This window comes from Micromonospora sp. NBRC 107095 (genome assembly GCF_030269705.1).
In the GTDB taxonomy this organism is placed as follows: Bacteria; Actinomycetota; Actinomycetes; order Mycobacteriales; family Micromonosporaceae; genus Micromonospora; species Micromonospora parva.
Window position 1 is genome coordinate 57,064 of sequence record NZ_BSTU01000004.1, and the last position, 57,671, is coordinate 114,734.

At 71.4% G+C, this 57,671-nt stretch carries 49 protein-coding genes (2 of these 49 only partly in view); 22 read left to right on the forward strand and 27 right to left on the reverse strand.

Annotation, left to right across the window (positions count from 1 at the left end; genetic code table 11):
- On the reverse strand, nt 1-34 hold the 5' end (the start) of the coding sequence (locus QSK15_RS20240) for an IniB N-terminal domain-containing protein (protein WP_285795718.1). Its footprint begins 851 nt before the window's first position; the window shows 34 of its 885 coding nt (coding positions 1-34); it begins with the start codon at nt 32-34; its stop codon lies off the left edge, out of view.
- A gap of 302 nt (nt 35-336) precedes the next feature.
- Between QSK15_RS20240 and QSK15_RS20245 the strand changes: the two genes are divergently transcribed.
- From QSK15_RS20245 to QSK15_RS20275, 7 genes are all read left to right on the forward strand, one after another.
- Entirely contained in the window at nt 337-1,596 is a 1,260-nt protein-coding gene (locus QSK15_RS20245) for an Hsp70 family protein (protein ID WP_285795719.1), read from the forward strand.
- Between the two features lie 5 nt (nt 1,597-1,601).
- Nucleotides 1,602-4,166 carry a LuxR C-terminal-related transcriptional regulator gene (locus QSK15_RS20250; RefSeq protein ID WP_285795720.1) on the forward strand — a complete coding sequence of 855 codons (2,565 nt, stop codon included), beginning with the start codon at nt 1,602-1,604 and terminating at the stop codon, nt 4,164-4,166.
- On the forward strand, nt 4,163-6,103 hold the full coding sequence (locus tag QSK15_RS20255) for a sensor histidine kinase (RefSeq protein WP_285795721.1): 1,941 nt from the start codon (nt 4,163-4,165) through the stop codon (nt 6,101-6,103). Before QSK15_RS20250 ends, QSK15_RS20255 begins: the two co-directional genes overlap by 4 nt.
- A complete protein-coding gene (locus tag QSK15_RS20260) occupies nt 6,100-6,549 on the forward strand; it encodes a roadblock/LC7 domain-containing protein (RefSeq protein WP_285795722.1) in 450 nt (149 codons plus the stop codon). Before QSK15_RS20255 ends, QSK15_RS20260 begins: the two co-directional genes overlap by 4 nt.
- Complete coding sequence (locus tag QSK15_RS20265) at nt 6,527-6,907, forward strand: DUF742 domain-containing protein (protein ID WP_285795723.1); 381 nt, start codon at nt 6,527-6,529, stop codon at nt 6,905-6,907. Before QSK15_RS20260 ends, QSK15_RS20265 begins: the two co-directional genes overlap by 23 nt.
- Nucleotides 6,908-6,981: 74 nt before the next feature.
- Entirely contained in the window at nt 6,982-7,716 is a 735-nt protein-coding gene (locus QSK15_RS20270; protein ID WP_285795724.1) for a cellulose binding domain-containing protein, read from the forward strand.
- A 102-nt stretch (nt 7,717-7,818) separates the two neighbouring features.
- Entirely contained in the window at nt 7,819-9,735 is a 1,917-nt protein-coding gene (locus QSK15_RS20275) for a glycerophosphodiester phosphodiesterase family protein (protein WP_285795725.1), read from the forward strand.
- A 47-nt stretch (nt 9,736-9,782) separates the two neighbouring features.
- Here QSK15_RS20275 and QSK15_RS20280 read toward each other — a convergent pair whose 3' ends face one another.
- From QSK15_RS20280 to QSK15_RS20290, 3 genes are all read right to left on the reverse strand, one after another.
- The gene (locus QSK15_RS20280) at nt 9,783-10,379 is read right to left on the reverse strand and encodes a hypothetical protein (RefSeq protein ID WP_285795726.1); all 597 of its coding nucleotides are present in this window, start codon (nt 10,377-10,379) and stop codon (nt 9,783-9,785) included.
- A gap of 94 nt (nt 10,380-10,473) precedes the next feature.
- Nucleotides 10,474-11,022, reverse strand: a complete 549-nt coding sequence (locus tag QSK15_RS20285) for a DUF4231 domain-containing protein (RefSeq protein WP_285795727.1) — start codon at nt 11,020-11,022, stop codon at nt 10,474-10,476.
- 1 nt (nt 11,023) lies between these two features.
- On the reverse strand, nt 11,024-11,791 hold the full coding sequence (locus tag QSK15_RS20290; RefSeq protein ID WP_285795728.1) for a glycerophosphodiester phosphodiesterase family protein: 768 nt from the start codon (nt 11,789-11,791) through the stop codon (nt 11,024-11,026).
- A gap of 102 nt (nt 11,792-11,893) precedes the next feature.
- On the opposite strand from QSK15_RS20290, the gene QSK15_RS20295 reads away from it, so the two are divergent.
- The 3 genes from QSK15_RS20295 (at nt 11,894) to QSK15_RS20305 (ending at nt 14,887) form a co-directional block, all read left to right on the forward strand.
- A complete protein-coding gene (locus tag QSK15_RS20295; protein WP_208648924.1) occupies nt 11,894-12,274 on the forward strand; it encodes a YccF domain-containing protein in 381 nt (126 codons plus the stop codon).
- Nucleotides 12,275-12,442: 168 nt separating this feature from the next.
- Nucleotides 12,443-14,599, forward strand: a complete 2,157-nt coding sequence (gene helR / locus QSK15_RS20300) for an RNA polymerase recycling motor ATPase HelR (RefSeq protein ID WP_285795729.1) — start codon at nt 12,443-12,445, stop codon at nt 14,597-14,599.
- An 81-nt stretch (nt 14,600-14,680) separates the two neighbouring features.
- Nucleotides 14,681-14,887 (forward strand): hypothetical protein, encoded by a 207-nt coding sequence (locus QSK15_RS20305; RefSeq protein WP_285795730.1) that lies wholly within the window; start codon nt 14,681-14,683, stop codon nt 14,885-14,887.
- Nucleotides 14,888-14,899: 12 nt separating this feature from the next.
- Here QSK15_RS20305 and QSK15_RS20310 read toward each other — a convergent pair whose 3' ends face one another.
- The 3 genes from QSK15_RS20310 to QSK15_RS20320 all read right to left on the reverse strand — a co-directional run bounded on the left by QSK15_RS20310 (nt 14,900) and on the right by QSK15_RS20320 (nt 19,321).
- Nucleotides 14,900-17,635, reverse strand: coding sequence for an AAA family ATPase (locus tag QSK15_RS20310; protein WP_285795731.1), 2,736 nt, complete (start codon nt 17,633-17,635; stop codon nt 14,900-14,902).
- Between the two features lie 70 nt (nt 17,636-17,705).
- Nucleotides 17,706-18,377 carry a TetR/AcrR family transcriptional regulator gene (locus tag QSK15_RS20315; RefSeq protein ID WP_285795732.1) on the reverse strand — a complete coding sequence of 224 codons (672 nt, stop codon included), beginning with the start codon at nt 18,375-18,377 and terminating at the stop codon, nt 17,706-17,708.
- A 113-nt stretch (nt 18,378-18,490) separates the two neighbouring features.
- Nucleotides 18,491-19,321, reverse strand: a complete 831-nt coding sequence (locus QSK15_RS20320; RefSeq protein ID WP_285795733.1) for an oxidoreductase — start codon at nt 19,319-19,321, stop codon at nt 18,491-18,493.
- A gap of 295 nt (nt 19,322-19,616) precedes the next feature.
- On the opposite strand from QSK15_RS20320, the gene QSK15_RS20325 reads away from it, so the two are divergent.
- The 3 genes from QSK15_RS20325 (at nt 19,617) to QSK15_RS20335 (ending at nt 22,776) form a co-directional block, all read left to right on the forward strand.
- Nucleotides 19,617-20,051 (forward strand): SRPBCC family protein, encoded by a 435-nt coding sequence (locus QSK15_RS20325; protein ID WP_285795734.1) that lies wholly within the window; start codon nt 19,617-19,619, stop codon nt 20,049-20,051.
- Between the two features lie 69 nt (nt 20,052-20,120).
- Entirely contained in the window at nt 20,121-21,119 is a 999-nt protein-coding gene (locus QSK15_RS20330; protein WP_285795735.1) for an SDR family NAD(P)-dependent oxidoreductase, read from the forward strand.
- A 103-nt stretch (nt 21,120-21,222) separates the two neighbouring features.
- Nucleotides 21,223-22,776 carry a tannase/feruloyl esterase family alpha/beta hydrolase gene (locus QSK15_RS20335; protein ID WP_285795736.1) on the forward strand — a complete coding sequence of 518 codons (1,554 nt, stop codon included), beginning with the start codon at nt 21,223-21,225 and terminating at the stop codon, nt 22,774-22,776.
- Between the two features lie 241 nt (nt 22,777-23,017).
- Here the strand turns inward: QSK15_RS20335 and QSK15_RS20340 are convergent, their stop codons facing one another.
- Together QSK15_RS20340 and QSK15_RS20345 are read right to left on the reverse strand one after the other, a co-directional pair.
- The gene (locus QSK15_RS20340) at nt 23,018-23,356 is read right to left on the reverse strand and encodes a nuclear transport factor 2 family protein (RefSeq protein WP_352232204.1); all 339 of its coding nucleotides are present in this window, start codon (nt 23,354-23,356) and stop codon (nt 23,018-23,020) included.
- Between the two features lie 154 nt (nt 23,357-23,510).
- The gene (locus QSK15_RS20345; protein WP_285795737.1) at nt 23,511-24,311 is read right to left on the reverse strand and encodes an SDR family NAD(P)-dependent oxidoreductase; all 801 of its coding nucleotides are present in this window, start codon (nt 24,309-24,311) and stop codon (nt 23,511-23,513) included.
- Nucleotides 24,312-24,391: 80 nt separating this feature from the next.
- Here QSK15_RS20345 and QSK15_RS20350 point away from each other — a divergent pair, with 80 nt between their 5' ends.
- The 5 genes from QSK15_RS20350 to QSK15_RS20370 all read left to right on the forward strand — a co-directional run bounded on the left by QSK15_RS20350 (nt 24,392) and on the right by QSK15_RS20370 (nt 30,342).
- Nucleotides 24,392-25,030 carry a TetR/AcrR family transcriptional regulator gene (locus QSK15_RS20350; protein ID WP_285795738.1) on the forward strand — a complete coding sequence of 213 codons (639 nt, stop codon included), beginning with the start codon at nt 24,392-24,394 and terminating at the stop codon, nt 25,028-25,030.
- Nucleotides 25,031-25,385: 355 nt separating this feature from the next.
- Complete coding sequence (locus QSK15_RS20355; RefSeq protein WP_285795739.1) at nt 25,386-27,422, forward strand: serine hydrolase domain-containing protein; 2,037 nt, start codon at nt 25,386-25,388, stop codon at nt 27,420-27,422.
- 41 nt (nt 27,423-27,463) lie between these two features.
- Entirely contained in the window at nt 27,464-28,765 is a 1,302-nt protein-coding gene (locus QSK15_RS20360; RefSeq protein WP_285795740.1) for a sensor histidine kinase, read from the forward strand.
- Nucleotides 28,762-29,418 (forward strand): response regulator, encoded by a 657-nt coding sequence (locus QSK15_RS20365; RefSeq protein ID WP_285795741.1) that lies wholly within the window; start codon nt 28,762-28,764, stop codon nt 29,416-29,418. Before QSK15_RS20360 ends, QSK15_RS20365 begins: the two co-directional genes overlap by 4 nt.
- A 126-nt stretch (nt 29,419-29,544) precedes the next feature.
- A complete protein-coding gene (locus QSK15_RS20370) occupies nt 29,545-30,342 on the forward strand; it encodes an SAM-dependent methyltransferase (RefSeq protein ID WP_285795742.1) in 798 nt (265 codons plus the stop codon).
- A gap of 55 nt (nt 30,343-30,397) precedes the next feature.
- Here the strand turns inward: QSK15_RS20370 and QSK15_RS20375 are convergent, their stop codons facing one another.
- Nucleotides 30,398-31,132 (reverse strand): cellulose binding domain-containing protein, encoded by a 735-nt coding sequence (locus QSK15_RS20375; RefSeq protein WP_285795743.1) that lies wholly within the window; start codon nt 31,130-31,132, stop codon nt 30,398-30,400.
- 315 nt (nt 31,133-31,447) lie between these two features.
- Here QSK15_RS20375 and QSK15_RS20380 point away from each other — a divergent pair, with 315 nt between their 5' ends.
- The gene (locus tag QSK15_RS20380) at nt 31,448-32,521 is read left to right on the forward strand and encodes a hypothetical protein (protein WP_285795744.1); all 1,074 of its coding nucleotides are present in this window, start codon (nt 31,448-31,450) and stop codon (nt 32,519-32,521) included.
- A 38-nt stretch (nt 32,522-32,559) separates the two neighbouring features.
- Here the strand turns inward: QSK15_RS20380 and QSK15_RS20385 are convergent, their stop codons facing one another.
- Nucleotides 32,560-33,657: a winged helix DNA-binding domain-containing protein gene (locus tag QSK15_RS20385; RefSeq protein WP_285795745.1), complete on the reverse strand. Its 1,098-nt coding sequence runs from the start codon at nt 33,655-33,657 to the stop codon at nt 32,560-32,562.
- 299 nt (nt 33,658-33,956) lie between these two features.
- On the opposite strand from QSK15_RS20385, the gene QSK15_RS20390 reads away from it, so the two are divergent.
- Entirely contained in the window at nt 33,957-39,419 is a 5,463-nt protein-coding gene (locus tag QSK15_RS20390; RefSeq protein ID WP_285795746.1) for an ATP-binding protein, read from the forward strand.
- A 63-nt stretch (nt 39,420-39,482) separates the two neighbouring features.
- Here the strand turns inward: QSK15_RS20390 and QSK15_RS20395 are convergent, their stop codons facing one another.
- From QSK15_RS20395 to QSK15_RS20440, 10 genes are all read right to left on the reverse strand, one after another.
- A complete protein-coding gene (locus QSK15_RS20395; RefSeq protein ID WP_285795747.1) occupies nt 39,483-40,541 on the reverse strand; it encodes a threonine aldolase family protein in 1,059 nt (352 codons plus the stop codon).
- 17 nt (nt 40,542-40,558) lie between these two features.
- Nucleotides 40,559-41,137, reverse strand: a complete 579-nt coding sequence (locus QSK15_RS20400) for a sigma-70 family RNA polymerase sigma factor (protein WP_285795748.1) — start codon at nt 41,135-41,137, stop codon at nt 40,559-40,561.
- Between the two features lie 182 nt (nt 41,138-41,319).
- Nucleotides 41,320-43,146: an ABC transporter ATP-binding protein gene (locus QSK15_RS20405; RefSeq protein WP_285795749.1), complete on the reverse strand. Its 1,827-nt coding sequence runs from the start codon at nt 43,144-43,146 to the stop codon at nt 41,320-41,322.
- A complete protein-coding gene (locus tag QSK15_RS20410; protein ID WP_285795750.1) occupies nt 43,143-44,849 on the reverse strand; it encodes an ABC transporter transmembrane domain-containing protein in 1,707 nt (568 codons plus the stop codon). Before QSK15_RS20410 ends, QSK15_RS20405 begins: the two co-directional genes overlap by 4 nt.
- 97 nt (nt 44,850-44,946) lie before the next feature.
- A complete protein-coding gene (locus QSK15_RS20415; RefSeq protein WP_285795751.1) occupies nt 44,947-45,495 on the reverse strand; it encodes a gluconokinase in 549 nt (182 codons plus the stop codon).
- Entirely contained in the window at nt 45,485-46,714 is a 1,230-nt protein-coding gene (manD, locus tag QSK15_RS20420; RefSeq protein ID WP_285795752.1) for a D-mannonate dehydratase ManD, read from the reverse strand. Before manD ends, QSK15_RS20415 begins: the two co-directional genes overlap by 11 nt.
- Before the next feature lie 31 nt (nt 46,715-46,745).
- The gene (gene dgoD / locus QSK15_RS20425; RefSeq protein ID WP_285795753.1) at nt 46,746-47,894 is read right to left on the reverse strand and encodes a galactonate dehydratase; all 1,149 of its coding nucleotides are present in this window, start codon (nt 47,892-47,894) and stop codon (nt 46,746-46,748) included.
- Nucleotides 47,895-47,901: 7 nt separating this feature from the next.
- Nucleotides 47,902-48,717 (reverse strand): carbohydrate ABC transporter permease, encoded by an 816-nt coding sequence (locus QSK15_RS20430; RefSeq protein WP_285795754.1) that lies wholly within the window; start codon nt 48,715-48,717, stop codon nt 47,902-47,904.
- Nucleotides 48,714-49,664: a carbohydrate ABC transporter permease gene (locus QSK15_RS20435; RefSeq protein ID WP_285795755.1), complete on the reverse strand. Its 951-nt coding sequence runs from the start codon at nt 49,662-49,664 to the stop codon at nt 48,714-48,716. Before QSK15_RS20435 ends, QSK15_RS20430 begins: the two co-directional genes overlap by 4 nt.
- A 75-nt stretch (nt 49,665-49,739) precedes the next feature.
- A complete protein-coding gene (locus QSK15_RS20440) occupies nt 49,740-51,026 on the reverse strand; it encodes an ABC transporter substrate-binding protein (RefSeq protein ID WP_285795756.1) in 1,287 nt (428 codons plus the stop codon).
- 134 nt (nt 51,027-51,160) lie between these two features.
- Here QSK15_RS20440 and QSK15_RS20445 point away from each other — a divergent pair, with 134 nt between their 5' ends.
- On the forward strand, nt 51,161-51,928 hold the full coding sequence (locus QSK15_RS20445) for a FadR/GntR family transcriptional regulator (protein WP_285795757.1): 768 nt from the start codon (nt 51,161-51,163) through the stop codon (nt 51,926-51,928).
- A 15-nt stretch (nt 51,929-51,943) separates the two neighbouring features.
- Here the strand turns inward: QSK15_RS20445 and QSK15_RS20450 are convergent, their stop codons facing one another.
- Both QSK15_RS20450 and QSK15_RS20455 read right to left on the reverse strand, forming a co-directional pair.
- The gene (locus tag QSK15_RS20450; protein ID WP_285795758.1) at nt 51,944-52,681 is read right to left on the reverse strand and encodes a DUF6069 family protein; all 738 of its coding nucleotides are present in this window, start codon (nt 52,679-52,681) and stop codon (nt 51,944-51,946) included.
- A gap of 5 nt (nt 52,682-52,686) precedes the next feature.
- Nucleotides 52,687-53,688 carry an RNA polymerase subunit sigma-70 gene (locus QSK15_RS20455; RefSeq protein ID WP_502889640.1) on the reverse strand — a complete coding sequence of 334 codons (1,002 nt, stop codon included), beginning with the start codon at nt 53,686-53,688 and terminating at the stop codon, nt 52,687-52,689.
- Nucleotides 53,689-53,781: 93 nt separating this feature from the next.
- On the opposite strand from QSK15_RS20455, the gene QSK15_RS32625 reads away from it, so the two are divergent.
- Complete coding sequence (locus tag QSK15_RS32625; RefSeq protein ID WP_377618857.1) at nt 53,782-53,991, forward strand: DUF6959 family protein; 210 nt, start codon at nt 53,782-53,784, stop codon at nt 53,989-53,991.
- A 224-nt stretch (nt 53,992-54,215) separates the two neighbouring features.
- Here QSK15_RS32625 and QSK15_RS20460 read toward each other — a convergent pair whose 3' ends face one another.
- The 4 genes from QSK15_RS20460 to QSK15_RS20475 form a co-directional block, all read right to left on the reverse strand.
- Nucleotides 54,216-55,127, reverse strand: coding sequence for a hypothetical protein (locus tag QSK15_RS20460; protein ID WP_285795760.1), 912 nt, complete (start codon nt 55,125-55,127; stop codon nt 54,216-54,218).
- 12 nt (nt 55,128-55,139) lie between these two features.
- Nucleotides 55,140-55,928, reverse strand: coding sequence for an SDR family NAD(P)-dependent oxidoreductase (locus tag QSK15_RS20465; protein WP_285795761.1), 789 nt, complete (start codon nt 55,926-55,928; stop codon nt 55,140-55,142).
- 69 nt (nt 55,929-55,997) lie between these two features.
- On the reverse strand, nt 55,998-57,302 hold the full coding sequence (locus QSK15_RS20470; protein ID WP_285795762.1) for an L-fuconate dehydratase: 1,305 nt from the start codon (nt 57,300-57,302) through the stop codon (nt 55,998-56,000).
- On the reverse strand, nt 57,302-57,671 hold the end of the coding sequence (locus QSK15_RS20475; protein ID WP_285795763.1) for a fumarylacetoacetate hydrolase family protein. 470 nt of this gene lie beyond the right edge of the window; only the last 370 of its 840 coding nucleotides appear in the window; its start codon lies off the right edge, out of view — the gene reads right to left on this strand; it ends in the stop codon at nt 57,302-57,304. Before QSK15_RS20475 ends, QSK15_RS20470 begins: the two co-directional genes overlap by 1 nt.

Sequence of the window (57,671 nt, forward strand, 5' to 3'; positions counted from 1 at the left end):
GCACGAAGTCGTGGAGCGTCTGCTGCGAGTCCATGTGCCGGTTCTCCTCGGATCTGGCGTTGGGCGGGGTGTCGTACGTCGACAGTGACGACGCTATTGCCGGGGGTGGCCCCCGGGCATCGGGGCTCAGCCCGCATCCGGGCCGGTTGAACTAGGGGCTCCGCCACCTCGTACGTTAGGGGGACAGGGGGAAACCGTCCCGCCGAGATTAGGGTCCCGACCAGGGACTGATCTCTGGTACGAACGTAGGAGCCCGCGGGGTTCGCCGGGGGTGCGTCGTCGGGCAGCCGGCGTCATCGCCACCGACCGGCCGACTCACGGGGAGAGACAGAGACGATGCCGTACGTCCTGGGGATAGACATCGGAAGCAGCAACACCGCCGCCGCCGTCGCACGGCGACGCGGCGCGACCTGGACCCGTCCCGAGGCCGTCCCGCTCAGTGCCGACTCACCTCTCATGCCCTCGGTGTTGTGCCTGGCGGAGGACGGCTCGCTGCGGGTCGGTGAGCCGGCGACCGACGACGGCAGCCGCACCACCCGGGACTTCGTCCACCGGATCGGCGACGACGTGCCGGTGCTGCTCGGCGGCGAGCCGTGCGCGCCGCAGACGCTGACCGCCGAGTTGGCGGCGTGGGTGGTGGAGCGGGTGCACGCCCTGGAGGGCGGGGCAGCCGAGGCGATCGTGCTCAGCCACCCGGCCGGCTGGCGCCCCTACCGGCGGGAGGTGCTGCACCGGGCGTTGTCGGACCTCGGCCTGCGGCACGTGACACTGCTGCCCCGCACCGTCACGGTGGCCGAGAGCCACGCCGCTCGCGGGTTCGCGGGCAGCACAGCTGTGGTCTACGCCCTGGGCGGCAACAGCTTCGAGGCGGCCCTGGTGCGCCGCACCCCGCGCGGCACGTACGAGACGTTCGGCACCCCGCAGGGTCTCGACTCCCTCGGTGGCGCCGACTTCGACGAGGCGCTGGCCGAGCACTCTCGTACCGTGCTGGCCCGGGAGTTGGCCGCGACCGGACGTCGCGGAGCCCAGGCCGCGCTGCGCGGGCTGCGCGCGGAGTGCGACCGGGTCAAGCGGGTGCTGACCGTCGATCTCACGGCCGACGTGGTGCTGACCCTGCCCGGCGGCCCGGCCCGGGTGCCGGTGACCCGGGCGCAGTTCGAGGCCATGATCCGCCCGACGGTGCAGGCCACGGTCGACCTGCTGCTGCGGGCGGTGCGCAGCGCCGACCTGACTGCGGCGCAGCTCGACGGCGTCCTGCTGGCCGGCGGCTCGACCCGGGTCCCGCTGGTGACCGAACTGATCGGGGCGGCCCTGCCGGTGCCGGTCGAGGTGGAGCCGGACGCACAGTTGACCGCCGCCACCGGTGCCGCGATGGCCGCCTGCCAGGTGGTGTCGCCACGCCCCCGCCAGCCGGCGCCGGCCCGGGTCCCGGCCCCGGTCAGCGGTGCCGGGCGGGCCACCATCCCGGCACAACGCCGCCCCCAGCACACCGTTCCGGGCGATCCGCCACCGCGGCCCCCGGTTCGACTCCTCCCACTGGAACTGCCGAAGCCGTCCCGCCTGGCGCTGGCCCGCGCCCGGGGGCGCGAAGGATGACCCCAATGATCATGAACGACCTCGCCGTACCGGGACTGACACTGGACAAGGGGTTGCGGGCCCTGTTGGACACCGTCGCCCAGAACCCGGCCAGCCCGCTCGCCGTCGGCATCGCCGGCCCGGCCGGCCACGGAAAGACAGCGCTCCTCGCCGAGCTGGAGCGCGTTCACCAGCGCGCCGGCATCGCCGTCCAGACGGCCGCACCGGAGCCGGGCGCGCCGGTCGACCCCGACACGGTGCTGCTGGTCGACGACGCGCACCTGCTCGACGACGCCCGGATCGGGGCGCTGCTGCGTCTGGTCGCCGGCCGTCGACACCGGTTGGTGGTCGCCCACCGCCCGTGGCCGCGGTCGGCGGCTTTCAGCGAGCTGGTCGACGCCCTGCGACGCGACGGGCAGGCCGTGCTGCTCACGCCGTTCACCCGGGAGCAGACCGCCGCGCACCTCGCCGCCACACCCGAGCTGGGCCGCCCCGCCGACCTGGTCGACTTCGTCCACACGCAGACCGCCGGAGTGCCCCGGGACGTCGAGCGGCTGGCCCGCGGTCTGGCCGGCGTGGAGACCCGGACCGGCGCGATGGTCGACCCACCCCGGTCCGTCGTCCTCGAATTCGCCCCGGACCTGGACGTCCAGCCCACCGAGGTACGACGACTGCTGCTCGCCGTGGCCGCCGGCGGCACCCTGCCGGTCAGCATGCTCGGCGCGCTGCTCGGCCGGGACCCGGCCGGGGTCGACGAGCTGATCGCCACCACCAGGGCCGCCGGGCTGCTCGGCGCGGACGGCCGGCTCGCGCCGATCGTCCGGCGGGCCGTCGCGACGCTCAGCCCCACCACCGAGCGCACTGCCGTCTGGCGTCGGCTCACCGAGTTGCAGCTCGCCCGGGGCGGCGCCGTGCTGCCACTGGTCCGCTCCCTGCTCGCGGTCGGCGCGCTCGGCGACTGCCCGGCCGCGACCCTGGCCGCCGCGGCCGGCGAGGCGCTGGCCGACGAACCGGCGTTCGCCGCCGAACTGTTCGCGGCGGCCACCGCCGCCGGACAGCCGCCCAACGCCCAGCAGGCGCTCGCCGCCGCGCTCGCCGGTGACCTCGACGACGCGCTTCGGCTGGCGGACCGGCTGCTGGCCACGACCGCTCCCCCGGACCGCTCCGAGGCGGCCATGGTCGCCGCCACCGCACTGGCCCACCGTGGGCACGTCGGTCGCAGCGTCGAGCTGTTCCGCTGGTCGGGCACCGCCTCGGCGAGGGCGTTCGCCGTCGTCGGCGGGATCGCCACCGGCGACCTGGCCGCCAGCACCGGGTCACCGGCGGGTGACCCGGCGGGCGAACCACCCACCCTGCACGCCAGCGCCGCCCGACTGATGGCCGACGGCGTACGGGAGAGCGTGACCGGCCCACCGACCGCCGCGCTCTCCGCGCTCGTGCAGGCCGCCGCGCTGCTGGAGCCGGACGGCCGGGCGGTGCTCCTGCCGGACAGCCCGGCCGCCCTCGCCGCGTTGACCGCGATGCACTGCGGCGAGCTGGAGATCGCCGAGCGGGTGCTGCACCGCGCCCTGGCCGCCGGTGTCGGCGGCCCGCTGATGGCCCGCCGGCACCGGCTGTTGCAGGCCTGGATCCTGATGGTCCGTGGCGAGATCCACGCAGCCGGCGAGCGCCTCGCCACGGTGACACTCGACGGGCGGCACCTGGAGTCGCGCGACCAGCTCTTCGCCGCCGCCATCCGGATGGGCATCGGCCGGCGCAACAGTGACCTCGGGGCGCTCAAACGGGGTTGGGGGCAGGCGCTGGAGGCCGTGGTGCGCCACCCCGTCGACCTGTTCACGCTGCTGCCGCTGGGTGAGCTGGCCATCGCGGGCGCGCGGCTGGGTGACCTGGCCCGACTGGAGCCGTACCTGCAACAGGGGCGTTCACTGCTCGACGGCCTCGGCGACCCGCCACTGTGGAGTGTGCCGTTGCACTGGAGCGGCCTGCACGCCGCCATCCTGACCGGCGAGCCGACGGTCGCCGACGACCACGTCGCGGCGCTGCTCGCCGCCGCCGGCCACAGCCGGTACGCGGCAGTGGTCGCCGCCGCCGCGGAGAGCTGGGTGGAGGTGCTCCGGGGGGTCGTCGATCCGACCCGGGTGGAGGCCGCCGCCCGCGGGCTGCACGACACCGGGCTGTGTTGGGATGGCGCCCGCCTCGCCGGGCAGGCCGCCATCCGTACCGCCGACCGGCGGGCGATGACCACCCTCTTGGAATGCGCCCGAGCGTTGCAGGGGCGGCCCTCGGGTGGGCCGACCGGGCAGACACTGCCGGCCGGTGCGAGCACGACACGGGCCGCCGGGCCCACCCAGCACGGGCTCAGCGACCGCGAGTACGAGGTCGCCGAGCTGGTGCTGGCCGGGTTGACCTACCGGGAGATCGGTGACCGGCTCTTCATCTCGGCCAAGACCGTCGAACACCACGTGGCGCGGATGCGTAACCGGTTGAACTGCGCCAACCGCACCGAACTGCTGGCCCTGCTGCGTACCCTGGTCGCCGACCGGGCCAGCGACACCGCCGGGCAGCCGTGGCCGCAGCGGGCGGGCCGATGACCCACAACGATGTACGGCTGATCCGGACCAGGCTGGCCGTGCTGGCCGCCGTGCTGATCACGCTCTGGTCGTACGCGGCCTACGTGTCCAGCCAGGACGCCGTCGACCTGCTGCGCATCCGGGCGCTGGCGGACACGCTCGGACAGCCCATCGACCGTCTGATCCTGAGCCTGCAGACGGAACGCCGGATCACCGCCGAGACGATCGCCGGGGCGGGCGCGGCGACGCCCGAGCTGGTCGGGGCCCGCGACGCCACCGACCGGGCCGCCGCCGAGATCCGCGAGTTCACCGAGGGGCGGGACCTTCGGCTGCTCAGTGCCGGCGCGGTCCGGGACCGGGCCGGCGAGCTGGTCCGACGGCTCGACGGGCTCGGCACCACCCGGTCCCGGATGGACACCGGGCGACTCGGCCTGGCCGCGGCGATCGACGGGTACGACGAGGTCGTCGACGTCGCCTTCCGGGTGTACGGCCCGGAGTGGGGCGCGTACGAGAGCGGGCTGGCCGCCGACACCCGCGCGGTGATCGCGCTGGCCCGCGCCCGGGAGTTGCTGGCCCGGGAGGACACCCTGGTCAGCGCGGCCCTGACCGGCGCGCGACTCGGCGCCGACGAGCGGCGTCGGTTGACCGCCCTGGTCGGCGTCCAGCGGTACGCGAACGCCGAGGCCGCCGCCGGCCTGCCGTCCGACGGCCGGGCCGAGCAGCAGCGCCTCGCGGCCAGCCCGGAGTTCACCGCGCTGCTCGCCCTGGAGGACCGGCTGCTGCTCCAGTCCGGCACCGCCAACGCCCTGGCCGGCGTCACCGTCCAGGATTGGCGGACTGCGGCGGACACCGCCCTGGGTGCGCTGCAGACCCTGGTGACGGACACCGCCCGTAGCAGCGTCGAGCGGGCCACACCCGGTGCCGCCGTGCTGATCGCGCGGACCGGAGCCGTGGTGGGGCTCGGCCTGATCGTCGTGCTCGTGCTCCTGCTGAGCTGGGCGGGCACCATCCGACGCCTGACCGAGGAGCTGACCAGGCCGAAGGCCGCCGCCCCGGCCCCGCAGGACGCGCCAGCGCCGCCGGCCGCTCCGCCGTCGGGCGGTGACGCCGAGCGGGAGCTGTTCCTGGGGCTGACCCGACGCAACCAGGTGCTGCTGCGGGAGCAACTCAGCGTGCTGGACCTGATGCAACGTCGGGAGCGGTCCACCGAGGAGACCGGCGAGCTGTTTCAGCTCGACCATCTCACCACGCGGATCCGACGCAACGTGGAAAAACTCATCACCCTGGCCGGGGCGACACCCGCCCGTCGCTGGCGACGCCCCGTGCCACTGCTCGACGTGGCACGCGGCGCGGTCGCGGAGGTGCCGGACTACCACCGCGTCCTGATCGCGCCGCACTGGCCGTGGTCGCTCGCGGGGCCGGCCATCACCGACGTCATCCACCTGCTGGCGGAGCTGATCGAGAACGCGCTGGTCTTCTCCGGGGAGGACACCACCGTCCGGGTCAGCGGCGAGCACCGACCGCAGGGGTGCGCCGTTCTCGTCGTGGACGACGGGCCCGGCCTGGACGCCGCCGCGCTGGCCGAGGCGAACCACCTGCTCGGCAACCCGCCACCCGACGGCCCGCCTGCCGGCCTCACCGGCTGGTACGCCGCCGCCGTCCTGGCCGGCCGCTGCGGCGCCCACGTCTCACTGCGCCCCAGCCCGCGCGGCGGAACGGCCGCGATCGTGCTCCTGCCCGCCCGGCTGGTCACGGTCACCGACACCGGCCGCGCACCGGCCGGCGCACCACCTGACACCTCGTACCCACCAGCCCGCACCGACCTGCCCGGCCCGAGCGGCGACGGGGCGTTGCCGACCCGGGTCCGCCAACCCGGGCCGATCGGCCCGGAACACGGCAGGACCAGCCTCGACACTGTCGAGATGCCAGTCGCGAGAACAGCAAGGAGACATCAATGACGTCTGCAGTGGTCACCGAGGACGGCCTGACCGACGCCCTGAACAGCCTGGTCGACCGGGTGCACGGCGCGGAGTTCGCCGTGGTGCTCTCGCCGGACGGGCTGCCGCTCGGCGGCTCGCGGCGGGTGGGGGACAAACTGGCCGAACAGATCTCCGGCGTGGTCGCCGGCCTGATCGCGTTGGGGCTGGCCGCCACCCGTACCTGCGACGCGGGTCGGCTGCGCCAGGTCGTGGTGCAGATGTCGCGGGCGTTCCTGTTCATCGCCACCATCCCGAACGGGACCATCCTCACCGTACGGATCGCCGGTGACGACGTCGAGGTCGGTGACATGGCGTACGAGGTGGCGCTCTTCGTGGGGCAGGCCGAACGGCACCTGCCGATCACTCTGGGGCCGGCCTCCTCGGTGACGATCGGGGACACTGGTGAACACCAGCGGCGGCACTGACGAGGCGTGGTACGACGACGACGCGGGCCCGGTCGCCCGGCCCTACACGATGACCGGGGGGCGCACCGCGCCCGCACGCGGCCAGTTCGACCTGATCTCGCTGGTGGTCGCCCGGCCGGGGGTCACGCCTCCCGGGCCGCTCTTCCCTGAACAGGCGCGGATCGTCGAGTTGTGTCACCATCCAGTGTCGGTGGCCGAGGTCGGTGCTGAGTTGGACCTTCCGCTGGGGACCGTCCGGGTGCTGCTCGGTGACCTGCTCGGGGCCGGGCTGATCGAGACGCACGAACCGCCGATGCTGTCGGAGCTGCCGACCGAGGGTCTGCTTGAGGCGATCCTCGTCGGGCTTCGCGCGCTGTGACCGGGCAGGTGCCGCCCGGCACCGGGGCGGATCGTGGGCCCGCACCCGGCGACGAACTGAAGGAGAGACAGGTAGTGCCGGCAACACCACCCCAGCCACGCCGTACCGTGGCGATCATCCTGCTGGACAAGGTCGTGGCCCTCGTCACTGCCGCGCGGCGGGTGCTCACCGGTCGGGAGGACGTCTCGCGGGCCACCTGGTTGGCCGTCGTCGCGGCGCTCGGGGTGCTGGTCGCGACGGCAGTGTCCGTGGTCGGGGTGCTGCGTACGCCGGAGAAGTTGACGCCGGTGACCCTCGACCCGCCGCCGTCCGTGCAGCAGGTGGGCGCCGCGCCGTCCGACACGCCCCGGGCGCAGGCGCGACCGGCGCTCACCAGCCCGGCGGTGCCCGCTCCCCCGCCCACCTCGGCTTCCCCGGCCCCACCGACCGAGGCGTCGACCCGGCCCACCCCGACCGGCGCGACCGCCGAACCCACCGCGGCGGCCCTGAGCGCCGACTTCGCCATCACGGACAACGCTTTGCTCAGCTATGGCGCGACGGTGACGATCAGCAATCCGGGTACGGTCGCGGCGCCGCAGTGGACGCTGGTGGTCACGCTGCCCCGGGAGTCGCTGAGGATCAGCGGGGTTGAGGGGGCACAGGCCAGTCACGACGGTGCGGTGTGGACATTTGTGCCCGACGGCGACACCGCTGCGGTGCCCGCGAGCGCCTCGATCCAGGTGACGTTCCGGGTCAATGGTTCGTTGACGGGTTCCGCCCCCGAGGCGTGCACCATCGACGGGGTCGCGTGCGCCGGCCTGTCGGACTGAACGCGTCAGTGACGTCCCGATCGGGCGTGGTACACCCGACGTTCCGGCGGCAGCCACGCTTGATTGATCATTAGTTCGGGCTCGCTTCGTACCGTCCCGACCATGACTGTCCTACCCGCATCACCGTCGCTTCGCCGCGCCGGGTCGCGTCTCGGTGCGCTGCGTACCCGGGTCGCTGCCGGCGTCGCCGCCCTCGCCGTCACCGGCGCGGCCGTCGGGGTCGCCGTCGCGACCTCGTCGCCCGCCACCGCCGAGCCCGGCCACGTGGTCGTCTCGGAGAACTTCTCGGCCGGGTCGCTGCCCGCCGGTTGGAACGCGGTCGACGGCACCTGGAAGGTCGAGAACGGCCGGCTGTACGGAACCTCGGCCAGCGCCAGCGCGAACAACAAGATCACGTTTGGTCGGCACCTGAACGACTTCCGCCTCGAGGCGACCATGCGCTTCGAGGCGGTCTCGGCCGCCACCCGCTGGGCCTCGCTCGGCATCGACGTCCCCGCCAACGGCGCCACCCCCTGGTGGATCGCCACCATGCGCAGCGGCACCACCGCCGCCAACGGGCTGGAATTCGCCCAGCGGACCACCGCCGACGCCTGGGTGGTGACGAACACCGCCTCCGCCCCGTCCGCCGCCGGCACCGGCCGGGACGTCCGCGTCGCCGTCGAGGTGCACGGCAACCAGGCCCGCTGGATCTTCGACGGACGGGAGGCGATGCGCACGAGCAGCCTCCAGCGCTCCGCCGACGGCGTCCAGGGGTTGTTCGTGAACGGCGCGACCGTGTCGTACGACGACGTCACCGTCACCGAACTGGCGCCGAACGGCTACCTCCGCCCCGAGGGCAGCCCGCTCACCGTGATCGCCCACCGGGGCGCGTCCGCCGCCGCACCGGAGAACACCCTCGTCGCTCAGGAGATCGCCCGCAAGGGCGGCGCCGACTGGATCGAGAACGACGTCCAGCCGAGCCGGGACGGCATCCCGTTCATCCTGCACGACAGCACCGTCGACCGGACCACCGACGGCACGGGCAACATCCGGGACCTGACCGCCGCGCAGATCAAGGCACTCGACGCCGGCTCCTGGTTCGGCCCGCAGTACGTCGGCGAGCGGGTTCCCACCGTCGCCGAGCAGCTCGCCGACCTGCGGACCCGGGGCGGCAACCTGCTCGTGGAGATCAAGGGCAAGCACACCCGCGACGAGGTCGCCACGATCATCCAGGTGATCCGCGACGAGCAGATGATGGGCCGGGTCTTCATTCAGAGCTTCGAGGTCGACGCCCTGAGGTACACCTACGAGATCGCCCCCGAGCTGCCGCTCGGTCTGCTCCGCGGCAGCCTCGACGCCGACCCGGTGGCGATCGCGAAGGAGCTGCACCTGACCGCGTACAACCCGGACGGCAACGCGCTGCTGGCCAGGCCGGAGGTCGTCGCCGCGCTGCACACCGCCGGGGTCGCCGTGATGGCCTGGACGATGGACTCGGCCGCGCTGTGGCAGCGGTTGGAGCGCATCGGCACCGACGCGGTCATCACCAACCGCACGGCCGAGCTGGTCGGCTGGAACTCGGCGTTCCTCCAGCGGCCCGCTGCCGACCCGACCGTGCAGATCACCTCGCCGGCCAACGGGGCCCGGCTGGACCGGGCGCAGTCCCCGGTGATCACCGTCGCCGCGACCAACGCGGAAACCGTCACGGTCAAGCTGGACGGCAAGACGTCGGCCGCCGGTCGCACCCTCGACCTGGCCAAGCTGACCGCCGGCCGGCACACCCTCACCACCGAGGCCACCGGGCCCGCCGGCACCGCCACCGCGACCAGCACCTTCACCGTGACGGTGAGCCAGGCCGGCCTCGGCTACCTGATCCTCACCTCGGGCGCCGATCCGGCCGCCGTCACCGCGATGACCACCAAGCTGGCCCACGCCCAGTACGCCCAACTGGCCAGCTACGTCGACCGGCAGGCCGGCAAGCAGGTGCCGGCCGAGGTCGCCAGCGTCATCGCCGCCGACGCCCGCACCCTCGCCCTGAAGTAACGGGTCGCCGGGTGGCGCTGGTCCGAGGCCAGCGCCACCCGGCGACCTCAGCGGACGGCGACGGGTGACTCGGCCCGCTCGCCCCGCTGCCGTACCAGCGGCAGCGCCGGCGTCAACGCCAGCGCCATGCACAGGCCGCCGACGGGAAGCAGGTCGAGATCGACCGCCGGTAGGACGATGCCGGCGAGCAGCAGCGGCACGCTCCACCACGGCAGCCGCCGTCGGGCGGCGAGCATGCCCGCGAGGACGAGCAGGCCGAGGAAGAAGAACTGGGGTACGACGTCGTAGAAGGCCACCTCCACGCCGGGGATGTCCTTGAAGCTCGCGCCGAGCCTGGACATCTCCTTCCGGTCGTCGGCCAGCAGTCCCTCCACGATGTCCGCGCCGAACTGCACCATCGTCGCGACGAGGCCGACCAGTGTGCCGGCCACCACCCCGCTGCGCCACGGAGTGCGGGGCAGCAGGTGGGACAACGCGAGCACACCAGGAACGAAGCACACCATGCCGGCGAGAGCGACCAGGTGGGCGGCCTGCCAGTCGAGCCCGGGGCCGTACACCCCGTCGGATCTCCCCCACAGACGAACCAGCCCGTAGGTGGCGATGCCGACCGGTCCGGCGATCACGAAGAGCGCTGCGCGTTTCATGCCAGCCATCATGTGACCGTGGATGCCTGGCGACCTCCGGGTACTTCCCCCGGTCGGCCCTGGATGTCGTCTCAGGTGTTCCACCGAGCCGCAGTCAGGGACCGAACGGCTTGCCCGTCAGCGCGGATTCATCCGGGAAGGCCAACGAGCTGAAGAACTTCTCCGTCTCGGCACCGCGAATGCTTTCGATCTTCGCCAATAGTTCCTCTGTCGCCGCGTAGGCGCGCTGCTCCCGCTCGGCCGGATCAGCTGTCGCCTCGGCGCGACCGAACGCGAGCCGCCACTGGTTGCTCGCCTCGATGAGCGCGAAATGGGTACGTCGCAGCAGCGCCCACATCTGATCCCACTGATAAAAGGTGCGTAACGCGGTAGCTGCGGCGATGACCACACCCGACACCGCTATTACCAGGTTCTTACCGGGGTAGCTGAAGCCGGCGAGCAGCGGCAACGACGCACTGATGACGATGACCAGAATGCCGGTGAATCGGAACAGTCGACGATGCCATTTAGCCCGCCAGTCGTATTGGTCCCTGAGCTTGTTGATGCTGTCTTCCGCCAACGCGCGGTAGACCTGCAACGGATCGCCGGGGGCCCCGTTCTGCGACTTGGCGAGCAACCCGCTCTGTCCTTGGTCAACAGACACGTCACGATGCTAGACGCTGGCCATGCGACGGTCTATAGCCCGAGAATACGATGTTGTCGGAGTATTGACGGGCAAACATCTCCCGCTCCGGTGATGCGACCGGCCAGGCAATCACCGGAACACCGCGTCGACGCCACCACGCCGTCAGACCGGACGGAAATGCGTCCACCTCGTAGGCCAGGAAATCGGGTCGAGTGACGAGATTGCTGACCATGCTGCGACCCACCATCCGGGTCAGTGGCCCGGCAGTACGCAGTAGCCCGCCGATGCGCCCGACCGGCACCCGCTGGCGTGGCGGCAGTTTGCGCACCGCGACCCGCAGCGCCGCCACGAGCAGCGGATCGAAGGATTCGACAGCGTACCGCCCGGGATAGTCGGCCGTCTGCCGCAGCACCTCGTCGACGAGATCGAAGTTGAGGGTGAGCGCCGGCCGTTTCAGCTCGATCAGCAGGGGCACCCGCCCGGCGACCCGTTCCAGCACCTCCGACAGCGTGGGGATGCGCTGGTCGGTGCCCTGCAACCGGAGCCGCTGCCGATCGGCCGGGGTCAACTCCGCGGTGGCGATCTTCGCACCGGTGAGCGCCGTCAGGTCGTAGTCGTGGACGACGACGAGCTCGCCCGCGCGGGTGAGCTGCACGTCGAGTTCGCAGGCGTAGCCGGCGTCGGCGGCCGCCTCGAACGCCGCGAGGGAGTTCGCCGGTCGATTGTGGCCGGTCAGCCCTCGGTGCGCGATCGGGGTGTCGAGCAGCCAACCGTCATCGGACGACACACGATCCTCCTGAGCTTCGCAGACCGGGCTACCGCACGCCGTGGAAGGGTTGCGGGTACCTTACCGGGCGCCCGGGTGGTGAGCATGCTTCATGCTGGAGTGGTGATTCGATTCGTACTGAATGTGCTGTGGCTCGTCTTCGGCGGTGGCATCGTGCTGGCTGCCGGCTACGGCATCGCCGCGCTGATCTGCTTCGTCCTCGTCATCACCATCCCGTTCGGCGTCGCATCGCTGCGCCTCGCGGTCTACTCGTTGTGGCCCTTCGGACGCACCCTGGTGCCCAAGCCGGGCGCGGGCGTCGGCTCGGGCCTGGCGAACATCCTGTGGGTGGTGCTGGCCGGATGGTGGCTCGCGCTCTCCCACATCCTCGCCGGCATCGCCCTCTGCGTCACGATCATCGGGATTCCGTTCGGCATCGCCAACTTCAAGCTCGTTCCGGCCGCGTTCTGGCCGCTCGGCCGCGAGGTCGTCGATGCCCCGTGACGGCATGCCCCGTGACGGCACTGCGCGGCGACCGGCAACGAAAAACGGGAGACCCCTGGTCTCCCGCCACTTCTAACTTATAGCGCACTGGGGGGCTTGCGGCAAGACCCCGTTCATGACGCAGAATCGTCGGCCGAGGCTTGAATCTGCCGAAATGGACGTCATGACATGAATTCCTTGCCTACCTCCGTGTTCGAACTACCCGATCATCTCGCCCCCAAGGCCGACCCGGCGCTCATCGCTCAGGACGAGCGGCACTTCGCGGCCATGGCGCGGAACCTCGCGCACCTGACCGCCGAGCTGTCCGACCGCCTGGACGCCGCGCGCCGGGCACCCGGCGGCAAGGGCCGCCAGGCCGTCGACCGGGACGAGGAGGTCCGTCGGCTGACCGCCCGTCTGCGCTCGCTGAGCCGCTACGGGCTGGACCTGTGCCTCGGTCACCTGGTCGAGGCGGACAGTCCCGAGCCGGTCTACGTCGGACGTCGCGGCCTCACCGACAGCACGGGCCGACGGCTGCTGCTCGACTGGCGCTCACCCGCCGCCGAGCCGTTCTTCGGAGCGACCCACGCCAACCCGATGGGCCTGGCGAGCCGCCGCCGGTACCGCTGGACCCGCGGCCGGATCAGCGACTACTGGGACGAGGTGTTCACCCCGGACGGGTTCGTGGGGCACGCCGCCGCGCTCGACGACCAGTCCGCGTTCATCGCGAGCCTGGGCAGCGCCCGATCGGCCCGGATGCGCGACGTGCTCAGCACGATCCAGGCCGACCAGGACGCCATCATCCGGGCCGGGTCGGCCGGGGCCCTCGTGGTCGACGGCGGTCCCGGCACCGGGAAGACCGTCGTCGCCCTGCACCGGACCGCGTACCTGCTCTACTCCGACCCGCGCCTCGGTCAGCGCCGGGGTGGAGTGCTCTTCGTCGGGCCGCACCAGCCCTACCTGGCGTACGTCGGCGACGTCCTGCCCAGCCTGGGTGAGGAGGACGTGCAGACCTGCACCCTGCGTGACCTCGTCCCCGAGGGGGCGACGGCAACCGTCGACGCCGACCCGGAGGTGGCCCGGCTGAAGTCCTCGGCCGAGCTGGTCCGGGCGATCGACGCGGCCGTCCGGTTCTACGAGGACCCGCCGGTCACCCCGATGACGATCACTGTCGGCGACTCCGACCTCCGGCTGAGCGCCGACGACTGGGCCGACGCGTTCCGGGCGCCGGGCCTGGGCACCCCGCACAACGAGGCGCGCGAGGAGATCTGGGAGGAACTGATCGCCATCCTCACCGACAGGTACGACGGCGACGAGCCGGACGACGTGCTGCGCGACTCGCTGCTGCGCAACCGGGACCTGCGGGCGACCGTCAACCGCGCCTGGCCGCTGCTCGACGCGGCCGATCTCGTGGGTGACCTGTGGTCGGTTCCCGCGTACCTGCGCACGTGCGCGCCGTGGCTCAGCCCGGCGGAGGTCCGCAAGCTGCAGCGCGACGAACCCCGGGCCTGGACTGTGTCCGACCTGCCGCTGCTGGACGCGGCACGGCAGCGGCTCGGTGACGCGGACAGATCGGGGCGCCTCCGTCGGCACGACCCGGCGGCGGCCGTCGAACGCGACCACATGGCCCGGGTCGTCGACGAGCTGCTCGCCGCCGACACCTACGACGACGGCGAGGGCCTGCTGACGATGCTGCGTCAACCCGACCTGCGCGAGGTTCTGGTCGACGACTCCGGCCTGCCGGAGCCCGAACCGGACCTGTTGGCCGGCCCGTTCGCGCACATCGTCGTCGACGAGGCACAGGAGCTGACCGACGCCCAGTGGCAGATGCTGCTGGTGCGGTGCCCGTCGCGCAGCTTCACCATCGTGGGCGACCGCGCCCAGGCCCGGCACGGGTTCACCGAGTCGTGGCAGGAACGCCTCAAGCGGGTCGGGTTCGACCGGATCACGGTGACCTCGCTGAGCATCAACTACCGCACCCCGGCGGAGGTCATGGCGCAGGCCGAGCCGGTCATCCGGGCCGTGCTCCCGGACGCGAACGTGCCGACCTCCATCCGGGGCAACGGGCTGCCCGTCGTCCACGGGTCGGTCGCCGAGCTGGGATCGATCCTGGACAGCTGGCTCGCCACGCACGCCGAGGGGATCGCCTGCGTCATCGGTGACCCGACCTTCCCGCCCACGGACCGGGTCCGGTCACTGAGCCCCGAGCAGGCCAAAGGGCTGGAGTTCGACCTGGTCGTTCTCATCGACCCGGAGACGTTCGGCGCCGGCATCGAAGGGGCCGTCGACCGGTACGTCGCGATGACCCGGGCCACCCAGCAACTCGTGCTCCTGAACAGCCGCTGAGGGCGTCCCGCCCAGCCGGTCTCCGGGGGCGTTGCGGGCCGGTCCTCCCATCGACACCTGGCCTGGTGGCGCGAGGCGTCGGTGGTCGACGCCGCCGTCGTGCCCCCCGAGGCCCGCACCCTGGCGCGGACGCCCACCGGAGTGCAGGCGGCGTTACGCGCGTTGAGCAACTCGCGCTTCTTCGCCGCCGCCTACCAACGGGTTCGCGCCGCGCTCGACAGCCTCCTGGTGCGGATCTGCGTCAGGTACGCCGGAACCTGCTCGAACCCGATCTGCGGCGGGAGGTGATGTCCCGCGGCCTCATGGTCGCGGCGAACTCACGTCGATCGCCGCGCGCAGCTCACGGCGGCCACCGATGCCGAGCTTGGCGAAAATCTTGCGCAGGTGCCACTCGACCGTACGCGCGCTGAGGAACAACGCGGCACCGATTTCCCGGTTCGTCCGGCCAGCCGCGACCAGCCGCGCGATCTGCGTCTCCTGCGGGGTCAGCTCCGCTGGTACGCCGACGGCACGCCTGCGGACCGTCTCGCCGGTGGCGGCCAGTTCCCGGCCGGCCCTCTGGGCGAACGCCTCCGCCCCCATCGCCGTGAACGCCTCGTAGGACGACCGCAGCTGGGTTCGGGCGTCGCCACGACGGTTCGACCGGCGCAGCCACTCCCCGTACAGCAGCCTGGCCCGGGCCAGTTGCAGACCGAGCTGCGTGGTGGCGAGCCGCTCGATGGCCGTCCGGTAGCGTTCGTCCGCTTCCGCGTCCACCGCGACGAGCGCGTCCGCGATGGCCTGCGTACCGAGCGCCCAATCCGTCTCTGCCAGGCTGGTCCGCTCGGCGAGGCGTTCGCGTGCCTGAGCCGCGGCGGCGTGTGCACCTGAGCGCGTCGCAGCCTCGACCAACTCACCGAGCGCCCACTGTTGAACGGCAAGGTCGTCCTGCTCGGTCGCCCATCGAACGGCGTCCAACGCCGCCGGGTAGTTGCCGAGCCCGTTGAACAGCACCGCCTTGCTGTAACCGGCGACGCTGAGCAACCAACCCATGCCGCCGGCCTCTGCCTCCTTGGTCAAGGCATCGATCAGCTCGATGGCCGGCTCCTCGCGGCCCCGGTGCGCGGCCAGGATCACTGCGGTGGCCGGGTGTGGCGACAGCCCTGCCGCGTCCGCGAGAGCCCCGGCCTCGTCGAGCAGATCGGACGCCTCGGCGAACTGTCCGGCGAAGATCAGTGCGGTGGCCCGGAACGTCAACGCGGTGGGCAGCAGTGAGAGCCGCCCGGTCTCCCGGGCGAAGTTCACGGCCTGTCCGGTAAGCGTGTGAAAGGCGACGTCGTTCCACACCTCGTGCAGAACCAGACCGACCAGCCAGGCCAGGTCCACATCGGTCTCCACGGTGACCGCGTGCAGCGCCCGGGTGAAGAGCGGCACTGCTGCGGCCTGCCCATCCAGGCTCCACGCGGTGAAGGCCGCCAGAAGTAGACCGGCCGGGTCCGAACCCTCGGGTACTCGTCGGGCGGCCCGGGCGACGAGCCGCAGGTCGTCGCCGCCGAACCGTCCGGCGTTCAAGGCCGCGCCGACCGCCGAGAGGTACGTCTCCCGGGCTGCGGCCGGGTCCAGCGCCTCGAGCCGGCGGGCGGCCTCGAGGATCGGCGGAACCGCCGCCCGGCCGGAGTTGAGGGCGAACGCGACCCGGGCCCGCAACCGCTCCATCTCGGCGCGCTGCGCCGGGTCCAGGTGACTCAGCTCGGCGGCGGCGAGCAGGCCGGCCACCTGTTCGGTGGCGCCGGCGGCGAATCGGGCCTGCGCCGCGGCCAGGATCCGGCGGGCGCGGGCCGTCGAATCGGCGGTGAGTTCGGCAGCCCGCTCGAGGAAGGCGGCAGCCGCAGCCCGGCCGCCGCGGGCGAACGCTCGACCGGCCGAGCGTTCCAGCTCACCGGCGACCTCCTCGTCCGGCCCCACGGCAGCGTGTGCCCGGTGCCAGGCGCGCCGGTCCGGATCCTGAAGCGGGTCGGTGACGTCGGCCAGAGCCCGATGCACCGCGCGTAGTTCGGCGGGTCCGGCCGAGCGGCGGATCGCCGAGCGCACCAGCGGGTGGCGCAGTCGTACCCGGGTGCCCAGTTCGACCAGGCCGGCCGCCTCCGCCGACACCGCCGCGGCGGGACCCACACCAAGCCGGCTCAGGGCACGCCAGAGCAGCGACACGTCTCCAATCGGCTCTACCGCGGCGGTCAGTAGCAGCCGCCGGCTGTCGGCCGGCAGCGCCGCGATACGGTGCTGGAAGCCCTCCTCGACCCGGCCGGCCAGCGGCGTCGCGGTGTGTCCGCCGAATCCGAACGCCAGCTCCGCCGGGGACAGACCACGGGGCAGCTCGATCAGCGCGAGCGGGTTGCCGCGGGTCTCAGCGATGATCCGATCTCGAACCTGGGTGTCGACCAGTCCGGGTATCGCCCTGTCCAGCAGCGTTCGCGCGTCCGCCTCGGGCAGGCCGTCGACCCGCAGCTCGGGCAGGCCGCCGAGTAGCTGCTCGTCGGTGGCGCTCCGCACAGCGAGGAGCAACGCGACCGATTCCGCGTCGAGACGGCGGGCGACGAAGGTGAGGATGATCTCGGACATGCGATCCAGCCACTGCGCGTCGTCGACGACGCAGACCAGCGGTTGTTCGGCCGCCGCCTCGGCGAGCAGGCCGAGCACCGCGAGACCGACGAGCAACCCGTCCGGCGGACGGCCTACCTGGAGACCGAACGCGGTGGCTAGCGCGTCGCGCTGCGGTTCGGGGAGCCGATCCAGGTGCCTCAGCAGCGGAACGCAGAGCATCTGCAGCGCCGCGTACGCCAGGTCGGTCTCCGCTTCGACGCCCGCGACCCGCACCACGCGATCGGGCTCTGCCCGCTCGGTCACGTAGTCCAGCAGCGCGGTCTTGCCGACGCCGGCCTCGCCGCGCAGCACCAGCACCCGGCTCTGGCCGGCCCGGACGTCACGCATCAGCCGATCGAGCAGGTCGCGCTCACGGTGTCGGCCGAGCAGCTCAGAACCAATGTTGTCACTCGGCACGTTTTCCCCCAGTCGAAACTACTACGCGGCGGTTCGCCGTCGCGGGCGGGCCGCGAGCCCCGGGTAGGGACTACACCAGCAACAGGCCGGTGATCGTGACGAGCAGCGCACGGCTGAGCCGGTCGGCGAAGATCACGCGGGAGTGGGCGAGCAGCGGGTCCTGCACCGCCTCCGCGACGGCCGGCGACGGATTGGCGAACGGCCAGAGGCCGGCGATCAGCAGGATCGACAGGGCCACGAGTTCCCGGGATGCCGGTACGGTCAGCGCGGGGATGCGTTGTCTGAGCAGCCCGGCGAGCCGTACCTGCAGTTCCGTGTGGGTGAGTTTGAACGCCCGGACGGCGTCGGCGGAGATGTTGCGTTCGAGTTCGGTACCGAGCGAACTCCAGAGTTCACAGATCAGCGGGCGGCTGGCTACCGACCGCGCCAGGGCGTCCACCACGGCGGCGGGAGACGGTGGGGTGCCCGTCGCGGGTGGCAGTTCGGCCGGAAGGTCGTCGAGCCACTCGTCGATGGACTGGTTGAGCAGGGCGAAGAAGACCGCCTCGCGGGTCTCGAAGTAGCGGACGACGTTCGTTTTCGACAACCCGACCCGCCGGGCGAGTTCGCGAAGGCTGATGTCGCTGACCGGCATTTCGGTCAAGAGCTGCGCCGCCACCTCGAGGATCGCGCGTCTGCGCGCCTCGCGCTGTTCGGGGTTGCGGGCACGTTGAAAGCTCGGTGGCTGACCGTTGGTGCCCATGGCGCTACCCCTGAAGTTCCCCGACACCGCCCACTACTGGCGGCTACCCTACGCGCCTCCCGATCGCCCTTCGCACGTTGTCCACCCAGCAGCAGCGGGCCGCGCGACGCCGCTCAGCTGTCGTAGCTGACGGACTCGCTCACCGTGCGCCACTTGGCGTCCGAGGCGGCGAGGGCTGTCGCGGCAGCCTGTGCCACTGCCACCGCATCGGCGCCCAGCAGCAGATGGACCGGCGGATCGGGAACCTCGGTGAGGTTCAGGATCACCTGGGAGACCCGCGCCGGGTCGCCCGGCTGGTTGCCGTCGGCGGCACGCAGGCGGGCGAGCACCGGCTCGATGACCGGCGTGTAGGGGTCACTGATTGCCAGCATCCTCATCGAGGAGCCGGCCCAGTTGGTGCGCATGCCACCTGGCTCGGCGACGGTGACTTTGATTCCGAACGACGCCACCTCCTTGGCAAGCACCTCGGAGAATCCGCCGACCGCCCACTTCGCCGCCTGGTACGCGCCCAAGCCGGGGCCACCCACCCTGCCGCCGACGGAGGAGATCTGGATGATGTGACCGCTGCCCTGCTCACGCATTGTCGGCAACGCGGCTCGGGTCACGTTGACCACCCCGTGGAAGTTCGCGTCGATCTGCGCCCGGAACTCGTCCTCGGGCATGTCCTCGATCGAGGCCACATCGGCGTACCCGGCGTTGTTCACCACGACATCCAACCGGCCGAACGCTTGCACCGCTGTCGCGACAGCGGCGCGTGCAGCGCCGGGGTCGGTCACGTCCAGCGCGATAGCGCGAACCCGGTCGCCATAGCTGTCGACGAGATCGTCGAGCTGGTCGGGACGCCGGGCGGTGGCCACCAGGTTGTGACCGGCCTCCAGGACGGCTGCGGCGAGGTGCCGGCCCAGCCCGCGCGAACTTCCGGTGATCAACCAGGTCTTTCTCATCCCGTACCCCATCTGGTGTGTGGTGGCGGGAGTGACCGATCCGTCCCCGCCGACGTGGCTTGTCGCGAATATTAGAGGCCAGTGGCCTCTTATGAGCCTAGCACGGCAACGACGTGCCCGTTGTGAGGCGCTGATCGGAACCTCGTGGCAGCTCAGGGGCGAGCCAGGCGGGTCCACCAGGGAGTTGGGTCGGGGGACCAGGGTGTGCCACGGGGTCGCCAGGCTCCGCGGTCGGAAAGTCTGGGAGGACACCAGCCAGGAGAACCAGGAGGGCCAACTACCCATGATTCACTTTGTGGAGAAGACCACCGCGACGCCGGAGCAGGTTCTCGCCGCGCTCACCGATTTCGGACCGGGCCGTTCGGCGGTGTTCGGCAACAGCGCCGACGAGTATCTGACGGTGCATGGTCAGGGTGCTGCCTGGGCTGACGTCACGGAAGGCTCGGGCGGCATCTGGGAGCGGCTGCGCTATGACTGGTCGAATCCCCGCCGTGTGGTCATGACGACGACCGATTCCAACATCTGGGGCGGCCGGTCGGGTCACACCTACACGTTGCGGCCGCAGCCGGACGGGACAACGGTCCTGGACGTCGTCGTGGTCCGCGAGGGCAAGAACCTCAAGGGCCGTCTGACCGGCATCGTGCTGGGCTCGGTCGGCAAGGGCGTGCTGCGTAAAGCCTTGAAGAACACGCTCAGAGCCATCGAAGCCCGCAACACCGTCGCCGGTTGATCGGACGCTCCGAGTTCGGCGTGTGTCTGCGGATCGCGCCCTTCAGTGCCTATTGAAAGGACAGACGCAGTGACAACGGCGCAGCACCCTGTCGGTTCACAATTCGATGCGGCCTCCACGACGCGTGACGTTCTGGCCACGGTCGACCTGACCGGCAAGACCGCGATCGTGACCGGCGCGAACTCCGGCCTGGGACTACAGACCGCGCTGGCGATGAGCGCCGCCGGCGCCCACGTCGTGGTCCTCGACCGCGACGTCACCAAAGCCCGCAACGCACTGGTCGGCGTGTCCGCGGAGTACGCGGTCCTGGACCTCAGCGACGCGACCTCGATCGACCGGGTGGCGGCGGAGTTCGTCGACTCCAACCGGCCCGCGCACATCCTGGTCGCATCGGCGGGGATCATGGCCGCCCCGTTCGGACGCGACCCGCGCGGCAACGAACTCCAACTGTCGATCAACTATCTCGGCCACTTCCAGCTCGTGGCCCGGTTGTGGCCGGCTCTACGAGCGGCTGGCGGTGCCCGTGTCGTCACCCTCACGTCGCTCGGGCACCGCCATTCGCCCGTCGTGTTCGACGACCCGAACTTCACACACCGCACATACGACCCCTGGGCCGCGTACGGCCAGTCCAAGACAGCCATGTCGCTGTTCGCGGTCGAGCTCGACCGACGCGGACAGGCGGATTGTGTACGCGCCTTCGCCGCTCATCCCGGCAGCATCGTCGCCACCGGGCTGAAGCAGTATCTGACGACCGAGCAGCTCGCCGCGGCCGGCATGGCCAACCCGGACGGCAGCCCGATCCTCGACCCGAGCAAGCAGCTCAAGACACCCGAGCAGGGCGCCGCGACTCCGGTGTGGTGCGCCACGAGCCCGCAGCTTGCCGGCCTGGACGGCGTCTACTGCGAGAACTGCGACATCGCTGAACTCGCCCAGGACACCGATGCCGACACCGCGAACCTCGGCGGTTTCAACGACCTCTCGGGCGTCGCACCACACGCGGTCGACCCGGACCAGGCCAAGCGCCTGTGGACGCTCAGCGAGGAACTGACCGGCGTCCACCTTCTCTAGAACGGACGTCTCTCAATCGAGCGGTCCGGGTCCTGGCCCCAGGGGTGCAGACCAGTGCCTCACCCTGGGGCCAGGCCGGTGCGGCCGGGTGAGGGTAGTGGACATGAAGCAACGCTTGATGATCCTGACGGCCGCGGCAGTCCCGCTGGCTGCCTCTCTCCTGCCCGTGGCCGTCAACGCCGCCACGCGCGACGGCGGCCCGACCGCCGCCACCACCTGCACCGCCGTTCCCGTCTCCACGCCGTCCGGCACCAGGGTGGTGTCGGTCACGGCGGCCTCCAGAGCCGGAGGCGACTTCACGTTCCCCTCCACCCCGGGGCTTCCGCAGAATCCGCCGATCACGGCAGTGCCGGACTGGTGTGACATCAGCGTCGTCGTGACCCATCCGGGCGCTAACGACACCGTCACCATCAAGGTGTCGCTCCCCCAGGATGCGAAGGACTGGAACGGACGCTTCCAGGCCACCGGCGGCAGCGGTTACTCCGCCGGAGACCTCAGTGAGCTGAGCGTCCCGCTGATCAGCGCGGTGAAGGGCGGATACGTCGGCGCGGCCACCGACGCCGGCGTCACGACCGGCCTGGACGCCAGTTGGGGTCTCACCGCCGACGGAAAGACCAACACCGGGCTGCTCACCAACTTCGCCTCCCGCTCGGTGCACGATATGGCGGTCATCGGCAAGGACGTGGCGAAGAGGTTCTACCGGCGCGCGGTGACGTACTCGTACTTCACCGGCTGCTCGACCGGCGGCCGCCAGGGCTACGCGGAGGCGCAGAACCACCCGACGGACTTCCAGGGCATCCTGGCGAACGCGCCGGCGATCGAGTGGAACCGGTTCGAGATCGCCACGCTGTGGTCACAGGCGGTCTACAACGAGGAGAAGGTCGCCCCCTCGCAGTGCGAACTGGCCGCCTTCAACACCGCGGCGGTCGCGGCCTGCGACACCCTCGACGGCGTCCGGGACGGCGTCATCGACAACCCGCAGGACTGTACGTGGGACGCCCGTCGGCTGGTCGGCAGGAAAGTCGCCTGCGAAGGCAAGGAGATCACTATCACCAGGGCGGTCGCCGACGCGGTGAACAAGATCTGGGCCGGCCCGGTCTCGCCGGTCGGCAAGAAGCTCTGGTACGGCCAGAACAAGGGTTCCGCGTTCAATTTCATCGCCAATCCTGGCGCACCTTTCCAGGTACCCGACCAGTGGGCCAAGTACTTCGTGACGAAAGACCCGTCATTCGACAGCACCAAGCTGACCTACCAGACGTTCACGCGACTCTTCACCTCAGCGACCAGGCAGTACGACGACATCATCGGCACCAATGACCCGAACCTGTCGGCGTTCGCCAAGGCCGGCGGCAAGCTGCTCACGTGGCACGGTCAGTCGGACCAGTTGATCCCGACCCAGGGCACTGTCGACTACCGCAAGCACGTCAACGCTTTCTTCGGCGGGAACAAGCGAGTCGACGACTTCTACCGCCTCTTCCTGCTGCCCGGCGTGGACCACTGCGGAACGCCGCTGTTCAGCACCGGCCCGCTGGTCAACCCGGGCGCCGACCTCGACGCCCTGGTCAACTGGGTGGAGAAGGGGAAGGCCCCGGCGACTCTCCCCGCCACGTCGGTGGACGGCACGTTCACCGGCAACATCCCCCGCTACCCGCGGTGACCCGCCAGAGCAGCCCCATCGCTGCCTGACCCGAACCCCAGCTACAGCGACGGCCCCGGATTGGTGTCCGGGGCCGTCGTTCTGCCGCATTGTGGATGTTGCGGCTTCATCAGCCACCGCAGCGGGTCATCCCTCGGCGGCGGGTCGGGCGTACGCCAGTTCGTCGGTCTCGAGCCGTCCTCCGCGCGGCTCCGCACGAATCGCGGCCACAGCCCGCCGGCCAGCGCCCCCACCGTGCTGCTCAGTCGAGCGGTCGGTTGTATTCGTGGAAGCCGACGACCTTGCCGTTGCGGACCATGATGTGAATGCAGTGCCGGGCCGCGTACGGCTCGCCGAAGAAGACACCCCGAGCCCAGTCCTCGAAGACGACGCGATCCTCGGCGACGGTCTTGGAGATCACCTCGACCTGGTCGAACCGGCTGGCACCAGGTGCGAACACACCGAAGAACCCGACCAGCTTCTCGCGCCCCTCGGCCCCGGTGAAGTGACCCGTCTGCGGGGCCGGGAGGATCACGTCAACCTCATCGTCGAAAAGGTCGAAGAAGCCCTCCCACGAACCGGTCTGGAACCCTTCGATCAGGGCGTCGTACGCCTTGTGGCGATCAGTCGAACATCGTCACTCATCGTCTTTTCCTTCTGATTCTGCTCTGTGCCAGGTCGGTGCGGGCCGGAGTGTGTCCACTGCCGGACGCCCTGCGGGGAGCACGCAGAACCCCGCCGCACCGTCCCGAGGGTCAGGTGACGTTGCGGATGTGGCCACCGTCGACGCGGATGTTGGCGCCACTGATGTACCCGGCCAACGGGCTGGCGAGGAAGGCGACCGCCGCGGCGATCTCATCCGGCCGACCGAGTCGTCCGATGTCGTTGGGCACCAACTCGTTCGTCGCGTCCTGCTCGATCTGCTCCCAGGTCTCGCCCCATCCCCGCTCGGGGGCAATCTCGATCAGCAGGTCCTTGACCGCCTCGACGAGGATCGCTCCGGGCGCGACGATATTGGACGTCACACCGGTGCCCTTCAACTCCCGTGCGAGCGATACCGCCAGGTTGTGTCGGGCGGCGAGGGTGGCGTTGTACTGCGGGTGCTGGAACAGCGGCTGCGTCGCGAGGCCCCCACCAATGGTGATGACACGCCCCCAGCCACGCTCACGCATCGACGGCACAAGTCGCTGGATCATCCGTACGCCGGAGATGACGTTGCCCTCGTAAGTCTCGCGCCAGGAGTCCGCCGTGGCGTCAGTCCACGACAGATGCTTGTAGGCACCGGCATTGTTGACCAGGATGTCGACCGGGCCGCCAGCCAGAGCCGCAGCGGCCACCGCGTCCGCACCCTCGTCCGTGGTGAGATCACCGAGCGCCACGTCGGCTTTCCCACCGGATGTCCGGATCGCTTCCGCCACCGCCGTGGCCCGCTTCTCGCTCCGTCCGTGCACGACCACCTGGGCGCCTTCGCCGGCGAGCAGTCGCGCCATCGCCTCACCGAGCCCGGAGCTTGAGCCGGTCACCAGGGCACGCTTGCCGATCAGTTGCAGGTCCATCAGATGCTCCTCCCTTTTCGTCACGCTGCGTTGTCTACGACCGTAGACTTAACCGAACGAAGTAGTCTACACTCGTAGACGTGACGGCAGACACAGGCGGATCCGGTGACAGCCCGCGACGGCGCGACGCCAGCGCCACCCGCGAGGCGATCCTCAACTCAGCGATAGAGGCGTTCACCCGCCTGGGCTACGACGGCGCCGGCGTACGCGAGGTCGCCGGGGGCGCCGGCGTGACCGCAATGCTGGTCAACCGCTACTTCGGCTCCAAGGAACAACTGTTCGCCGAGGCGGTCGACCGCTCGTTCGCTCCGCGTACCGTCGTCAGCAACGACCCAGGCGGGCTGAGCGAACAGACGGCGGCAAGGTTGGCCGCGCGGACCTCGCCCGAGGCAGACGATCTGGACCCGTTCGTGCTCATGCTGCGATCGGCAGCCAACCCACGGGCCGCCGAGATCATCCGTGCGGCCATCGAGAAGCACGTGGGACGGCACCTGACCGACATACTGCCCGGGCCCGACGCCGCTCCCCGCGCGGAACTGCTTCTCGCCCTGATCGCCGGAGTCTGGCTGATGCGAAAGGTCATCGCGACGCCAGCCCTCACCGGCATCGATGAAGGTGCTCTCACGCGACAACTACACGAGCTGATGGAGGTCCTCGTCAACGCACCGCCGGCCACCAGCGGCGGCGATGCCACACCCGGTGCGATCAGCCCGGGCTGACGGACGACCCCGACCGGGCCAGCTTCACCACCGCCCTGGACACCGCCCGCAACCAGATCGCGCAAGCCGCTGGCGTCATCACCGACAGCGTCATCGACCTCGTGGGCGTCACCGGCACACGTCCTGAACCACCTCCTGCCCGGCCGCCGCATCCGCGTCGAATCCCGCTGGATCAAACGCTCCAACAGGCGGGACCATCGGCGCAGCCGCCCCTCCTCCTCAGGTCGGAGGCGCAGTGCCGTCCTGCGCCAGATGGCGGGGGCCGATCCCTCGAACAGGCTTGTTCCATGGCCTCGGGTGACGCCGTACGGACCTGCTCCGGACACCCGTTCGCCAGGAAAGGCACTGGCACACGATGCGATCACTTCCTCGTCCCGCCGCCGGGTCACCCCGGTCGGCGCGACCTTCCGTCCGGCTCGGCGCGGTGGTGGCGGCCACCGTCGTCATCGCCGTGAGCACTGCCGGCTGCGGCGCACCGCAGCACAACCCCGCACCGCCCATCGGCGCTCCGGCGGCACCCGCGGCCGGCGGCGGGGCGGGTTCGGCTCTGACCGACACCGACGTCAACGCCTGGCTCGACGGCCTGCTGCCGGCAGCGCTGGACCGTACCGGCATCGCCGGCGCCACGGTCGCCGTCGTGCACGACGGCAAGATCGTCACAACCCGGGGGTACGGGTACGCCGACACCGGCGCCGACGGTGACCCGGCCGTGCCGGTCGACCCGGACCGGCACCTGTTCCGGATGGGATCGGTGTCGAAGCTGGTCACCGCCACCGCCGTGCTGCAACTCGTACAGAGCGGGAAGCTCGACCTCGACGCCGACGTCGAGACGTACCTCGATTTCGACCTGCCGCGCAACTACGAGCGGGCCGTCACCCTGCGGCACCTCCTGACGCACACCGCCGGCTTCGAGGAGCGGATCGCCGGCCTCATCGGCACCGACGACGCCACCGTCGACCTGCGCAAGGCCCTGGCGACCGAGCCACCCGAGCAGATCTACGAGCCGGGCACCGTTCCCGCCTACTCCAACTACAGCAACGCCCTCGCCGGGTACATCGTCGAACGGGTCAGCGGGACGCGCTTCGAGGAGTACGTCCAGCGCAACGTCCTGGACCGCGCGGGCATGCCGTCGTCGACCTTCGAGCAGCCCCTCCCGGCGGCTCTGCGCGACCGGATGTCCAACGGGTACGACACCTCCGCCGGGCCGGCCGCGCCGTTCGAGATCGTCGGCACGCCCCCGCCCGGTGCGCTGAGCGCCCCGGCGACGGACATGGCGCGATTCATGATCGCCCAGCTCGGCGAGCCGGTGGGCTTCGCGCCCCTGCTGGACAAACCCACCCGCGACCTGATGCAGCGGCCGGCACTCGACTCGACGTCGCTGGGCACGCTGGCCGACGGACCCCGGATGACCCTCGGCTTCTTCACCGAGGACCGCAACGGCCACCGGATCCTCGGCCACGGTGGCGACACCAAGTACTTCCATTCCCACCTGCAGATCTACCCCGACGACCGGGCCGGCATCTTCCTCTCCCTCAACAGCAACGGCTCCGGCGCGCTCGACAGCCAGGAGCTTCGCGAGTCGATCGTGAACGGCTTCGCCGACCGCTACTTCCCCGCCGGTGACGACCAGCCGCGCACCACTGTGGACCCGGCGACCACCGCCACGCACGCCGCGCTGGCGGCCGGCACGTACGAGTCCTCACGAGCGATCCGGAGCAACTTCCTGACGGCCATCGGCCTGGTCGGTCGGACGACGGTCAGCGTCACCGACGGTAACCGGTTGCTGATGGTCCCGGGTCCGCTCTCCGACTCCCCCGCCCACTACGAGGAGGTGGCGCCCTGGGTCTGGCGTGAGGTCGGCGGTCAGCGCACGATCGCCATGCGGGCGAGCGACGACCGGGTCGAGGCGATCAGTTTCGACTCCGCGTTCACGTTGCTGCGCGTCGAGCCCGCCCGCGCCTCCGCGTTGGCTGTCCCGGTGCTGGCCGTGTCGACAGTCATGCTGCTCCTCACCGTGCTGTCCTGGCCGGTCGGCGCGATCGTCCGCCGTCGACTGGGTCGCGCGCCCCGGGACCGGGCGGGGCGTACCGCGCGGATCCTGAGCCGCCTCGCCGTCGCCGGCACGCTGCTCGCGTTCGCCGGATGGGTGCTGAGCATCATCACCATCATGAGCCTGCAGGACGTTCCCGGGGCCCTCCTGCGCGCCATCCAGGTGCTGCAGCTGATCGGCCTGCTGGGAGTGCTGCCCGCCACGGTGCGGCTCGTCGACGACGTACGACACCACGTCGGCTGGCGGCGGATCGCCGGCAGCGGCCTGATCCTGCTCGCTCTCGTCGGCGCGGGCTGGTTCGCCGTGGAGTTCCAACTGCTCGCGCCTAGCATCTCCTACTGACCCGCCCGACCGGGACGATCCGGAGCAAGGATGCGCACCGCATGAGGGATCACATCGACACCGACACCGAACCCGGCACCCGCCGGCTGGCGAAGTGGCTCGACGGACGGCTCAGCCGGCTCGGGTTGACCGGAGTGTTCCCCCGCGACTGTCTGCTGGCGGCGACGCTGACCGTCTCGACGTTCGTCCTGCTGACGGTGCTGTTCCGGTTCGTGGCACCGGCAGAGGGGGTGTCGTTCGACCCGGCGCGGGCCTGGCTGCTCATCGCCGGGTGCTGCGCGCAGGCGATGCTGCTGTGCCTACGTCGGGTCCAGCCGCTGCTGTGCCTCGCGCTCATCGTCGGCCTTCAACTGCCCATCATCGGCGTCTCCCTGCCCGAGGCGACGCTCCGGGGCATCGCCCCGGTCATCGTGGCGTACACGGTCGGGTCGCTGCTGCCGGTTCGACGTGCGCTGCTGGCCGTCGGGGTGGCGGTGGCGGTCGAGTCGATCGGGGCGGCCGTCGTGGTGATCCCGGATGTGCTGACGGCACTCGCGTACGTCTCGGCGAGCGCCCTGACCTACGCCAGCGCGACTTTCGTCGGCGGTTACGTGGCCACCCACCGCCGCTACGTCGAGTTGGTCCGGGTCCGCGCGGACGAGGCGATCCGGGAGCAACACACGAAGGTCCAGGCGGCGATCGGCGCGGAGCGGTCCCGGATGGCCCGGGAGTTGCACGACGTGGCGGCCCACCACCTCTCCGGCATGGTCGTACAGGCCGCCGCGGTCGAGCGGCTGATCGACCGGGACCCGGCGGCCGCGAAGGCCGGCGTGGCCTGGATCCGCAGTCAGGGCAAGGAAACCCTGGATAACCTGCGGCTGGTCGTCGGTGTGCTGCGCGGCAGACCGGGGCACGAGGGCGGCGACGGTGCCGCCCCGGTCCCGGGGCTGGGCATGCTCGACGACCTGGTGCGCACCGCGGGCAACCTCGCCGGCCCGGTGGAGTTCATCCGGGAGGGCGAACACCGCGAGGTGCCGCCGATCGCCGACGTCGCGCTCTACCGGATCGCGCAGGAGTCGCTCAGCAACGCCCGCCAGCACGCACCGGGCGCCGCGGCACGGGTGGTGCTCCGCTTCGCGCCCCGCTCGGTGTCGCTGGAGGTGGTGAACGGCCCGGCCGCGCCGCGACGCGTGCCGGCGGCGCGAACCGGTGGTGTCGGCCTGGTGGGCATGCGCGAGCGCGCCCAACTGATCGGGGCGACGTTCACCGCCGGGCCGACGGCTGCCGGTGGCTGGTCGGTCACCGCGACACTCCCGACGAACGGTCCCGCCACCTCACGGCCGAAGGAAGAGGCCCCTGCATGATCAGAGTGATGCTCGTCGACGACCAGGCCGTCGTCCGCGCCGGCTTCCGCGTCATCCTGGAACAGGACGGTGAGATCGAGGTCGTGGCGGAGGCGTCGAGCGGGTCCGCCGCTGTGGAACTGGCCCGCCGGCTGCAACCGGACGTCATCTGCATGGACGTCCGGATGCCGCACGGTGACGGGCTCACCGCCACCCGGCGGATCGTCGCCGAGGCGACCGGGACGCCACCGGCGGTGCTCGTCGTGACGACCTTCGACCTCGACGAGTACGTCTTCGGCGCGTTGGAGTCCGGTGCCAGCGGGTTCATCCTCAAGGACTGTGAGCCCGACGACCTGATCGAGGCGATCCGTCGCCTGGCCAGCGGCTACGGGCTCGTCGACCAGGCCGTCACCCGCCGGGTGATCTCGGAGTTCGCCAGGCGTACGCCCGCTCCCCGCTCCGACGCCGCGGCGGCGCACCAGTTGACCGCGCGGGAGACCGAGATCGTGGAGTTGCTCGCGCAGGGCCTGTCCAACGTCGAGATCGCCGAGCAACTCTTCATCGAGACGAGCACCGTCAAGTCGCACCTCGGGCGGGCGATGGCGAAGATCGGCGCCCGGGACCGGCTGCAGACCGTCGTGTGGGCGTACCAGAACGGGGTGGTCCACCGGTGACAGCGGCCCCGACCCGCAGGCCGCCGGTGCGTCCACCCCCGGTCGAGAGTGGACACCCCCGGAGTACGATCCCGGTCGTACCGCCGTGGTGACCTCCAGCTGACGACCCCTCGATAGGAGCCAGGCATGGCCGGCCCGGACCCCGAACTCGCCGCGAAACTTCAGCCCGACGTGCCGCACGCGGCACGGATCTGGAACTACTGGATGGGTGGCAAGGACAACTTCCAGTCCGACCGGGCGGCCGGCGACGCCGTCGCCGAGGTCTACCCGGAGATCGTCCTCATGGCACAGCAGTCCCGCGTGTTCCTGGTGCGGGCGGTGCGCCACCTCGCGGCCGAGGCGGGCATCCGGCAGTTCCTGGACATCGGCACCGGCCTGCCCACCATGCAGAACACGCACGCGGTCGCGCAGGCCGTCGCGCCCGACTCGCGGATCGTCTACGTGGACAACGACCCGATGGTGCTGGTGCACGCGCGGGCTCTGCTGGCCAGCACGACGTCGGAGGGCGTCACCACCTACGTCCCGGCCGACTACCACGACCCGGAGAAGATCCTCGCCGAGGCGGCGCAGACGCTCGACTTCGACCAGCCCATCGCCGTGATGTACATGGGCGTGATGGGCTACGAGCCCGACCTGGACGTGGTGCGCTCGATCGTCGGGCGCACGATGGACGCGGTGCCGTCCGGCTCGCACCTGGTGCTTTGGGACGGCACCAACACCAGCCCGGCGGTGGTCTCCGGAGCCGAGCGGCTGGCGCAGAGTGGCGGGGTCCCGTACATCCTGCGCAGCCCGGAGGAACTCGAAAGCTGCTTCGACGGGTTGACGATGGTGGAGCCGGGCCTGGTGCCGATCCCGCTGTGGCGGCCGGAGGCTCCCGACGCCGTGGGGATCGACGCCTACGGCGCGGTGGCCCGCAAGCCCTGACCGGCACGACGTCCGCCCCGCTCCCGCCGTCGCGCCGGAGCGGGGCGGACGTCGTTCACCGCTCACACGTCAGGGTCAGGCCGTCGGGCACCGCACTGGTCGTCACGAGCAGACCGAAGGTCGTCGCCGCGTCCAGCGCCAGCGCCCCGTTGTACGACGCGTTGCGCACCGTGACGTCGGTGCCGGCCGTCTCGGCCACCCCACCCCAGGCAGCCTGGACCCGTTCGTCACCGGACCACCGCCAGGAGACGCGCCACCGGTCCAGCGGCAACATCCCGGTGTTGCGGACGGTGACCGTCGCGACGAAACCGCCGCCCCAGTGGGTGTCGATCGTGGCCGTCGCACGGCACGAGGTCAGCGGGGCGGTGCGCCCCGAGGCGATCACGTACGGGTCCCGCCGGCCCTCCACGTCGGTGAACCGGTACCAGTACTCGGTGCCGGGCGTCAGCCGGTCGATGGTCACCGAGCCGTTGCGCTCCGGCCCGGAGACACCCTCGGCGACCGCGGCCCGCCACTGTTGGGCGTCCTCGCGACTGGTGAAGAGGCTGACGGTCATCGGCGGGTCGTAGCCACAGGGCGGGCGGAAGAAGATCGAGTACGAGATGGTCAGGCTCGTGGTGGTGGCTCCGGCCACGCTCGCGCTGATCGGCAACGCCGGTGGGCAGGTCGGCGTCGGTGTCGCCGACGGTGTCGGGGTGGTAGACGGCGTGGGTGTCGCCTCGGCGGCGGTGGTCGTCCCGGTCCAGGCGGCCAGCGCCATGGTGGTGACAGCGAGGAACATGCGAAGCATCGGTACCTCCGTGTTGCCGGGCACCGATGACCGAGGGGGTGGCCGGTGCCGCGCTCGGGTCTCCGGTCGCCGACGAGGCTGCCCGGCACGGGTGAGGTGGCCACCTCGTGCGCCCTGTGGACCGGAGGAGAACTGGTGCGCGCTGGCTCCCCGAGCACTACCGAACCACAGCATGGCAGTCGACAAGCATCGATACAAGCCGGTCCCGGTCCCGTTGGACATCGTCCTTTTCCTCTTCAACGGAGGGACACCCGCCGGGTGCTCACGCCAAGAATGATCCATTGCGGTCTATCAATTCGGACACGGGAGCACACCATGCTCGACGGAAGAACCACGACCCGGCGACCCCGGGTGGCGCGGGCACTGATCACGGCAGCCATCGCGGCAGTGCTGACGGCTGGCGCACTGGCCGCCCCGGCCCCCGCCAGCGCCGCTGTCAGCCGGGCCGAACTGGCCCTGCGCTGGGCCCCCATCCACTACCAGGACGTCGATGCCACCGGCAGCCACGCCCTGAGCGGTCAGTCGGACTACCTCACCCGGGTCGACTTCGACGGCGACCTGGACGGGCGCAACAACTGGGACCGGGCCGGCCAGTCCGGCGCCCCGCTCGCCGCGCACGTGTACTACTCGGTGGTGGAGACGAGCACCCACTGGTACATCACGTACTTCTTCTTCCACCCTCGGGACTGGACGGACCACCCGTTCTTCGAGACCGAGCACGAGAACGACGGTGAGGGGGCGCTGTTCGCGATCGAGCGCGACGGCTCGGCGTACGGCGTCCTGCGCTCGGCTGTCACGGTCGCGCACAGCGACTTCTACTCGTACACGCCGACCGGCAGCACCTGGACCAGCGGCGGCGAGAGCGTCGACGGCACCCTGCGGTTCGAGGCGTCACCGCACGACACGTTCCAGCACCCGGTGACCGCGCAGGAGGCGCAGGGCCACGGCCTCAAGGCCCACCCGCAGTACGACATCAACGGTGACGGCCTGGTCTACTACCCGTCGACCGTGGCCGAGACGCCGAGCAGCGGCAACGACCGGGACGTGCGGTACCAGCTGATCGACATCTTCGCCGCCGGCGGCCTGTGGGCGCAGCGCGCCAACGCGAGCCTCTTCGCCAGCCTGGGCACCTTCGCCGGCGACACGTCCGGCGACTGCGGCGCCGGCACCTGGAGCTGTTCGACCAACTCGGCCAACGCGCCCTGGGGCTGGGACGACGGCAACGACGCACCCGCGCGTGGGGAGATCGCCAGCGACCCGGCGAAACTGTCGGCCGCGTACTTCACCGTCCCGACCGGCCTGGCCCGCACCTACAGCTACAACCCGTACGCCGGTGCGGCGGCGGCACTCGCCGAGGCGGCGAGGACGGCACCGCCGACCGTCGACTGAATCGCTGCGTCTCCCCGGGGTCGGGCTTGTCGGGCTTGTCACCGGGGAGACGGATCGACCCGCGCCCGGTCGCTCTCGTGGTCGGAGAGGAACGACGCGAGTGCCTGCCCCTGCTCTCCCACGGCCTCCCGCTCGGCCGGGGAGAGCACCCGCAGTGGGTTGACGGTCACCGTGCCCGACTCGACGGTCCAGGTCGCCGCGACCCGGCCGTCGACGAGGACGACGCGCTCGCCGGCCACCGAGAGGAGACGGTGCGCGTCGTCGATGATCCGGCTGCGGTCGTCGTAACCGAGGATCGCGTTGTCGAACGCCGGCAGGAACCGCACCGGGGCGGGCGTCTCGGGGTCGGGGCGCGGCGCGTCGGGGAGGTCGATGAGCTTCCGGCCGCGCTCGTCGCGGAAGGTGACCAGCTCATCGCGCAGAGCGGCCACCGCGGTCGGCAGCCCGGCGAGGCCGCACCAGGCCCGCAGGTCGGCCGAGGCAGCCGGGCCGAAGGCGGCGAGATAGCGGCGTACGAGCACCTGACCGACCGGATCGGCGCTCTCCGCGCTCGACGGTTCGAGCTCCCGGTCGAGCCACGCGGTGAGCAGGACGTAGCGCACGCCCGCCTTCGCCCGCCACACCCCGCGCGGCGGCAGCTGTGCCATCGGGAGCAGTGCGACAGCCATCTCGCCCAACGCCCGTGGCTCCGACGTCGGCCAGTGCTCGGCGAGCGCCCGTCCGATCTCCGGCATCGAGCGCGGCTCGCCGTCGGCCATCAACGCCCGAGCGGCAGCGGCGAGGTCGTCGAGATCCACCCCGTCGAGCTCGCCGCGGTAGACCCCGAGCACCCGCTGTCGCAGCATGGCGTCGTGGCGGGGGCGCCAGGCCACGGCGTCGTCGGCGGTGAGCAGGTGGACGGTACGGCGCATGAGGTGCGTCCGCACCACGTGTCGCTCGGTCAGCAACGTCGACAGCACCGTCGGATCGAACGCGCGCAGCCGCGACCAGAGCCCGATGAACGGCTCCTGCGGCTCCTGGGCCTGGAGACCACCGAGATGGGCGACGGCGTCGAGGGCCGGCAGGTCGGCGCGGTCGAGCAGCAGCTGCCGGGCGAGCGTCGCGCGGTTGAGTGCCCGGGTGTCGAGAACTGTCATCGGATCCCTTCGGTCGACCTGATTGTCCGACCGGGGGTGACAGTTCCGGGTGCGCCGCCGGCGCGTGGCCGCCGCTGCGCCCGTGGCGGGTACCGTGGCGATCCCGGCCGGGGCGGGTCGGTGGAGGTCGACATCCTCCCCGGGGACGCCAAAAAGTTTTGTGCACTTCCTACAACTGAGCGACTGTTGGTTCGGTGGTTGCGCCATAGCGCTGGCCGCCGCCACGCGGAAGGGTGATCACTGCGGGGAGCCGTCGTCTCCTGGCACGCAGGTCGAGGTCTAGCTAAGGGGTTCTTCGGGTGTTCAACCGTGTCGCCATCGTCAACCGTGGTGAAGCCGCCATGCGGCTCATCCACGCGGTCCGCGAGTTGGCCGCGGAGACCGGCATCCAGCTCGAAACGGTGGCTCTCTACACCGACGTCGACCGCAACGCCACATTCGTCCGCGAAGCGGACATCGCCTACGATCTCGGCCCGGCGTCCGCGCGCCCGTACCTCAACCTGGCGGTGCTGGAACGCGCCCTGACCGAGACCGGGGCCGACGCCGCCTGGGTCGGGTGGGGCTTCGTCGCCGAGGACCCGGCGTTCGCCGAGCTGTGCGAGAAGATCGGCGTCACCTTCGTCGGGCCGAGCGCGGACGCCATGCGCCAGCTCGGCGACAAGATCGGCTCGAAGCTGATCGCCGAGAAGGTCGGCGTGCCGGTCGCGCCCTGGAGCCGCGGCGCTGTCGAAACCCTCGCCGCCGCCCGGTCCGCAGCAGCCGAGATCGGCTACCCGCTGATGCTGAAGGCGACCGCCGGGGGTGGCGGGCGCGGCATCCGCGTGATCAGGAACGAGGCCGAACTGGTCGACGCCTATGAGCGCACCAGCCAGGAGGCGGCACGGGCCTTCGGCAGCGGCATCGTCTTCCTGGAGCGCCTGGTCACCGGGGCCCGGCACGTCGAGGTCCAGGTGATCGCCGACGGGCAGGGCACCGCGTGGGCGCTCGGTGTCCGCGACTGCTCGGTGCAGCGACGCAACCAGAAGGTCATCGAGGAGTCGGCGTCGCCGGTGCTCGACCCGGCGCAGGCCGCCGAGCTGAAGACGTCGGCCGAACGGCTGGCCGTGGCGGTCGGTTACCGCGGCGCGGCGACCGTGGAGTTCCTCTACCACCCCGGTGACCGGTTGTTCGCGTTCCTCGAGGTGAACACCCGCCTGCAGGTCGAACACCCGATCACCGAGCTGACCACCGGATTCGACCTGGTCAAGGCACAGCTGCACGTCGCCTCCGGTGGACGCCTCGTCGGTGCGCCGCCGGCCGAGCGCGGGCATGCCATCGAGGCGCGGCTCAACGCGGAGGACCCCGACCGCGATTTCGCACCGTCGCCCGGCCGCATCGCCCGGCTGGACCTGCCCAGCGGCCCCGGCATCCGGGTGGACACCGGCGTCAGCGAGGGCGACACCATCCCGGCCGACTTCGACTCGATGATCGCGAAGATCATCGCGTACGGCCGCGACCGTGACGAGGCGCTCGGCAGGCTGCGCCGGGCCATGGCGAACACCACAGTGATCATCGAGGGTGGGGCGACGAACAAGAGCTTCGTGCTCGACCTGCTCGACCAGCCCGAGGTGATCGACGCCAGCGCGGACACCGGCTGGATCGACCGCGTCCGCGGCGAGGGCCGGCTCGTCACGCACCGCCACTCCGCTGTCGCCCTGGCGGCCGCCGCCATCGAGGCGTACGAGGAGGAGGAGCGCGTCGAGCGGCAGCGGCTGCTGTCGACGGCGGCCGGCGGACGTCCGCAGGTGCAGCACGCCAGCGGCCGGCCGTTGGACCTCAAGCTGCGCGGCGTCGGGTACCGCACCCGGGTGGCCCGCGTGGGCGCGCACCGCTTCCGGGTCGGCATCGAGGCCGGTCCGGTCGTGCGCACCGCCGACGTCGAACTCGACCGCTTCGACCGGCACACCGGTCAGATCGTCGTCAACGGCGTCCGCTACCGGCTGCTCACCGGCACGTACGGGCCGATCCACCTGGTCGAGGTGGACGGTGTGACGCACCGGGTCAGCCGGGACGAGGGCGGTGTCCTGCGCTCCCCGATGCCCGCGCTGGTCGTCGCCACGCCACTGGAGATCGGCGCCGAGGTCGAGGCGGGCGCGCCGGTGCTGGTGCTGGAAGCGATGAAGATGGAGACGGTGCTGCGGGCGCCGTTCAAGGCGCGGCTGAAGGAGTGCGCCGTCTCGGTGGGCAGCCAGGTGGAGGCGGGTGCGCCGCTGCTGCGCCTGGAGCCGCTCGCGGACGACGCCGAGGAGACCGCGGGCGACCCGACCGCCGACACCGTCGAACTGGACCTGCCCAGCGCCGCCACGGACATTCCGGCGTCCGAGCGCAGCAGGCGCGGTCAGGAGGACCTGCGTGGTCTGCTGCTCGGCTTCGACGTCGACCCGCACGACGACAGCCGGGTGCTCGACGGCTACCTCACCGCGCGGCGGGCAGCCATCGAGGCCGGCCAGTCCACGTTGGCCGCCGAACTCGACCTCATCGAGGTGTTCGCCGATCTCGCCGAGCTGAGCCGCAACCGGCCGACGGGCGAGGACGGCGGCGCCGCGCACGTCCACTCCGCCCGGGAGTACTTCCACACCTACCTGCAGAGCCTCGACGTCGAGCGGGCCGGGCTGCCGGACGCCTTCCAGACCAGGCTCGGCAAGGCGCTCAGCCGCTACGGCGTCACCGACCTGGACCGCACCCCCGCCCTTGAGGCCGCCGTCTTCCGGATCTTCCTCGCCCAGCAACGCGCGTCCGCGGACGCGCAGGTCATCGCGGCGCTGCTGCGCGCCTGGCTGCGGGAGACCCCGCCGGACGAGACGCTGCGCGAGCCGGCCGGCCTCGCCCTGGAGCGGCTGATCGCCGCGACGCAGGTCCGCTTCCCGGTGGTCGCGGACCTCGCCCGTGGCGTGGTGTTCGCCTGGTTCGCCCAGCCGCTGCTGCGCCGCAACCGCGCCCGCGTCTACGCCGAGGTCCGCGGCCACCTGCGGCACCTGGACGCGCACCCGGACGCGCCGGACCGCGCCGAGCGCATCGCCGAGATGGTGCGCAGCACCGAGCCGCTGGTCCGGCTGCTCGGCCAGCGGCTCGTTCGGGACCACCTCGACAACGCGGTCATGTTGGAGGTGCTGACCCGGCGGTACTACGGCAACCGGTCGCTCACCAGCGTGCGTACCCGCGCGGTCGCGGACTGCACGTTCGTGGTCGCCGAACGCGCCGAGTCGAGCGTGGTCTCCGCCGCGGTGCGTTTCGACGCGCTGGGCAGCGCCCTGCGCGGGCTGGCCGAGCTGGCCGCCGGCGAGGACGCCGTGGACGCCGACATCTACCTCGGCTGGGAGAACCAGCCGGAGGACTTCGACGCGATGGCGGCGGCGCTGGCCGGGGTCATCGCCGCGCACCCGCTGCCGCCCCAGGTCCGGCGGGTGACCACCACCGTCGCGGGTCGCGGCGGCGCGGTGATGCACCACCACTTCACCTTCCGTCCGTCGGGTGACCAGTTGACCGAGGACCGGCTGATCCGGGGGCTGCACCCGTACATCGCGCAGCGGATGCAGTTGGAACGGCTGCACAAGTTCGACCTGACCCGGCTCCCGTCGTCGGACGAGGAGGTCTACCTCTTCCAGTGCGTCGCCCGGGAGAACCGGGCCGACGAGCGCCTCGTCGCGTTCGCGCAGGTGCGCGACCTCACCGAGCTGCGGGAGCAGGACGGCCGGCTGGTCGCGCTGCCGACCACCGAGGACGCCATCGCCGCCTGCCTCGACTCGATCCGCCGCGCCCAGTCGCGTCGGCCGTCGAAGACGCGCTTCAACACCAACCGCATCGTGGTCTACGTGTGGCCGCCGAGCGAGCTGACCCGCGAGGAGATGGAGATGATCGCCGGGCGGGTCCGCCCGACGACAGCGGGCGCCGGCCTGGAGGAGATCCTGTTCATCGCGCGGCAGCGCGACCGCCGCACCGGCGAGCTGACCAGGATCGCGGTACGGATCTCGTTCGACGCCGCGGGCGGGGCCGAACTGGCCGTCGGGGAGCCGCCGGTCGAGCCGATCGAGCCGCTCGACGAGTACCGGCTCAAGGTGCTGCGGGCCAGCAGCCGCAACACCGTGTACCCGTACGAGCTGACCGGCCGGCTCGGTGACTTCGTCGAGTACGACCTCGACGACGACCACGTGCTGACGCCGGTGGGCCGGCCGAAGGGGCGCAACAGCGCGGCCATCGTCGCCGGGGTGGTCACCACCCCAACCGAGCGCTACCCGCAGGGTGTCACCCGCGTGGTGCTGCTCGGCGACCCGACGAAGTCGCTGGGCGCCCTGTCGGAGCCGGAGTGCCGGCGCGTAATCGCCGCACTCGACCTGGCCGAGCGGATGCGGGTGCCGCTGGAGTGGTGGGCGCTGTCCGCCGGTGCGCGGATCTCGATGACCTCCGGCACGGAGAACATGGACTGGGTGGCCGCCGCGCTCAAGCGAATCGTCGAGTTCACCCAGGCCGGCGGTGAGATCAACATCGTGGTCGCGGGCATCAACGTCGGCGCACAGCCGTACTGGAACGCCGAGGCGACGATGCTCATGCACACCAAGGGCATCCTGGTGATGACGCCCGACTCGGCGATGGTGCTCACCGGCAAGCAGTCGCTCGACTTCTCCGGTGGGGTGTCGGCCGAGGACAACTTCGGCATCGGCGGCTACGACCGGGTGATGGGGCCGAACGGGCAGGCGCAGTACTGGGCGCCGAACCTGACTGCCGCACGGGACGTGGTGATGGCCCACTACGACCACACGTACGTCGCGCCCGGCGAGGACGCGCCCCGACGGGCGATCACCGCCGACCCGGCCGACCGGGACATCTCCGACTTCCCGCACGACGTGCCCGGCAGCGCCTTCGCCACCGTAGGGGAGATCTTCTCCGCCGAGGCCAACCCGGACCGCAAGAAGCCGTTCGACATCCGGACGGTGATGCGGGCCCTCGCCGACCAGGACCACCCGGTGCTGGAGCGCTGGGCCGGCATGGCGGACGCGGACACCGCCGTCGTGCAGGACGTCCACCTCGGTGGTATCCCGGTCTGCCTGCTCGGCATCGAGTCCCGGTCGGTGCCGCGGCACGGCTTCCCGCCCACCGACGGTCCGGACACCTACACGGCCGGCACGCTGTTCCCGCGCTCGTCGAAGAAGGCCGCGCGGGCGATCAACGCGGCCAGCGGCAACCGGCCGCTCGTCGTGCTGGCGAACCTGTCCGGCTTCGACGGCTCACCGGAGTCGATGCGCAAGCTGCAACTGGAGTATGGCGCCGAGATCGGCCGCGCGATCGTGAACTTCCGCGGTCCCATCGTCTTCTGCGTGATCTCGCGCTACCACGGCGGTGCGTTCGTGGTGTTCTCGAAGGCGTTGAACCCGAACATGACGGTGCTGGCGCTGGAGGGCTCGTTCGCCTCGGTGCTCGGTGGCGCACCTGCCGCCGCGGTGGTGTTCTCCGCCGACGTCAACGCCCGCACGGCGGCCGACCCGCGGGTGCGGGACCTGGAAGCGCGCGTCGCCGCCGCGGCCGGCACCGAACGCGCCGCGCTGACCGCGGAGCTCGACGAGCTGCGTTCGTCGGTGCGCGCGGAGAAGCTCAGCGAGGTGGCCGCCGAGTTCGATCGGGTGCACAACATCCACCGCGCCGTCGAGGTCGGCTCGGTGGACGCCGTCATCCGCGCCGCCGAGCTGCGTCCACGCATCATCGAGGCCATCGAGGCCCGCCTGGGGTGACCCACCGAGACCGGGCGGGGCGGGTCCGGTTCCTGGTCGACCAGGAACCGGACCCGCCCCGTTTCAGGTGGCGTGGCGCAGCAGTTCGTGGAGGAACGTGACGACCTCGTCGGGGGTGAGGTCCATGGCGTTCTCGCCGACGCTGACCTCGAACGAGCATCGGTCCGGATCTGGCGCGGACCTTACCCGGCCGAACAACTCCACCCCGTCGGCGGCGAGCAGCGCGTCGGCGGCTCGCATCGCGGCGTCCGGGCCGACCGGGAGGTGGACGTGGAACAGGGGCGTCTGCGGTGGGTCCGGAAATGCGCGGGCCACCCCGTCGGCGTTGATGGCCGCCGCGATCGCCACCGCGTGCTCCCGGTGCGCCGGCAGCCGGGGCAGCAGGGTGTCCAGGCCGTGCAGAGCGGTGAGGGCCAACGGCCACGCGTCGTAGACGTCGCCGCCGAGCCGGCGACGCCACACCCGGGCCTCGGCCACCAGTGCGGTGTCCCCGGCGAGCGCGGCACCGCCGACGCCCTGGAGTCCCTTGTAGAACGAGACGTACGCGGTGTCGAACAGCGCCGCGATCTCGGCGAACGGCCGCTGGTAGTACGTCTGCGCCTCCCACAGGCGTGCGCCGTCGAGGTGGATGGCGGTACCGCGCTCACGCATCGCCTCGGTCTGCGCGACCAGGTCGTCCCACTGCGGCAGCAGGCCGCCGATGTCGCGTTGCGGCAGCTCCCAGAGCACCGCCGCGACTGGTTCGGCGACGGCGGTGAGATCGGCCAGGGTCATCAGCCTGTTGCGGTCGCCGACAGGCTGGAAGCGCAGCCCGTGCACGACGGCGTACCCCTGCTGTTCCCAGACCTCCAGGTGACACTGCGGGTGGGCGGCGAAGGCCCGCCTGCCGCGCCGGTCGGCGTGGATGCGCAGGGCCACCTGCTGGGCCATCGTCCCGGTGGGGAAGAACAGGGCGTCGTCCGTGCCGAGCAGGGAGGCCACCCGCCGTTCGAGGGCGACCACCGGCCCGTCCGGTCCGTGCGGCGGCGTGGCCGGATCGACCTGGGCCAGCATCGACCGCAGGACGTCATGCGGCCGACGGCGCAGCTCCGAGTGCAGAAACAGGGAACGCCGAACAGTCATCGCGGCAGTATCCACCCTCAGCCGGTTCGTCGCTCCTGGCCCGGGTCGGTGTCGGTCTGCCAGGCCGCGACGAGGTCCTCGCGGGCGCGGGCGACCCGGGAACGGATCGTGCCGACCGGGCACTGGCAGACGTCTGCCGCCTCGGCGTAGGACAGGCCGAGCACCTGGGTGGCGACGAACGCCTCACGGCGCTCCCGGGTCAGGCCGGCGATCAGCTGGTGCAGCGTCACTTCCTCGTCGGCGTCGGTAGTGATGGCACCGGCGGCCTCGGCCGCCGCCTGCCAGTCCGGCACCGACGCCGTCCTCGGTCGCGCCACCGCCGCCCGGACGTGATCCACGGCGACGCGCCGGGCGATGGTGAACACCCAGGTACGGGCCGACGAGCGGCCGGCGAAGCCGGGCAGGTTGCGAAATGCCCGCAGGAAGGTCTCCTGGGTCAGATCGTCGGCCTCCCCCGGCCCGGCCAGGTGCGACAGGAACCGCCAGACCTGGTCCTGTAGTGCCCGGATGAACGCCGTGGCGGCCTGCCCGTCACCCTGGCCCGCCTGCCGCGCCCATCGGGTCACCTGGTCGTCGTCAACGACACCGTTGCGCACCGACCACCGTCCTGTGTGCCACGGGCGCTCCTTCATGCCGAGATGCCGTCGTCGGAACGCCGCCGGTCGGCCGCGCACTCTGGTGGTCGCCGCCGGGGCCGGAAAAGTTCCCGGGCGTCCCACCTTCGACTGATCTGGCGGATGTCCGACGCGACGCGACCGACGAACACCGGCGGGGCCGCTCAACGCGGGACGGGCTGGTCCGCGCTCTCGCGTTCTCGCGGCACCGCGAGGTCGGGCATACGCCACGACCGCCACAGCTGGCTGTATCCGCCCCCGGCGCTGAGCAGCTCGGCGTGCGTCCCGTGCTCGGCGACGCGCCCGTGGTCCAGGACGACGATGCGGTCCGCGGTGGCCGCCTGGCTGAGACGGTGGGCGACGACCAACGTGGTACGACCCTCGGTGGCGGCAACGGCGGCGCGGTCGAGGTCGCGGGCGCCCGCGCTGCCCGCCTCGGCGGTGGCCTCGTCGAGAACCGCCACCGCCGGATCGGCGAGGACGAGGCGGGCCAGCGCGAGCTGCTGGGCCTGGGCCGAGGTGAGCTGCCGACCGCCCTCCCCCACCGGGGTGTCGAGGCCGTCCGGCAGGCTCCGCACCCACTCGCTGGCGCCGACGCGGTCGAGGGCGGTGGCGATCTCGGCGTCGGTGGCGTCCGGGGCGGCCAGGCGCAGGTCGTCGGCGAGGGGCCCGGCGAAGACGTGCACCTCCTGGCTGATCAGGGCGATCTCGCGGCGGAGGCGGTGCTCGTCGAGCTGGGCCAGCGGCACGCCGCGCAGGGTGACCGCACCGTGGGTGGGCGCGATGATGCCGGCGATGATGCCGGCCAGGGTGCTCTTGCCCGCGCCGCTCGCGCCGACGAGAGCGACGCGCTCCCCGGGGTTGAGCCGCAGGACGATGTCGCGCAGCACGACCGGCCCGTCGTCGTAGCGGTGCTCCGCGACGGTCACCTCCAGTGCCGCCGGTTCGGCCCGATCGCGGCGGGTGGGCTCGGCGTCGCTGGGGGCCCCGGTGTCCGGCAGGGTGGTGACCCCGACGAGTCGGGCCAGGCTGGCCCCGGCCTGCAACACCGAGTCCGACTCGAACAGCAGCAGGCCGATGGGGTTGAAGAGGCGGTGGAAGTAGAGCGCGGCGGTGGTGGCGGCACCGACGGTGGCGAGGTCGCCGCGGACCAGCAGGAAGCCGGCGAGCAGCACGGCGGCGAGCCCCACGAACTCCGAGCGGTTGATGCGCAGCCCGAAGCGGGTGTAGAGGCCGAAGATCTCCAGGGACAGGTCGCGGGCGACGCCGGAGCGATCCGCGATCCGGGCGACGTGGGCGTCCTCCATCCGGTAGGCGCGCACTGTCGCCGCGCCCCGCAGCGCCTCGGCGGTCGCCTGCGCACGCTCGCCCGTCGCCACCCGCTCCCGGGCGTAGTACGGCACGGAACGCCTGAGGTACCAGCGCAGCGCCAGCGCGTACGCCGGGGCCGCGACCAACCCGGCGATGCCGAGCCGCCAGTCGAGGGCGAAGAGCCCGGCCGCGGTCAGCACCACGGACAGCAGCGCGCCGAGGAAGGCAGGTCCGCTGGTGGCGATCACGTTCGTCACCACTGCCACGTCGTCGCCGGCACGGGCCACCAGGTCCCCGGTGCCGGCCCGCTCCAGGGTGGCCGACGGCAGGTGCAGGGCGCGGTCGAGGACCCGTTCCCGAAGGCGGGCCAGCACGGTCTCGCCGAGGCGTGCGGCGACCGCGGCTCCGGCCGCGGTGAGGATCCCCGCGAGCACGGCGGCGCCCGCGATCACACCGGCCCAGGCCAGCACCGTCGGCGTGTCGGTGCCGGCGATGACGTCGTCGACGAGGCGGCCGAGCACCCAGGGGGCGACAAGCCCGGTCGCGGCTGCGGCGACCAGCAACGTGCCGGCGACGGCGCTGAGGCCCGGCAGGAGGGCCAGCTCGATGCGCAGGGCGGCCCAGGTCTGCCGGCCGGTGGCCGTCGGCAGCAGGTGCCGGCTGATCGGCTCGGCCGTCATCGCAGGGTCTCCTCGCGGTAGCGGGCGTGGCTGGCGAGCAACCGCTCGTGCGGGCCCTCGGCGACGACCCGTCCCCGGTCGATCACCGCGACCCGGTCGGTGATCCGCAGCAGCGCCGGACTGGTGGTGATCAGCACCGTGCCCCGGGTTCCCGTCCCCCGAGCCGTGGCCAGTCGCCCGGCGAGCAGCCCTTCGGTCACCGCGTCGACAGCCGTGGTGGGGTTGTGCAGCACCAGCACCGGCGGGTCGGCGACGAGCGCCCTGGCCAGCCCGATCCGCTGCCGCTGCCCGCCGGAAAGGTTCGCTCCGCGTTCGGTGAGCAGGCGGTCCAGTCCGTGCGGGTGCGCGGCGAGCACGTCCTCGGCGGCGGCGGCGCGTACGGCGGCACGCACTACCTCGTCGTCGACGCGGGCACCGGCGCACAGGTTGGCGCGCAGCGTCCCCTCGAACAGCGCCACGTCGTGCTGCTCGACGAGGACCGTGGCGCGCGCGGCGTCGATGTGCAGCTCGTCGGCGGGCACGCCGTCGACGCGGAGCGTTCCCCGATGCTCCGCGCGGGGCACCCGGCCGGCCAGCAACGCGACCAGCGCCTCGGCGTCGCTCGGATCGTAGGCGAGCACGCCCAGGATCTCACCGGCCCGGACGCGCAGGTCGACGTCGTCGAGGCCCGCGTAGCTGACCCCGTCGAGGGCGAGCCGCGACGGGCCCGGGGCGGGCGGACCGGCGTCACCCGGCTGGACGACCGGCGCGGCACCGAGGACCCGGGCGACCCGCCCCGCGGAGGCCCGGGCCATGGCGAACAGCTGGACGCAGTACCCGAGCGTCTGCACCGGCTCGGCGATGAACTGGGCCAGCCCGACCACCGCCACCAGCTCGCCGATGGTGAGCCGGCCCTGCAACGCGAGCCAGCCCGCGACGGCGGCGACCGTCGCGAGGAAGAGGCCGTTGACGGTGGTGGTGAGCCCGAGGTGCAGGCCCTTGGTGGTGGCGGCGCGCAGGGTGACGTCGAGCGCGTGGCGGCTGGCCGCCGCGTACCTGCGGGCGGCGTGGTGCTGTGCGCCGATGCCGCGCAGCACGCGCAGGCCGGTGACGAGGTCGACGGCGAGGGCGGTGGTGGCGGCGAGCGCCTCCTGCTGCGACGTGCTGCGCCGGGTGAGCAGCGGCGCCATCCGCTGAAGGGCGACGACAAGCAGGGGTACCCCGATGAGCACCCCGAGCCCGAGGGGGATGTCGACGACGAGCAGGGCGACGGCGGCGACCACGATGGCGGTGAGCGCGGCGGCGGTGAGTCCGGCGACGCGCACGACGAGCGCGGAGAGCTCGGCGTCGGAGGCCGTCACGGACAGCAGCTCGCCGTCGCGCAGGCCGGAGCGGCGTCCCCGCGGGTCGAGGGCGCTGCGGACGATCTCGACCCGGGTGGTGTGCGCCTCGTGTTCGACGGCGGCGAACGCCAGTCGCGCGCCGGCCCGGTAGGCGAAGGCGAGCACCGTGAACAGGGCGGCCAGCCCGGCCAGCGAGAGCAGCAGGGCGCGGACGTCCCCGGTGGCCACCGCGCGGTCGATGACCACGCCGATGGCCACCGGGACGAGGGCTTCGGTGGCCTGGTGGGTGCAGAGCAGCGCGATGCCCGCTGCCACCCGGGCGCGCTGTCGACGCAGCGCGCGTCGCAGCACCGCACCACCGGTGGTCTCGGCGACTGTCATGCGCGAATCGATGAGGGCACGGCGGCAGACTCCACTACTGATTAGGGCAGGCTAACCTAACACCTCAGTCGTGGGGTCGGAGGCGCGGGCCCGGTGCTCATCCACCCGACACCGAACCGGGCAGGCCGAGACCCCTGACAGCCGCCGCGACCAGGACCTCCGGGGCCGACGAGAGATCGAGGACGAGTACCGACTCGTCCGGCCCAGCCGGTTCCAACGTGGCCAGCTGCGACTCCAGCAGACTGGCCGGCATGTAGTGCCCCTCGCGCTGGGCCAGTCGCGCCCGGATGACCTCCGCCGGCCCGTCCAGGTGAACGAAGTCCACAGGGAGCGGGCCCTCGCGGAGCACGTCGCGGTACGACCGCTTCAACGCCGAGCAGGCGAGTACGGTCGAACGGCCCTCCGCGCCACGATCGGCGATCCACGCGGTGATGTCCCGCAGCCAGGGCGCCCGGGCGGCGTCGTCCAGCGGCACGCCGGACCGCATCCGCGCCACGTTCTCCGGGGAGTGGAACTCGTCCGCCTCGGCGAACGTCAGCCCGGTCGCCGCGCTGATCCCGCGTGCCACAGTGGTCTTGCCGGCCCCCGAGACGCCCATCACCACGACGTGCCGGGTGGTCCGGGCACCGCGTCGCTCACCAGTCATGGACCGTGCCGTCCTTGAGCCGGTTGAACGGCAGGTACGCCGGCTCGTACGGGAACCGGGCCGCCGCCTCCTCGTCGAGCTCCACCCCGAGCCCCGGTTGGTCGCCCGGGTGCAGGTAACCGTCGGTGAAGGTGAACGACTGCCGGAACACCTCGTTGGCCAGCGGGGTGTGCTTCATGTACTCCTGGATCCCGAAGTTGTGGATGGCCAGGTCCAGATGCAGCGCCGCGGCCATACCCACCGGGGAGATGTCGGTGGGGCCGTGGATGCCGGACTTGATCTGGTACTGGGCGGCGAAGTCGAGCAGCTTGCGCATGGCGGTGATACCACCGGTGTGGGTGACGGCGGACCGGACGTAATCGATCAACTGCTCGCGGATCAGGGTCTGGTAGTCCCACACCGTGTTGAAGACCTCGCCGATGGCCAGCGGGGTGGTGGTGTGCTGGCGGACCAACCGCAGCGCCTCCTGGTTCTCGGCCGGGGTGCAGTCCTCCAACCAGAACAGGTCGTACGGTTCGAGGGCCTTGCCGAGCTTGGCGGCCTGGATCGGCGTCATCCGGTGGTGCCCGTCGTGCAGCAGCGGCAACTCCGGGCCGAACTCGTTGCGGACCGCCTCGAAGACCGACGGCAGGTGGCGCAGGTACGCGCGGGTGTCCCAGTCCTCCTCGGCGGGCAGCGGGGTGCGCTGGGCGGGTTCGTAGTCGTAGCGCTGCCCGGTGGCGCTGGGCTGCGCGGCCACGCCGTAGACCGCGTTGATGCCCGGCACCGAGGTCTGCACCCGGATCGACCGGAAGCCCTCGTCGAGGTGGCGGCGGATCGAGTCGAACAGCTCGGGAAGGTCCCGACCCGAGGCGTGCCCGTACGCCATGATGCCGGTGCGGGACGCGCCGCCCAGCAGTTGGTACAGCGGCATGCCGGCGGCCTTGGCCTTGATGTCCCAGAGCGCGACGTCCACCGCGGCGATGGCCGCCATGGTGACCGGGCCCCGCCGCCAGTACGCCGACCGGTACAGGAACTGCCAGGTGTCCTCGATCCGGTGCGCGTCGCGCCCCATCAGCAGCGGGGCGACGTGGTCGCGCAGGTACGAGGCGACGGAGAGTTCACGGCCGTTGAGCGTGGCGTCGCCCAGACCGGTGATCCCGTCGTCGGTGGTGATCTTCAGGGTGACGAAGTTCCGGTCGGGGCTGGACACGATGACGTCTGCTGCGACGATCTTCACGGGGTGCCTTTCGTTCTTGCCGGTCGGGGTCTCACCACTCCGCGTAGGAGCCGTCGGGGTGCCGCCAGGTCGGGCTGCGCCAGGCGTGCCCGCGCTTGTCCGCGGTCCGCACCGCGTGTTCGTCGATCTCGATGCCGAGGCCGGGTGCCGTCAGCCGGGACACGTACCCGTCGACGAAGGTCAGCGGAGTCTGGTCGAGGCAGTAGTCGAGCACCTCGGCGCCCTGGTTGTAGTGGATGCCGATGCTCTGTTCCTGGATGAGGAAGTTGGGGGTGGCGAACCCAACCTGCAGGCAGGCGGCCAGGGCGATCGGCCCGAGCGGGCAGTGCGGGGCGAGCTGCACGTCGTACACCTCGGCCAACGTGGCGATCTTGCGAACCTCGGTGATGCCGCCGGCGTGCGCGAGGTCCGGCTGGGCCACGGCGATGCCGGCCTGCAACACGGGCAGGAACTCCTGCCGGCTGTAGAGCCGCTCCCCCGTCGAAATGGGTGTGGTGGTGCAGCGGACGACCTCACCGATCAGGTGCGAGTTCTCCGGCACCACCGGCTCTTCCAGGAAGAACGGCCGGTACGGCTCCAGCAGCGGGGCCACCCGCCGGACGTTGGCGAGGGTGAACCGGCCGTGGAAGTCGACGGCGACGTCGCGGTCGTCACCGAGAACCTCACGGGCGACGGCCACCCGCCGCACCACCGCGTCGAGGTCGGCGACCGAGGCGACCGCGCCCATCGGCCCGGACGCGTTCATCTTCACCGCGGTCAGACCCGCCTCGACCCGGGCGCTGATCTGGTCCCGGATCTCGGCGGGCTCGTCGCCGCCGATCCAGCCGTAGACCCGGATCCGGTCCCGGACCGGCCCGCCGAGCAGCTGGTGCACGGGGGCGCCGTAGTGCTTGCCGGCGATGTCCCAGAGCGCCTGGTCCAGACCGGACACCGCGCTGGCCAGGATCGGGCCGCCCCGGTAGAAGGACCCCTTGGTCAGCACCTGCCAGTGGTCCTCGATGCGCAGCGCGTCCCGCCCCACCAGCAGTTCGCTGAGCTGGTCGACGGCCGTGCGGACGGTCTCGGACCGGCCCTCGCAGGTCGCCTCACCCCAGCCGACGATGCCGGACTCCGTCTCGATCCGGACGAACAGCCAGCGCGGCGCGACCAGGAAGGTCTCCACCTTCGCGATCCTCGTCATGACCCGGTCAGCCCTTCGTGGCACCGGCGGTCAGGCCGGAGACGACGTACTTCTGCACGAACAGGGCGATCAGCATGATCGGCAGGGTGACCACTGTCGCGGCGGCCATCAGGCCGCCCCAGTCGATGCTGGCGTAGCCGACGAAGTCGAAGATCGCGACGGGGAGCGTCTTCGTGTCGGAGCCGGAGAGCACCAGGGCGAACATGAAGTTGTTCCAGGAGAAGATGAAGGAGAGGATGCCGGCGGTCGCGACGCCGGGCACCGACAGCGGGAGGGTGATCCGCCGGAACGCGCCGATGTGGGTCAGCCCGTCGACCAGAGCGGCCTCTTCCAACTCGGCCGGCAGCCCGTCGAAGTAGCCCATCATGATGTAGACGATCAGCGGCAGCGACACGAACATGTGGCTCAGGATCAGCACGCTGAACCCGCCGACCATCTTCAGGTTCGAGAAGACGTAGTACCAGGGCACCAGCAGCGAGACGCCGGGGATCACCCGGGCCATGAGCACGACGAGCGCGGACTTCTTCATGCCGAACCGGCTCATCGAGTACGCGGCGGGCACGCCGAGCAGGAGCGAGAGCGCGGTGGCCGCGAACGCCACCCAGAGGCTGTTGCCGATGAACTGGAGATAGTTGGCCTGCTGGAGAACGGTCTCGTAGTTCTTCAGGCTGGGCGAGAAGACGAACGCCTTGGCGGTGTCGTAGATGTCCACGTTGGTCTTGAACGACGCGGCGATCATCCAGAGCAGCGGCGCCATCAGCGCGAACACCACGACCACCAGCGCCGAGGTACGGAACACCCGGTACGGCTTGCTCGGCTTCATCGGTCCAGCCCCTTCTTGCGATAGGTGAGGGCCCACATCACCCCGATGATGATCAGGAAGAAGATGATGAGGACTGTCGACGAGACGCCGTAGTCGTTGTAGTCGAAGCTGAGGCCGTACGCGTACACGTTGAGGGTCTCGACCTCGTGGAAGGATCCGCCGCCGCGACCCTTGGTGGCGTAGAGGATGTCGAAGGTCTTCAGCGCGTCGATGCCGCGCAGCAGGATGGCCACGATCACCGTCGGCATCAGCAGCGGGAGGGTGACGTGCCGGAACCGCTGCCAACTGCTGGCGCCGTCGATCCGGGCCGCTTCCTGGGGCTCGTCGGAGAGCGAGGTGAGCCCGGCGAGCAGGATCAGTACGACCATCGGGGTCCACTGCCAGATGTCGATGAACATCGTGGTCGGCAGGGCCGAGTGCTGCCCGGCCAGCCAGGGCTGCGGGCCGATCCCGATCCAGCCGAGTAATTGGTTCGCCATCCCGATGTTGGGATCGAAGATCAACCGCCACATCATGCCGACCGCCACCGGGGTGGCCACCAGTGGCAGGAGGATCGCGACGCGGACCCACTTCTCACCGCGGAAGGGTCGCCACAGCAGCAGGGCGATCGCCATGCCGAGGATGACCTCGAAGAACAGCACGACGCCGGTGAACAGGACCGTACGCCAGACCGCCGGCCAGAACCGATCGGTGTCGGTGAGCACGTCGAGGTAGTTCTGCAAGCCGATGAACTCCGACTCGGCGCGCACCGAGCCCTCGGCGTCGGTCAGGCTCAGGTACCCGGTCCACGCCACCGGGAAGATGATCAGCACGGCGACGAACGTCATGGCGGGCGCCGCAAAGAGCCACTTGCGGTGTTCGTTCGTCCACCGTGACCAGGCGGAGTCCTCCTGGACCGCCGCAGGGGCCTCGGGCGTGTCGGTGCGGGGGGTGATGACGGCTGACATGAGGGGTCTCCGGGTTCGGGGGTCAGGTCCCGGTGGGGCGGCGGAGCCCGTCGGCTCCGCCGCCCGGCGGTCGGGTTACTTCGCCTCGTCGTCGAGGAACTTCTGGAACGCCGCGTTGGCCGTCTCCGCCGAGGCGGCGGCGTCCTTGCCGGTGATCGCGTCGACGATCGGCTGGCCGACGATCTCCCGCGCCTCGGCCACCTTGACCACCAGCGGGCGGTCGTGGCCGACACCGTTGGCGGTGCTGACCGTGTTCGCCTCGGCCAGGTCCTTCGGGTAGGAGGCGGTGCCCGCCGGGTTCGCCCAGACCGAGGTGCGGGCACCGGGTACGCCGGCCGTCTGCTGTGCCAGCGCCTGCTCCTTGCCGGCTGCCCACTGGATGAACTTCCAGGCGTTGTCCTTGTTCTCCGAGCTGTCGTTCACCCCGAGCGCCCAGGACGGGATGTTGTACGGCTTCGAGCCGGCCGGGCCGGCCGGGAAGGCCGCGAAGCCGACCGTGTCGACGACCTTGGACTTGGTCGGGTCGGTGGCGTTCTTGTAGAGCGAGTTGGCCTCGGTGTAGAAGGCGGCCTTGCCCTGCGTGAAGATCGCCATCGCCTCGGACCAGCTCATGTCGGTGCTGATGTTCTCCGGGCCGTGGTCGCGCAGCAACCCGCCGTAGTAGGCGTACGCCTGCTTCGCCTGCTCGGTGTTGACGGTGGCCTTCCCGCTGGAGTCCACGAAGTCGCCGCCGAAGCTGAAGAGGAAGCTGGAGAACTGGGTGACGGCGGCGGCCTTGCCGGTACGCGCGACGAAGCCGGCGACGCCCGGGTTGTCGGCCTCGATCTTCGCGGCCTGCGCCTTGAGCTCGTCGAGGGTCGTGGGTGGCGCGGTGAAGCCGGACTTCGTGAGCAGGTCCTTGCGGTAGTAGAGGACCTCCTGCTCGGTGATGATCGGCAGCCCGACCACCTTGTCCTCATAGGTCGTCGCCTGCATAGGCCCGGCCTGGAAGTCGCCGACCTCGAAGGCGCTGTCGGACTTGACCCTCTCGCTCAGGTCGGCGAGGTACTTGTTCTTGGCGAACAGCTTCCCCTCCTGCAGGGGCCGGTACATCATCACGTCGATGTCGTCGGAGCCGGCGTTCAGCTTGACGTTGTACTGGTCGGAGAGCTGGTCCTCACCGAGTTGGGTGACGTCGACGGTGAGGCCGGACTGCTTCTCGAACTCCGGCAGGGCCTTCCTGATGTTCTCTGTCCACACGTGATTGACAAGTGTCACGCGAACGGTCTTGGAGTCTTCGCCGCCGCCGTCGCCACCGCAGGCGGTCAGGCTCATGGAGGCGACCACGGCCAGAGAAGTGCCGATTACCAGTCGACGTCGCACGCTGTCTCTCTTTCTGTCGTGGCCGCCGCCCCCGAGAGAGCCGCTACCTCGGCGTTACATCCGCTTAACATCGGGATGCTAGGCCGAAAAAGCTGATTACCTCAAGAGGTAGATGCAAATGATATGATCTTTGGGTGGAACCGTCCTCACCAGAGGTTGCAGCCGCTTCACCCCTCCCCGCCGAGTCCGGGCTGCACGCGCGCGTCCTCGACCACCTCGGCACCGCCATCTGCGGCGGTGAGCTGGCCCCCGGGTCGGTCCTCAACATCGACGAGCTGGTCGAGCGGTACGCCGTGTCCCGCTCGGTCGTCCGCGAGGTGCTGCGGGTGCTGGCCTCGATCGGATTCATCGAGGCGCGTCGACGGGTGGGCGTGCTGATCCGGCCGGCGAGCGCGTGGAACGTCTTCGACCCGCAGGTGATCCGCTGGCGCCTCGCCTCGGCGGGTCGGATGGCCCAGCTCCGGTCGATCACCGAACTGCGCACCGCCGTCGAGCCACACGCGGCCTTCCTGGCCGCCAGCCGGATCGGCCGTGACGAGGCGAGCGACCTGGTCGGATTGGCGGCGAAGATGTGGGCGGCCGGCGAGGCCGGCGACGAGGAACGCTTCCTGCACCTCGACATCGAGTTTCACCGGCGGGTCCTGCTCGCCTCCGGCAACGAGATGTTCGTCCGGCTCCAGGAACTGGTCGCGGAGGTGCTCACCGGCCGGCACAAGCATCACCTCATGCCGCACCACCCGCACCAGCAGGCCCTCCAGATGCACGCCGATGTCGCCCAGGCGATCCAGCGGCGCGACGGTGAGCGCGCCCGGCAGGCGATGGTGCAGCTGATGGAGCAGGCCTTCGACGAGATGAAGTCGCTGTGGGAGCAGACCGGCGGGCCCGAGCACGGCACCGGGTAGCGACCAGCGCGTGCGTCAGTCGGTACGGAGGCTGCGGGTCAGGGCCGGGATCATCACCGTCGCGGCGACGAGGTGCAGCCCGAGCAGAGCGGCGATGGTGGCCGCGTTCGCCCCCGAGACGAACGGTGGGATCAGCGAGAGCGCGGTCAGCGACACCGCCGTCCACCCGAACCGGTCGGCGGGGCGCGCACTCCACCACAGGAGAGCGCCGGCGATGACGACGCCCACCACCGAGAAGAAGCCCGTCACCACGGCGAACCCGGACAACGGGATCGTCTCGCCGCCACCATCGGGGATCGCGAAATCGACACCGACGGCCCGGGCCAGCGCGGCGGCGAGGGTGGTGGCCACCATCGCCGCGAGCGTGGCGACCAGGCCGGTGCCGGCTAGCCGCCGTAGCCGGTGACCTCGGCTGGGCTGGCCCGGTGCCGGGCCGGCGGCGATCTGGGTGTCCTCTGCGCTGGTCATGGCGTCTCCATCGACGGGAAGCTGGCGTACCGGAAAAGTTGACTGGCGGGGGACGTCCCGTGGCGTGCAGACGCGCACCGTCGCCGTGCGGCGGCCGGGGTTGCGCAGAGCGCGGACGCCGGTGCCGCGCAGCCAGAACCCGGCGTCGCGTCCGAGGACCGGCCCCGGTTGGCCGTCGCGCAGCTCCAGCTGCACCCGTCCGCTGGTGACGACGGCGAACGCGTCGGACCACTGCGCCCCGACCACCGCCGCGCGGGCGCCACCGGGCAGGGTCAGCGTCCGCATCGGGACTACTCCGTGCCGTCGGCCGGCAGTCGGTGCGGCAGGCCGAGCCGCGGGAACTGGTCGGCGTGGAAGATGAAGACCTCGGTGATCGCGCCGCCGGTGATGCGCAGGACGTCGATCGTCAGCGGCAGGTACGCGCCCTCCTGCTCGCGCCAGTGGTAGAAGGCGACAGCGGGTTGCCGGTTCACCGAGGTGGGCACCGCGCGCAGGCCCGTCATGGCGTCGAAGCCGTCCTCGACCCAGGTGCTCAGCACCGCCTCGCGGCCGACGGACAGGCCGGGCGTGGGCGGCATCGATGAGCGGACGTCGTCGCGCAGCATGGTGGCGAGCGTGTCGACGTCGGTGGCCACGCTGGCGTCGGTGAAGCGGCGCACCAGCTCGCGCGTCCCGGCGTCCTCGTCGCCGCCGACCCAGTCCTGCCGCTCGGCGGGCAGGTGCTCCCGCATCCCGGCACGGGCCCGCTGAAGCGCGCTGTTCACCGAGTTGACCGAGTCCCCGAGCAGCTCCGCGACGTCCTTCGCCGGCCAGCCGAGCACGTCACGCAGGATCAACACGGCCCGTGGACGCGGCGCGAGGTGCTGCACCGCGACCAGGTACGCCAGCTCGATCGTCTCCCGCGCGACGGCGACACTCTCCGGCTCGTCCCCGTCGCCCGCGGGCAGCTCGTCGAGCAGCCGGTCCGGGTAGGGCTGCAACCACAGCACCTCACCGCCGGTCGCCGGCTCCGGGCGGCGCTTGGCGAGCAGGTCCAGGCAGGCGTTGGTGGCGATCCGGTACAGCCACGCCCGGAACGTCGACCGTCCCTCGAAGGTCTCCCGCCGCCGCCAGGCCCGCAGGAACGTCTCCTGCACCGTGTCCTCGGCGTCCTCGAACGACCCGAGCATCCGGTAGCAGTGCACGTGCAGCTCCCGCCGGTGCCGCTGCGCCAGCCCCGAGAACGCCGGCTCGTCGACCTCGCCCAGCCCGCTCACGCCCCGCTCCTCCAGCCGCGTGTCCGCACTCATCACGTCATCCTTCCGCCTCGTCATGTCCTGTCGGAGGTATGACGGGCGCGGACCCGACAACTCATCACTCAGCCTGATCGAGTGGGTGAGTGAGTGGTGCCGGGCAGGGCATGTCCCGGTGTCCACGTGCAGGGCGACACGTTCGCAGCCCTGTTGACGCAGCTGGCGGACGCGGCCCGCCTACTGCGCCAGGACCCCGATCACCGCGAAGCACTCGACGAGCTGGACCACGCCGTCCGAGAGCGACGGCAGCTGATCGCACCAACCCGCACGGTCGTCGTGGGGCAGACGCCGCGACCAGCCTGATGACTCAGAGGCATCATGATGCCGGTGAGTCATCACGCTCGCGGGCGCATCCGCCGCTCGGCGGAGCACCCGGGCGGAACCACCCTCGCCGGTCGCCTGGGTGTCCCAGTCGACCACGTCACCGGAGTGCGTAACGCGTCCACGACTGTGAACTGGGAGGGCTCGGCGGCTCGCCCCGAGCTGTACGTCTCGTTTCCGCACGGCCTGGGGGACGCGGCGTGGTGCTACCGGGCGGTGCCGCCACCCGATCGACCCGCGCCGGCTGCGGAGGGGCGGTGCCCGATGCGGGGCGGCCGCACGGCGGAGGCGTTGCCGGTGCCCGGGCGGTAGTCCCGTGCCGCGCTGGCCACCATCTCGTCGGCGTCGCGAGCGAGCGCCTGCCGGATGTGCGGCGGAACGACGTCGGACGTCGCCATGGCCAGTCGGACCTGCACCGCGCGGTCGTCGACCAGCCGCGCCAGATCCGCCTCGCTCAGCTCGACGGCCCGCACCAGCGCGGCACGGACGTCGGCCACCGGGTCCGCGGCGAGCATGCTGCGCTGCTCGGCGGTGGTCCGTGGGTTGCGGGCGACCCCCTTGCGTACGCGTGCGGTGCGGTCGGCCAGCAGGGCGGTGATCACGTCGGGGTCGTGGGTGTGGGTGGCGAGGCGCTCCCGTACCTCGGGTGACACGTCGTCGATCAGCTTGGCGGCTAGTTCCGGCTCCAGCTCACGACTCTCCGCGAGCAGGCCGCGAAGCTCCTTGTCCGAGGTCTGCGCCATGACCTGGCGGATCGACTCGTCGCACGCCGGGTTGCCGGCGACCGCCCAGCGGACCCACCGGTCGGCGTCCTTGACCAGGCGCATGAGGTTGGCGATCGAGGTGGAGGGGTTCCTCGCCACCGCCTCCCGGACCTGACGATCATGGTCGCGGGTGAGCGGTCGCAGGGCCTGTGCGGGAGCGTCGGCCCGAGCGGCGACCGCCTTGCGGACCAGGACCGACGGGTCGGACGCCAGGTCGATAAGAGTCATTTGTGGCGTTGTGGGGTCCTGGGCGAGCGCGAGTCGAGCGTCAGGGTTGCCACCGATCGGACGGTGGGCGGTGGTGCCGGACCCGCTGTGACGGTCGGGCTCGCCGACGTCCTGCTGTTTCCCCATCGCGCAATCATGTCACGCGCCCGATTCGGCACGATCGGCCGCGGGACACGCCGGGGCGGGTAGGCGCAGGCCGGACATGCCTCCATCGACGGCCAGGGATGTGCCGGTCACCGACCTGGTCGCGGGCGAGGCCAGGTAGACGACGGCGGCGGCCACCTCGTCGGCGGTCACCAGTCGGCCGGTCGGCTGGCGGGCGGCCAGTTGGCGCTTCTCCGCCGTCGGGTCGGCCGCACCGGCGAGCAGGCGGGCCACCCACGGGGTGTCGACGGTGCCCGGGGCGACACAGTTGACCCGGACGCCCTCCGTCACCAGGTCTGCTGCCATGGCGAGGGTGAGGGCGTGCACGGCGCCCTTCGACGCCGAGTACAGGGCGCGTTTGGGCAGACCGGTGGTCGCCGCGATCGAGGAGATGTTGACGATGGCGGCGGACGACGACCGGCGCAGGTACGGCAGGGTGACGGCGCTGGTGCGGGCCACGCCGGAGACGTTGACGTCGAGCACCCGGCTCCACCGCTCGTCGTCGTCCTCCTCGACAGTGCCCACCGCCGAGATGCCGGCGTTGTTCACCAGGATGTCGACGCCGCCGAACGCCGCCGCGACCGCGGCGACGGCCGTGCTCAGCGAGGCGCGGTCGGCCACGTCCGCCCGGACGCCGAGGACGCCGGGATCCCCCGGCAGACCGGACAGCTCCAGGTCCAGGACACCCACCCGGGCGCCGGCGGCGGTGAACGCCCGCACACACGCGAGCCCGATCCCCGAGCCGCCCCCGGTCACCACTGCCACCAGACCGTCACACCGCATGCTGCTCTCTCCTTCCGAGTAGTTGACGCACCGCCGTCAGGTCGGCCGCGCGGTGAAGCGCGTCCCGGGTCAGACCCAGGCCGGCCCGTCGGGGTACGCGTACGTGGCGAGGCTCTCCGGACGCATCGCGGCGGAGAACCCCGGGGTGCTGGGCACCACGTAGTGCCCGTCCTTGATCACCACCGGGTCGAGGAAGTGCTCGTGCAGGTGGTCGACGTACTCGACGACCCGGTCGCGCATCGAGCCGGACACCGCCACGAAGTCGAACATCGACAGGTGCTGCACCAGCTCGCACAGGCCCACTCCCCCGGCGTGCGGGCAGACCGGCACCCCGTACTTCACGGCGAGCAGCAGGATGGCGACGTTCTCGTTCACGCCGCCCACCCGGCAGGCGTCGATCTGGACGACGTCGACGGCACCGGCCTGGAGCAGCTGTTTGAACACCACCCGGTTCGCCACGTGCTCGCCGGTGGCGACCCGGATCGGTCCGCCGTCGGGTGCGCTGGTGGCGAGGGCGGACCGGATCGCCGCGTGGGCGAGCACGTCGTCGGGGCTGGTCGGTTCCTCGATCCACCACGGGTCGTACGGCGCCAACTCGCGCATCCGGTCGACCGCCTCGGCGACGTCCCAGCGTTGGTTGGCGTCGACGGCGATCCGGATGTCCGGGCCGACGGCCTCGCGGGCGATCTTCAGGCGGCGTACGTCGTCGGCGGCGTCCGCGCCCACCTTCAGCTTGATCTGGGTGAATCCGTCGGCCACCGCCTGCCTGGCCAGCCCGACCACCTTGTCGTCGGAGTAGCCGAGCCAGCCGGGCGACGTGGTGTACGCGGGGTAGCCCCGCTCGGTCAGCCGGGCGATCCGGTCGGCCCGACCCGGCTCGGCGGCACGCAGGATCTCCAACGCCTCATCGGGGGTGAGGGCGTCGGTGAGGTAGCGCCAGTCGACCAGGTCGACGATCTGCTCGGGGCTGAGGTCGGCCAGGTAGCGCCAGACCGGCTTGCCCGCCCGCTTGGCGACCAGGTCCCACATCGCGTTGATCACCGCTGCGGCGGCGAGGTGCATCACGCCCTTCTCCGGGCCGAGCCAGCGCAGCTGGGAGTCCTGGGTGAGCGAGCGGGCGAACGCACCGAGGTCCACGGTGTCCGGGTCCAGGCCGACCACGTACGGCACCAGCGCGTCGATCGCCGCCCGGCAGACGTCGTTGCCGCGCCCGATGGTGAAGGTGAAGCCGTGCCCGTCCGGGCCGTCGTCGGTGCTTAGCACCAGGTACGCGGCCGAGTAGTCGGGGTCGGGGTTCATCGCGTCGGAACCGTCGAGGTCCCGCGAGGTGGGGAACCGGACGTCGTACGTGTCGACGGAGGTGATCACCGCCATCAGGCGTCCCGGAGCGTGTTGCGCTGCCGACCGAGGCCGTCGATCTCGACCTCCATCACGTCGCCGGCGGCCAGGTACGGGAAGCGGCCGGAGAGCGCCACCCCCTGCGGGGTGCCGGTGTTGATGACGTCGCCCGGCTCCAGCACGGTGTACTGGGACAGGTGCCAGACCAGGTACGCCACGTCGAAGATCATGTCCTTGGTGCTGGAATCCTGTCGGGGCTCGCCGTTGACCCAGGAACGCAGCCGCAGCGCCTGCGGGTCCCCGATCTCGTCGGCGGTGACCAACCACGGGCCGAGCGGTTGGAACGTCTCGCAGGACTTGCCCTTCGACCACTGACCGCCGGAGACGGCGAGTTGGAAGTCCCGC

Excerpts from the sequence above, each read along its gene's own strand:
- QSK15_RS20380 (WP_285795744.1), top strand. The coding sequence starts at position 31,448 with ATGCTCGACGGAAGAACCACGACCCGGCGACCCCGGGTGGCGCGGGCA.
- QSK15_RS20460 (WP_285795760.1), bottom strand. The coding sequence starts at position 55,127 with ATGGGGAAACAGCAGGACGTCGGCGAGCCCGACCGTCACAGCGGGTCC.
- QSK15_RS20410 (WP_285795750.1), bottom strand. The coding sequence starts at position 44,849 with ATGACAGTCGCCGAGACCACCGGTGGTGCGGTGCTGCGACGCGCGCTG.
- dgoD (WP_285795753.1), bottom strand. The coding sequence starts at position 47,894 with ATGACGAGGATCGCGAAGGTGGAGACCTTCCTGGTCGCGCCGCGCTGG.
- QSK15_RS20275 (WP_285795725.1), top strand. The coding sequence starts at position 7,819 with ATGACTGTCCTACCCGCATCACCGTCGCTTCGCCGCGCCGGGTCGCGT.
- QSK15_RS20415 (WP_285795751.1), bottom strand. The coding sequence starts at position 45,495 with ATGACTGGTGAGCGACGCGGTGCCCGGACCACCCGGCACGTCGTGGTG.
- helR (WP_285795729.1), top strand. The coding sequence starts at position 12,443 with ATGAATTCCTTGCCTACCTCCGTGTTCGAACTACCCGATCATCTCGCC.
- QSK15_RS20430 (WP_285795754.1), bottom strand. The coding sequence starts at position 48,717 with ATGAAGCCGAGCAAGCCGTACCGGGTGTTCCGTACCTCGGCGCTGGTG.
- QSK15_RS20355 (WP_285795739.1), top strand. The coding sequence starts at position 25,386 with ATGCGATCACTTCCTCGTCCCGCCGCCGGGTCACCCCGGTCGGCGCGA.
- QSK15_RS20385 (WP_285795745.1), bottom strand. The coding sequence starts at position 33,657 with ATGACAGTTCTCGACACCCGGGCACTCAACCGCGCGACGCTCGCCCGG.
- QSK15_RS20370 (WP_285795742.1), top strand. The coding sequence starts at position 29,545 with ATGGCCGGCCCGGACCCCGAACTCGCCGCGAAACTTCAGCCCGACGTG.
- QSK15_RS20465 (WP_285795761.1), bottom strand. The coding sequence starts at position 55,928 with ATGCGGTGTGACGGTCTGGTGGCAGTGGTGACCGGGGGCGGCTCGGGG.
- QSK15_RS20245 (WP_285795719.1), top strand. The coding sequence starts at position 337 with ATGCCGTACGTCCTGGGGATAGACATCGGAAGCAGCAACACCGCCGCC.
- QSK15_RS20375 (WP_285795743.1), bottom strand. The coding sequence starts at position 31,132 with ATGCTTCGCATGTTCCTCGCTGTCACCACCATGGCGCTGGCCGCCTGG.
- QSK15_RS20435 (WP_285795755.1), bottom strand. The coding sequence starts at position 49,664 with ATGTCAGCCGTCATCACCCCCCGCACCGACACGCCCGAGGCCCCTGCG.
- QSK15_RS20395 (WP_285795747.1), bottom strand. The coding sequence starts at position 40,541 with ATGACTGTTCGGCGTTCCCTGTTTCTGCACTCGGAGCTGCGCCGTCGG.
- QSK15_RS20450 (WP_285795758.1), bottom strand. The coding sequence starts at position 52,681 with ATGCGGACGCTGACCCTGCCCGGTGGCGCCCGCGCGGCGGTGGTCGGG.
- QSK15_RS20280 (WP_285795726.1), bottom strand. The coding sequence starts at position 10,379 with ATGAAACGCGCAGCGCTCTTCGTGATCGCCGGACCGGTCGGCATCGCC.
- QSK15_RS20335 (WP_285795736.1), top strand. The coding sequence starts at position 21,223 with ATGAAGCAACGCTTGATGATCCTGACGGCCGCGGCAGTCCCGCTGGCT.
- QSK15_RS20365 (WP_285795741.1), top strand. The coding sequence starts at position 28,762 with ATGATCAGAGTGATGCTCGTCGACGACCAGGCCGTCGTCCGCGCCGGC.
- QSK15_RS20260 (WP_285795722.1), top strand. The coding sequence starts at position 6,100 with ATGACGTCTGCAGTGGTCACCGAGGACGGCCTGACCGACGCCCTGAAC.
- QSK15_RS20360 (WP_285795740.1), top strand. The coding sequence starts at position 27,464 with ATGAGGGATCACATCGACACCGACACCGAACCCGGCACCCGCCGGCTG.
- QSK15_RS20405 (WP_285795749.1), bottom strand. The coding sequence starts at position 43,146 with ATGACGGCCGAGCCGATCAGCCGGCACCTGCTGCCGACGGCCACCGGC.
- QSK15_RS20315 (WP_285795732.1), bottom strand. The coding sequence starts at position 18,377 with ATGGGCACCAACGGTCAGCCACCGAGCTTTCAACGTGCCCGCAACCCC.
- QSK15_RS20255 (WP_285795721.1), top strand. The coding sequence starts at position 4,163 with ATGACCCACAACGATGTACGGCTGATCCGGACCAGGCTGGCCGTGCTG.
- QSK15_RS20320 (WP_285795733.1), bottom strand. The coding sequence starts at position 19,321 with ATGAGAAAGACCTGGTTGATCACCGGAAGTTCGCGCGGGCTGGGCCGG.
- QSK15_RS20470 (WP_285795762.1), bottom strand. The coding sequence starts at position 57,302 with ATGGCGGTGATCACCTCCGTCGACACGTACGACGTCCGGTTCCCCACC.
- QSK15_RS20250 (WP_285795720.1), top strand. The coding sequence starts at position 1,602 with ATGATCATGAACGACCTCGCCGTACCGGGACTGACACTGGACAAGGGG.
- QSK15_RS20345 (WP_285795737.1), bottom strand. The coding sequence starts at position 24,311 with ATGGACCTGCAACTGATCGGCAAGCGTGCCCTGGTGACCGGCTCAAGC.